The organism is Mycobacterium sp. 1245111.1 (assembly GCF_001673405.1).
In the GTDB taxonomy this organism is placed as follows: Bacteria; Actinomycetota; Actinomycetes; order Mycobacteriales; family Mycobacteriaceae; genus Mycobacterium.
On record NZ_LZLV01000004.1, the window covers coordinates 57,672 to 115,342 of the forward strand.

Genomic DNA, 57,671 nt, shown 5'->3' on the forward strand with positions numbered 1-57,671 from the left:
TCCCGGTCGTCAGTGGGTAGCGCAGTTCCTCCTCGATGGCAGCCGCCGGAATCAGGTCCGCCGCGATGGTCCGCGCGTAGGACTGCTTGTTGACGCCGGCGTGGTAGGCGATGACGTCGGCATCGCCGATGATCCGCGCCGCTTTGCGGGTGATCAGCTCGGGATCCCCTGGGCCCAAGCCGATTCCGTAGAAGCGAGCGGTTGTCATTCGGCCTCCGAGGCCAACGCGTTGATGGCCGACGACGTGATCGCCGATCCACCGCGGCGTCCGCGCACCGTCACGAAGGGGATGTCGATGCCGTGATCGCGGGCGAACGATGCAAGGGCGTCCTTGGATTCAGCGGCGCCGATGAATCCGACCGGACAGCCGACGATCGCGGCCGGCCGGGGTCCGCCGTCGATCAGCATCTCCAGTAGGTGGAACAGCGCGGTCGGGGCGTTGCCGATCGCAACGACTGCGTTGTGCAGCAACGGTTCCCACAGCGACACGGCCGCTGCGGTGCGGGTGGTGTTCCATTGCTTCGCCAGGGCCGGCACGCCGGGTTCGTTCAGAAAGCAGTGCACGTCGTTGCCGGCGGGTAGCCTGCCGGCGGTGATACCGGTGGCGACCATGGTCGCGTCGCACAGGATGGGCGCGCCGGAACGCAGGGCCGAGCGCGCGGCGGAGACCAACCTGGGGTGGATGACCAAGTCATCCACGAGGTCCGGCTGTCCGGTGCCGTGAATCATTCGGACAGCGACCTTTTCGGCGTCGGTGGGGATATGTGACAGGTCGGCTTCGCGGCGGATGGTCGCGAAGGAGTCCGCGTAAATCGCGGGGCCGTCGGCGATGTACTCGTAGCGTCTGGTCGGTCGGCTCGCCTGGGTCACTCGGATGCCTCCGGGGCGTTCGGGACGAGGACGCCGCGCCACGGCGTAACGACGACATGGTGCACACCGGCCGCGGTTTCGAGTAACGAGCCGACAAGATCAGGGGTCAAGACGCCGTAATCGGCGGGCACGTGAGTACCGCCGGGCACATGTCCGTACGCCAGCGGCGGCGCCGCAGCGGGGATGCGCGGGTCGGCGGTGACGGGCGGCTGCAGTGGCCGGGCGAGTTCGCGAATGTGCCACGGAGCATCATCGCCCGTTCCCCGAGCGTCGACGAATTGTGCTGCCAACTCGGCCAATTGATCGGCAACCTTATGCAGTGACGTGACGGCGCCCCAATGACCGCCGACGCGCAACTGGACTGCGTCGTCGCCGAGCGCCACGCACCCCAGGTCGGTGCCACGCTTTCCGGCGCCCGTGAGGCGATCGAGTAGATCGCCGCGGCCGTCGTCGAGCGTGAACAGGAAACGCCCCGGTAACTGGCCAAGCCGGTGTTCGGTGCACAGCAGGGTGTCGAGGCGGGTGATTGTCGGGCGCAGATCGGCGCGGCCGCCCGCCAAGCCGGTCTGCGGTGAAGCGAGCACGTTCCGCACGAGTTCGTGTGTGCGCGTTGGTATCAGGCCGGTGGACTCGATCGCCGTCACGACGTCGTGCGCCAACTGAGCGCCATCGCCCGGCAATCCGCGAAGTTGCAGATTCGCTCGGCGAGTCAGGTAAATACCACCGTCGGCGTACGCCTGGCTGACCTCGGACAGGCGCCGCAGCGCCGTCGTGGGAAGCAGGCCACCCATCAGCCTAATGCGCACCAGCAGACCGTCGTCGGCCTGCCATGGGCGCCACACGCCGGGGCACATATCCGCCCGACTGCGCGCGTCCGTCGTCATCAGCTGAGCTCGCTGACCTTGTCCATCATCGCCTGGGCGACGTCGATGGCGCTGGTGTCCGGGCTTGCCGATCCGGGGTCTGACGGTCGCCGGTCGCCGAAGAAAACGATCTCCACCTCCACGATGCAGTTCATTCGAACACCGACGGCCCGAGCCTGTGGCGTAGGCTGCAGCGCCGGCATGTTGGGCAGCGTCGAGGTTGCCGTATTCGTAGCTGCGACAACGGAATCGGTGACTCGAATGTCGTCGATCACCGTCGACGTGTCGATGGGGCCGGCTTTTTCGTCCGTAGTCTGGCCTTTGCATTGCTGCCACTGGTCGGGGAACTTTGCGAAAAGCGCCCGCGCCTCTGCCGCCGAAGGCAGCGTCACGACGCCCTGCATCACGCTGATCACCTGAGCCGGGTCGCCGTCGTTCCACCACGACACCGACGCCACGGTTTGGGCATTCGCCGGGCCGTAGACGCTCTTTTGCAGCATCGTCGTCACCTCGAGGCAATCGGCCGACTCCGGCGGCGCCTCGCGCTGGTCGAGGACATCGGCGCCACCGAACTTGGCGGGCGCACGGGCGACGAACGGCTGCCCGAGCATCTTCGACAGCGTTCTGCCGTCGAGCAACACCTTCTTGACGACAAGGCCGCTGAGCGGCCTGGGCTTCAGGTTTGGCGCGGGCTTCGCCGTGCCGTCGATGACCGGACCACATCCCACGGCGACAGCGGAAGCCACCGCACACACCGTCGCGAGTCCGACTATCCGCATGGCTACTTCTTTGTGCCTTTGTCCCCCGCGGCGTCCGTCGACAACGCGGCGACGAACGCCTCCTGCGGCACGTCGACCCGACCGATGGTCTTCATCCGCTTCTTGCCTTCCTTCTGCTTTTCCAGCAGTTTGCGCTTACGGGTGATGTCACCGCCGTAGCACTTGGACAGCACGTCCTTGCGGATCGCGCGAATGTTCTCGCGGGCAATGATTTTCGACCCGATGGCGGCCTGGACCGGCACCTCGAACTGCTGGCGCGGGATGAGCTCCTTGAGCCGCGTGGTCATCTTGTTGCCGTAGGCGGCGGCGCCATCCTTGTGCACGATCGCACTGAACGCATCGACGGCCTCACCCTGCAGCAGGATGTCGACCTTGACCAGCGAAGCCTCCTGTTCACCCGCTTCTTCGTAGTCGAGGCTGGCGTAGCCACGGGTGCGCGATTTCAGCGAGTCGAAGAAGTCGAAGATGATCTCGCCCAGCGGCATCGTGTAGCGCAGCTCGACCCGCTCGGGCGAGAGGTAGTCCATACCGCCGAGTTCACCACGGCGAGACTGGCAGAGTTCCATGATCGTGCCGATGAACTCGCTCGGCGCGATCACCGTCGTCTTCACCACCGGTTCGTAGACGGTGCGCACCTTGCCTTCTGGCCAGTCCGACGGGTTGGTGACGATGACTTCGGAGTTGTCCTCTTTCACCACGCGGTAGACGACGTTCGGCGACGTAGAGATGAGGTCGAGGTCGAATTCGCGTTCCAGACGCTCGCGGGTGATTTCCATGTGCAGCAGCCCGAGGAATCCACACCGGTACCCGAAGCCAAGCGCCACCGAGGTTTCCGGCTCGTAGGTCAGCGCGGCGTCGTTGAGTTGCAGCTTGTCCAGCGCGTCGCGCAGATCCGGATAGTCCGATCCGTCCACGGGATACAGCCCCGAGTACACCATCGGCTTGGGTTCGCGATAGCCGGTCAGCGCCTCCTTGGCGCCGTTCTTCGCGGTGGTGACGGTGTCACCGACCTTCGACTGGCGGACGTCTTTCACACCGGTGATGAGGTAGCCGACCTCGCCGACCCCAAGTCCCGCCGAGGCTTTCGGCTCCGGTGAGACGATGCCGACCTCGAGCAGTTCGTGGGTCGCGCCGGTGGACATCATCTGAATGCGCTCACGCGGGACGATTTTGCCGTCGACCACCCGAACGTAGGTGACCACGCCGCGGTAGATGTCGTAGACCGAGTCGAAAATCATTGCGCGCGTTGGGGCGTCGGCTTCGCCGGTAGGCGGCGGCACCTCCCGCACCACGTGGTCGAGCAGCTCGGCCACGCCCTCGCCCGTCTTGCCAGAGACCCTTAAGACATCAGTGGGTTCGCAGCCGATGATGTGAGCGATCTCGCCGGCGTAGCGCTCCGGGTCGGCGGCGGGCAAGTCGATCTTGTTGAGCACCGGGATGATGTGCAGGTCGCGGTCGAGCGCCAGATACAGGTTGGCCAGCGTCTGGGCTTCGATGCCCTGGGCGGCGTCGACCAGCAGCACCGCGCCCTCACAGGCCTCCAGCGCACGGGACACCTCGTAGGTGAAGTCGACGTGACCGGGGGTGTCGATCAGGTGCAGGACATGATCGACGCCGTCGACCTGCCACGGCAGGCGGACGTTCTGCGCCTTGATCGTGATGCCGCGCTCGCGCTCGATGTCCATCCGGTCGAGGTATTGCGCGCGCATCGACCGCTCGTCGACGACGCCGGTGAGCTGCAGCATCCGGTCGGCCAGCGTGGACTTGCCGTGGTCGATGTGGGCGATGATGCAGAAGTTCCGAATCTTCGCCGGCGCGGTGAAGGTCTGGTCGGCGAAACTGCTGATGGGAATCTCCTGGTGAAGCCGGGCTTAGGCGCTACCAGCGTATCCAGCCGGGTGCGGTCCGGCACAATCGCGGCACGGTTCGGCAAAACGAAACCCCCGGAGTCGCCCCCCGGGGGTCCGTTGTCGTGCGGGTGCTACATGGTCGGCATCAAGGCACTGAAGTCGAAGTATCCCAGGATGTCGCTGAACCCGAGCTGCAAGAAGTCGGTGATCGCCGAACTGACGCCGCCTTCCAGGAATTCGACGTGCGGCCCGAAGATGTCGCCGGCGTCGATCAGGTCACCGCCGTTCAGCAATGCGAACAGGCCGACGTTGTACGCGTTGGCGAACTCCGTCAGCGCACCGTTGAATACGTCGTAGGAGCCAATCGGCCCGTCGGTGACGTTGTCCGGGTTGAAGCCGAACACGAGGGTGTTGAAGAAGTCGGTGGTGTCGGCAGTGGCAATGGTGTCCCATGGGAGAGCGCCGGTGCCGTCGATGACCTTGTCGGAGAGCCCGGCGGCGTCGGCAATCGAGCCGAAGACACCGTTGAGCCCCTCGATCTCGGCGGTGAACGTGGAGCTGAGGTCGACGGGGTCAGCTGCGCCGGGCATGGCATCGCCCAACGGGACCTGGAGGAAGGACAGATCCTGCTGGAAGTAGCCGGACAGGTCGTCGATACCCCGGTCGTAGAACCAAATGGCAGGGTTCTCCGAAGCCAAGGCGGCAGCAACATTGCCGTCCGAGCCGATGAAAATGTCGGCCGGCGCCACGTCGTTCGGGTTGAGCAGCCCGTATAACGTGGCGTTGTACGAATCGGCGAATTGGATTGCCGCGCCGTTGAGCACGTTGTAGGCGCCGGACTGACTTGAGATTCCGGCCTCGATGGGATCGACCCCGTAGAGGTAATATTCCAGGCCGGTCAGTTGAGCAGCGTCCGCCGGGTCGACCAATTTCGGCGCAAATTCCGCTACGTCGCTCGGATTGATCGCAAGGAATCCGCCATAGGTGTCGTACGCGGAGTCCGGAACTCCGGTGAGCTGCGCTCCGAATTCGAAAAGCGAATTCAGCGTCGAAATCTGGCTGGCGTTGATGCTGTCGAAGTCGATGAGATCAGTCGGCGCCGCAGATGCCAGCGGCGCGAAGGCCACTGCCGCTCCGGTCGCGAAGCCGGCCACCACACCGAGTTTGCGAGTCTCCATGCTGTCTGCCTTTCAACGAAGCCCGCCGGCGGTTCGGGACTGTACCACCGGAGGTTTCCGACCACAGGCTGCCGACGCCTGTCTCATCTTTGGAAACCTGAGATGAAAATAGCAATTCACCATGCCCGTTGAAAGGGTTTTTCTGAGTATTTTTTAGTATGGCTGCAAGCCATTCTTTTGAACTTCCAAAATGGCTCACGCTGATTAATAAATCAGTCTAAATATTATTGCTATGTGCTCCATTTAATTTACAAATGTGCGATTAGTTTGAGTTCAATAAAGGCACAAGTAAAACGTACAACGGCCTCGCGACGCCCTGGGTGTATCGACCCGCAGCACGGTTGCGGGGCGTTCCGTCCCAAAACGAAACCCCCGGAGTTGCCTCCGGGGGTCCGTTGTGGAGCGTGGAACTACGGGATCATCGACGACGCGGCCGCCGGGAGGAAGTACCCGAGCAGGTCGTTGAAGCCGAGCTGGAGGTATTCGCCAATGGCTGTGCTGACACCATCGCCCAGGTAATCGGTCGGTCCGAACAAGTCGGCAGCGGGGAGGATGTCACCGCCATTCAACAGCGCGAACAGCCCGACGTTCGATGCGTTGAAGAACTCCGTCAGCGCGCCGTTGAACACGTCGTAAGAACCCGGGTCGCCGCTGGGGTCTGCCGCCCCGAATACGAGGGCGTTGAAGGCCGCATTGGTGTCCGCCGTGTCGATGGTGTCGAACGGGAGCGGGCCGCTGCCCTGGATGATGTCGGTGGAGGGAATCCCCGCCGAGGCAACATCCGAGGCGAACAGGCCGTTCAGCGATTCGACCTCGCTGGTCAGGACGGGGGTGATGTCGATAACGGCGGCGGGGTCTGCCGCAGCCGTCGACGCCGCCTCCGACGGGAAGATCCCGAAGTAGCCCTCCAGGTCGCCCAGTCCGAAGTTGAAGAAGTACTGGGCGGCGTCCGTAGCAGTGGCCAAGCCCTGAGCGTGGTCGATCGAGGTCGCCGAGCCGATGAAGTCGGCGTCGTTGGGATCGATAGCACCGTTGTTGAGCGATGCGTAAAGCAAGACGTTGTAGGCGTCGTCGAACTTGCCCAGCGCACCGTTGAAGAGGTTGTAGGAACCGGGGTCATCGGCGAGGCCGGCCTTAACCGGGTCCACCCCGTAGATCAGGTAGTCGAACGGAGTCGTTCCATTGCCCTGGACGGTATCTACCGCCGACGGAAGGATGGTGTCGAATGGGTTGGCAGCCGTCCCGTGGACGATGTCAGCGGTGGGAACACCTGTGAGGAGCGAGTCGAAGTCGAACATTGCGTTCATCGACGCAATCTCACTGCTGACGGTAGAGGTGATTTCGACTGGGTCCGCGGACGCGAACGGTGCGAACGCGAGTGCCGCTCCGGTGGCGAAGCCAGCGGCAGCCGCGACTTTACGAATGTGCATTGGTGCGCCTTTCAAAGATTTCCACCGACAGTCCGGGCGTAACGTCGGAGGTCCCCCCAGCACCCCTAGCAAGAAGCCTGACCCAGCTGGCGGGAACCTGAGAAGAACTTAACAATCTTGTGTGTGATTTAGAAGCTTTTGCGAGGAATTGATCGAGAATTCCGCCGTTCGGACGACGTATCCGATGTGACACCTAGTGATCTCTGTTCCGGAAACGTGCTTGTCGCGGGGGGCAGATGGTGCGAAACAACGCGGTCAGCGGCGTGTGGATCACAGCGGTCCCGGCCATCAAGCTGAGAACTAGGTGTGCGTCCGGATCTCGTAAGCTGAGAACTCCCGTAACGAAGTCATACAAGCGACGCCTCTCGTAGGCGTCCGGCCAACGCGTGCGAGCGCGACCGCGACGTCCACACCTAAACTGCGAACATGCCGTCACAGTGGAGAACGTTCCAGCGGCTGGCTGAGCATTTGGTGTTCAACGAGGCGCCGAAATTGATTCGGCAGCTGCAGCATTCGCCGGCCGTCCAGCGAGGTATCAAGATCGGTCTGGATGCGCTCGCGGGCACTACCGCCGAAGCACCAGCCGAGATCACCTCCGGTCGCCCGGTGACCAGGAACAGCGCACCCACTGCACATCGGGCCCGCAGAATCGTGTACTCCCCCGACCTCGACGGCCGCGCCGATCCCGGCGAGGTCGTCTGGACGTGGGTGACTTATGAGGAAGACCCGACCCGCGGCAAGGACCGGCCTGTGCTGGTCGTCGGTCGCGACCACACCACGCTGCTCGGCTTGATGATGTCGAGCCAAGAAAGCCATGCCACCGATCGGTGTTGGGTGGGTATCGGCAGCGGCAGTTGGGACGACGAAGGCCGGCCCAGTTGGGTACGCCTGGATCGCGTGTTGGACGTCCCCGAGGAGAGCATCCGGCGCGAGGGCGCGATTCTGGACCGTGCGATTTTCGATCAGGTCGCGGCACGTCTGCGCCGCGACTACTCGTGGAGCTGAGCGGCGGCGTCAGCCCTGAGTGATGTAGGACTGCAGCTGCTCGTGCTCGCTTTCCAGCTCTTCCATCCGTGTCTTCACGACGTCGCCGATGCTCACGATGCCGATCAAGTTCCCGTCCTCGAGCACCGGCACATGCCGCACCCGGTGCTCGGTCATCAGCAACGTGAGACTGTCGACAGTGTCCGACTTGCTACAGGTCGACACCATCGACGTCATGATCTTCTCGACCGGCTGGGACAACAGCGACGCGCCATGGGCGTGCAGCTGGCGCACTACGTCGCGCTCGGAGACGATGCCTTTGAGGCCATCGGGCCCGGCTACCACCATCGCGCCGATGTTGTGCTCGGCGAGCCCGGCGAGCAACTCGGCCACCGTCGCCTGCGGGTTGATCGTCACCACCGCGTCGCCTTTGCCGCGCAACACATCTGCTATCCGCATCGAGCCTCCCCGTCGAGTGTGACCAGCTTCACATCAAGGCTACGACGAGATCGGCCGGCGTGTAAGTAGCTGGACGAAATGCGCGAAACGGCCAGGTCAGACCGGTGCGGCAGGGTCGTCGCGGCGTGTCGGTAGGTGAATGCCGACCACTAACAACCACGCGAGTGCCGCGACCCGGGCCACCGGCAGTATCGGTCCCACGGCGGTCCAGGCCAGCACCAGCATCGTCGTCTCGCAGAGCGTGGCGATCGCGATACCAGCCCACACAGTGGTTCGCGGCAACCGCCCACCGGCCGCGACGCCCGCGATCAGAATGCCGAGCGCCACCACGTGCCCGGGGCCGCCGATCAAGAAGGTCAGCAGATAGAGCGCGCGCACCAACGAGGTGTCGCCGGCGATCTCGGGGCGCGACATCACCCAACCCAGCAAGCCGGTCAGGGCCAGGCCGCCGGCCGCCAACGTCCCGCCCGCCAACGCGACCGTCGGCCCCGCCCCGTTGACGCCAAGCCAACGCAGCCGCGAACTGACGGTCGCGGTGTAAATCGCAAGCAGCACTGACGATCCGAACACCGCGACCGCCATGATGTGCAGCGCCAACGACTGGGTCTGCACGTAGTGCTGCACGGCAGCGGTCGAGCCGTAGGGCAACGGCATGATGCCCCCGATCGAGATGCCAACGCCGAGACCGCCGAACAGCAGCGCAATCGACAGACCGGCGAGTAGTGCCGGCGACGGTCCGTCGTGCCGCGATTCCATCATGCCGGAACGATAGAACGAAAGACTATGCCAATCGGGTGATTTCGACGACGACATCGAGGTCGGTAGCACCCTGCCCCGAGTAGATCCCTTTCAGCGGCGAGACGTCGGCGTAGTCACGGCCGACGCCGACCGTCACGTACTGCTCGTTGATCTCGCTGTCGATGGTGGGGTCATAATCCCACCATCCTCCCGTCCAGGCCTGAATCCACGCGTGGCTCTGGCCGTCGACGACCTCTCCGATGGCGGCGTCGGGGTCGGGGTGGTGGTACCCGGAGACGTAACGGGCAGGAATTCCCATGCTGCGCAACACCATCAGCGATAGGTGAACGAAATCCTGGCAGACGCCTTTGCCCTTACTAAGCGCGTCCAGGCCAGACGAGTACACCCCGGTGCTGCCCTTGACGTAGTCCAGTTCGTTGCGCACCCACTCAGCCGCCGCGAGCACGGCATCCGCGGGAGCGTGCTCCTTGGCGATCTGTTTTCCCACGCCCGCAATGCGTTTGCTTGCCGGCGCGTGATAGGTCGGGCTCAGTAATTCGTCGTATCGGTCGATCACGGATTCACTGCGGAGTTCTGGCCAGGTCAGCTGTTGAGACGGCGGGTCGGGCTTGTCGGTCTCGACCACGGACGCGGACGTAACCGTCAATTCGGTATGCGGCGCGTGTAGGTCGAACGCCGTCACCGCGGTGCCCCAGTAGTCCACGTAGCGGTACGACCGTGTCGCCGGCACGGTTTCGACACGATTGAGGACGACGTTCTGCCGGGAATCGGATCGTGGTGTGAGCCGAGCTTCGTTGTAGGAAGCCGTCGCCGGCGACGGATACGCATAGCCGGTCGCGTGCAGCACGCGAGTGCGCCACATCAGCTCTTCCCCTGCTTGGTCGACTTGGTCGACTTGGTCGACTTGGTCGACTTGGCAGGCGCCGGATCGCGCTGGCCGGCGTCAGTCCAGGCGACCCACGGCACGGCGTGAAAGTACTGCACTGCCAAGGCTTCTCCCACGTCGGAACACGACTTCTGTAAGCCGGCCAGCCGCCTCTCCAGCGACTCGAGGAGCACGCCAGGCCGCACGAATTCGAGTTCGCTGCGGGCCCGGCCCAGCAGACGCTGCGGCTCGGAAAGGGTGCCGACGTTGCCGTGCGAGTTGCGCAGCAGCTCATCGAGGTGGTGCTCGGCCATTTTCAACGAGAAGAAGATCGACCGGGGGAAACGCCGATCGAGCAGAATGAACTCGACGACCCGATTGGCGTCCAGCACACCGCGATACGTGCGTAGGTAGGTGTCGTGGCCGCCGGCAGCGCGCAGCACGGTGACCCATGCCGGGGACGCCGCGCTGTCACCGACCCGCGACAGCAGCATGCGCACCGTCATGTCGACCCGCTCGATCGAGCGGCCGAGCATCATGAAGCGGTAGCCGTCGTCGCGGGACAGCGTCGAGTCGGCGAGGCCGGCGAACATTGCTGCGCGGCCCTCGATGAACGACAAAAATTCATGCGGCCCAAGGCGTTTGGCGGTGCGTATCCGCTCACCAAGTGCGTTGTAGGTGGTATTCAGGCACTCCCACGTCTCGGTGGAAGTGACCTCGCGCGCCGATCGTGCGTTCTCGCGAGCCGCGGTGATGGCGTCGACGATCGAGCTGCCGCCGCCCAGGGTGTTACGCCGAAAGGCCACCACGTCGGTCAGCGACCACAAGTCCAGCGTGTCGTCGGGCTCTTCAATTCCTAAGACCTGCAGCAAGACTCGTGAGGTGTGGTCGGGATCGACGCTGGAATCCTCCAGCAGCTGGTGCACCGTGACGTCGAGAATGCGCGCCGTGTCATCGGCGCGCTCGACGTACCGACCGATCCAGTACAGCGCCTCTGCATTGCGCGCGAGCATCAGCGAATCACCGCCTGCTGTTGTTGTTGAGCCGGCTGCTGCTTCGGGCCCGATTTCATCTGCGACTGACGCTGCCGCTGGACCGGCTTCTCGGCGGCCTCCTCATCGGCCGCGGTGGCCGGTGGCGGCAGTGCCTTGACCACTTCGGCCGCACCCAGCTCATGGTCCTCTGCCGACGTCTTCGACGCCAACACCCAGGTGTCCTTGGAGCCGCCCCCCTGGCTGGAGTTCACCACCCGCGATCCTTCAACGAGCGCCACCCGGGTCAAGCCACCGGGAAGCACCCAGATGTCGTCGCCGTCGTTGACGATGAACGGACGCAGGTCGACATACCGCGGGGTGAGCTTCTCGCCGATCTGGGTGGGCACCGTCGACAGCTGCATCATCGGCTGAGCAATCCAGCCCCGCGGGTCGTCACGGATGCTTTTGCTGATCGCGTTCAGTTCCTTGTTGGACGCCTCGGGGCCGAACACGATGCCGTAGCCACCCGAGCCCTCGACAGGCTTGATCACCAGCTCGGCAACCCGGTCGAGCACCTCTTCGCGTTCGTCGTCCAACCAGCATCGGTAGGTGTCCACGTTGGCCAACAGCGGCTTCTCGCCCAGGTAGTACTCGATGATCGTCGGCACGTAGGTGTAGACGAGTTTGTCATCCCCGACCCCGTTGCCGACGGCGCTGGAGATCACCACATTGCCGGCGCGCGCGGCGTTGAGCAGGCCGGCCACACCGAGCACCGAATCGGGCTTGAACTGCATCGGGTCCAGGAACACGTCGTCGATGCGGCGATAGATGACGTCGACCTGACGCTCCCCTTCGGTGGTGCGCATGTAGACCTGGTTGTCCCGACAGAACAGGTCGCGGCCCTCGACCAACTCCACGCCCATCTGGCGAGCCAGCAGCGAATGCTCGAAGTAGGCCGAGTTGTAGACGCCCGGCGTCAGCACCACGACCGTCGGGTCGGCTTCGTTGGTGGCCGCGCTGTTGCGCAGCGCACGCAGCAGATGCGAGGCGTAATCGTCCACGGCGCGCACCCGGTGGCTGGCGAAAAGGTTCGGAAAAACTCGCGCCATCGTGCGCCGGTTCTCCATCACATACGACACCCCCGACGGGGAGCGCAGGTTGTCCTCGAGCACCCGCCAGGTGCCCTTCTCGTCCTTGATCAGGTCGATGCCCGCGACGTGGATGCGCACACCATTGGGTGGCACGATGCCGACGGCCTGGCGGTGGAAGTGCTCGCAGGAGGTGATCAGCCGACGCGGGATGACGCCGTCACGCAGGATCTCCTGGTCGCCGTAGATGTCGTCGAGGTATGCCTCGAGCGCCTTGACGCGCTGGATCAGGCCGCGCTCCAGCTTCGTCCACTCGGCGGCGGCAATCACTCGCGGAACTTGATCCAGCGGAAATGGCCGCTCCTGGCCCGACAGCGAGAAGGTAATGCCCTGGTCGACGAACGCCCGGCTCAGCGCCTCGGCGCGGTCGTCGAGATCGTCGGCGCTCGACGGCGCCAGCTCCCGGTAGATGCCCTTGTAGGGGCCCCGAACGTTGCCCTCGGCGTCGAACATCTCGTCAAAGGCGTCGGAATAGCCGTCGACGGAGTTATAGCCCTCGAAAATATGCGCATAGTTCTTCGACATGCCTTGCTTTTGCCGCCTGGTCTCGGCGGGAGCGGTTCGAACGGCCACGTTGACATGCTGCATCAGATCGTGCGGCTCCGCAGGGTCAGCGTCTTCGCTTTGGGGGAATGCACGGCGGACTGATACCCTGAGCAGTCGCCGCTCAAGCGTCAATACGCTCCGGCAACCCGTGACATCACAAGCCGCTGATATTTGAAGAGGAATTACGCGTGGCCAACATCAAGTCGCAGCAAAAGCGCAACCGCACCAACGAGCGCGCGCGACTGCGCAACAAGTCGGTGAAGTCGTCGCTTCGCACGGCTGTCCGCGCGTTCCGCGAGGCCGCCGAGGCCGGCGAGAAGGACAAGGCCGCCGAGCTGCTGGTCTCGACCAGCCGCAAGCTCGACAAGGCCGCCAGCAAGGGCGTGATCCACAAGAACCAGGCTGCGAACAAGAAGTCCGCTCTCGCCCACGCGCTGAACAAGCTCAGCAGCTAGTCCGCTTACTCGGCTTACTCGGCGACGAGTTCCGCGACCTTTCGCACCGCCGCCTCCAAGGCGTAGTCCGCGTCCGCGGCTGCCCCTTTCACATCGGCGTTGAGCGCCGCCACCAGCCGCATCGCGGTGGCCACCGAATCGCGGGACCAACGCCGCGCCTGCTTCTGGGCCTTCTGCACCCGCCAAGGCGGCATTCCCAGTTCCGACGCCAACCGGTAGGGGTCGCCGGACAGCGAGCCGACCCGTCCGATGCTGTGGACGGCCTCGGCCAGCGCGTCGGCCAACACCACATGCGGTTCGCCGCGCAGCATCGCCCAGCGCAGCGCCTCGACCGCTCCCTCGACGTCGCCCACCACCGCCTTGTCGGCGATATCGAACCCCTTCACCTCGGCCTTGCCGTGGTGATAGCGCCGCACCGCCGCGACGTCCACCTGCCCGCCGGTGTCCGCGACCAACTGCGAACAGGCCGAGGCCAATTCGCGGACATCGGAGCCGACCGCGTCGAGTAACGCTGTGAGTGTGTCATCGTCGAGCTTGACCTTCAGTGCGCGAAACTCCTTGCGCACGAAGTCCATCCGCTCGCCGGCCTTGGTGATCCGCGCGCACGGATACACCTGGGCGCCCAACTTCTGCAGCTGATTGGCCAGGGCTTTGGCCCGCCCGCCGCCGGAATGCACGACGACCAGCTCGGTGCCCGCCGGCACGTCGGCTGCAGCTTTGGCGATCAACTCGGCGGCTTCCTTGCCGGCATCACCGGCGGCCTCCAAGACGACGACGCGCTCGTCGGCGAACAGCGACGGGCTGAGCAGTTCGGCCAGTTCGTAGACGCCGACGTCGCCGGCCCGGACCCGGTCCACCGGGACGTCGTCGGTGCCTGCGCGCTTGCGCGCCGCCCGCAGCACGTCCGCGACGGCACGCTCGACCAGCAGCGCCTCGTCCCCGAGCACGAGATGTACTGCCGAATCCTGCTGGCTCACCGGTTGATCGTGTCACGTCGGGCCGACAGGTCCGCCGACCCCTGCCAGCAGACCGGACAGCGACCAGGCCAGCAGTGCGCAGACGGCCAACGCCAGGCCCGCCCGAAACCACCACCACCGCCACAGCAGCACCGCGAGCAGTCCCGCCGCGCCGACCACCAACACGCCGGAAAACCCTGACGGCACAGCCACACTCGCACCGGGCACACTCGCCGACCAGTGCGCGATCCGCAGCAGCCACCACACTTCCGGACCGGTGAACCGAATCAGCAGCTGCGCGCCGGCCGGCCAGCACAGCCACAACGCCGCAGCGGCGCTTCCCAGCACCGTGATCGGCGCGACCAACGCCGCGACCGCGAGATTGGCCGCCGCCGACACCAGGCTGACCCGGCCCGAGATGCCGGCGATCAGCGGTGCGGTCACCAGCTGCGCCGCACAGGCCACGCAGACTGCGTCCGCCAGCGGCTTGGGCCAGCCCGCCGCGACCAGGCGTCGCGACCAGATCGGCGCAATCACGACCAGCGCCGCGGTCGCCACTACCGACAACGCCAAACCCACGTCCACGGCCAACTGCGGCGCGACAACCATCAACACCAGCACCGTGGCGGCCAACGCCGGAACCGCTTGCCGGCGCCGTGACGACAGCACACCCACCAGCGCGATCGCGCCCATCAACGCCGCCCGCAACACACTGGCCGAGGGCTGCACCACGATGACGAACAGCACCAGCGCGACGCCGGCCAGACCGACTGCGGCCCGCGGGCCGATCAAGCGCGCCGAAAACAGCACCGCCCCACACACGATCGTGACGTTGGCGCCGGACACCGCAGTCAGGTGCGTCAGGCCGGCGACGCGGAACTCTTGACTGGTGATCGGGGTGACCGTCGACATGTCGCCGAGTACCAGTGCCGGCAGCATGGCGGCCTGGTCTGCGGGCAACACGCGACGGGCCGCGTCCGCGAATCCCGCGCGAACCGCGTACGCGGCGCGGTTCAACGGTCCGGCACGACCCAGCGTCGGCGCACCGACCGCGGTGACCACCGCGACCGTCAGATCGCGACGAGTCGGCGCCGCGACGCGAGCACGAAAGCGCATCGGCTGACCGACCATCACCACACCGAAATCTCGCGCGGGTGCGAAAACCACTGCGCGGCCTGATGTTTCGTCGTGTCCGAGCTGGCGCAGTTTGGCGCGGAACAGCAGATGACCGCGACCTACCGACCGCGCGCTTTCGACCGGTGTGACCGCCACCTCGACGGTGCTGCCGAATGCCGCGGTGATCGGGTGGTGCGCGACCGCGTCGACCCGCAACGAGATTGCGAATCCGAAGCCCGCCCCGACCACCCCCGCGGCGGCCAGGCCGATACCGATGGCTCGCATCGCCGGCCGGTCGGCCCGCAGGCGCGACAGCAGCGCACCCGCCGCACCCGCTGCCAGACAGATCCATCCGGCGACCGTGCCGATCGGCCAGATGATTCCGGCAGCGGTCACGACCCAACTGGTCAGCGCCGCCGGCACCAGGCGAGCATCCAGCCGCGCCGCGGTCGGGTCGGCGACGGGTGGTTGCGCCACCGGCCTCAGACACGGACCAGCGGACGCAGCTTCTCCAGGCGTCCGGGGCCGATCCCGTCGACCTCACCGAGCTGGTCGACGCTGGTGAACTTGCCGTGGGCGTCCCGCCACGCAACGATCGCGGCAGCCATCACCGGACCCACTCCCGGCAGCGTGTCCAACTGCTGCACGGTCGCGGTGTTCAGGTTGATCGGCTGAGACGGCGCGCCCTTGGCCGGGCGGGACGCCGAACTCGTGGGCCCGGGAGCCCTCGAGCCCGGGCTCACCGCGCTGCCCAGGACCGCGGGCTGGCCGTTGACCGGTGCGATCCCCACCACGATCTGCTCGCCGTCGTCGACCTGGCGGGCCATGTTGAGCCCGATGGTGTCGGCGCCGTCGGTGGTGCCCCCGGCCGCCGTCAGCGCGTCGGCGATGCGTGCACCGGGTGCCAGCGTGACCAGGCCGGGTGTGTGCACCAGGCCGACGACGCTGACCACGACGGGCTGGTTCGGCCGGGCGGACGGGCTCGGGTCGCGGCTCGCCGAGGCCGCCATGTCCACCGGCGGCAGCTTCGCCGACGCGACGGGCGCTGGCTGTTCGCGCATCAGCGTGAAGATGGTGACCAGCACGGCGATCGCCGCGACCGCCGCCAACGCAACCGCACCCGCGCGACCAGGGTCAGCCCGGATCTTGGCCAACCAGCCGTCCTGCGCCGGACCGTCGGGAACCCACCGAGGCAGCAGGGAGTTCGGGTCGTTGTCGACATCGTCGCGGTCGTCGGATTCCTCGTCCGCGCCCGGCTGGGCACCGAGTCGGCGGTGCAAACGCTCGGCGGGAAGTTCTGTTCGCATGCGCCGACGGTAGAGCCGCCCACCACCGCCACGACGGCCTCGCGGGGCTCCCCGGGTGCCGTCTGTGAATCGAATGGCGACTGTGCATGAACGATTCAGCGTCGAGCCGCCTGACTGGTTGGTTGGGCGGCCGGATAACGTGCACACAGGTCCGACAGATGCAGCAGAGGAGACAGCCATGCAACTGGCGCTCACGAAGGACGAAGCCGCCCTCCGCGACGAGCTACGCGAGTTTTATACGACGAAGATCCCCGCGGAGATCCGGGAGCGGACCCGCGCGGGCGAAGGCCTCGACCGCGACGACATCGCGACCAGCCACAAGATCCTCAACGAGCATGGCTTGGCGGTGCCGCACTGGCCGCTCGAATGGGGCGGCAAGGACTGGACGCCGGCCCAGCATCAGATCTGGCTCGATGAGATGCAACTGGCCTGCGTGCCAGAGCCACTGAATTTCAACGCCAAAATGGTCGGCCCGGTGATCGCCGAGTTCGGCTCGCAGGAAATCAAGGAACGCTTCCTGCCGCCGACGGCCGCCCTGGACATCTGGTGGTGCCAGGGGTTCTCCGAGCCCGAAGCCGGCTCCGACCTGGCGTCGCTGCGCACCACCGCGCTGCGCGACGGCGACAGCTACGTCGTCAACGGTCAGAAGACCTGGACGACGCTCGGCCAGTACGCCGACTGGATCTTCTGCCTGGTACGCACCGACCCGCAGGCACCCAAAAAGCAGGCCGGCATCTCGTTCCTGCTCATCGATCTGGATACCCCGGGCATCACGATGCGCCCGATCAAGTTGATCGACGGCAGCGTAGAGGTCAACGAGGTGTTCTTCGAAGACGTCCGGGTGCCCGCTAATCAGCTTGTCGGCGAAGAGAATCAGGGCTGGAGCTACGCGAAATTCCTGCTGGGGAACGAACGCACCGGTATCGCCCAAGTCGGTCGTACCAAGGTCCGGCTCGCGGACGTGAAGAAGCGAGCCGCCGACACCGGCCTGCTCAAGGATCCGCTGTTCGCGGCCCGGGTCGCGGAGGCCGAAAACGACTTGCTGGCACTGGAACTCACCCAGATGCGCGTCGCGTCCGGCTCGAAGGGCGGCAAGCCCAACCCGGCGTCGTCGGTGCTGAAACTGCGCGGCAGCCAGCTGCAGCAGATCGCCACCGAATTGCTCGTCGAGGTCGCCGGCCCTGACGCGCTGCCGTACGACGCCGGTGACGACATCGCATCGCCGTCGTGGGCGCAGGGCAGCGCACCGCATTACCTGAACTACCGCAAGACGTCGATTTACGGCGGTAGCAACGAAGTTCAGCGCACCATCATCGCGTCGACCATTCTCGGCTTGTAAGGCAGGAATAGACATGGACTTTCAACTGAGCGAAGAACAGACGCTGTTGCGCGACACCACCCGCGACTTGCTGGCCCGGAGCTACGACGCCGAAAGCCGGATCAAGGTCATCGAGTCCGACCTGGGCTGGAGCAAGGACGTGTGGAAGCAACTGGCCGAGACCGGCATCCTCGGATTGGGATTCGACCCCGACGAGGCCGGGCAGATCGAAGTGATCACCGTGCTCACCGAAATCGGACGACGGCTGGCGCCGGAACCCGTCGTGCATGCGGCGCTCGGGCCGGGCGCGATCATCGCCGAGATCGGCAATGACGCCCAAAAGGAGTTGCTCGGCGAGGTCGCCGAGGGTGAGCGGTTGTTGGCGTTCGCGCATCTGGAGCCGGGCGCACGTGGCTCTGCCATCGAGACCGTCGCGACGACGGCTGTGCAGCAAGGTGATTCGTGGGTGCTGAGCGGTCACAAGAACCCGGTACTGGCCGGCGACTCAGCCGACACCTTGGTCGTCAGCGCGAAGCTGCCCGACGGTGGAGTCGGCCTGTTCCTGGTCGACAGCGAGGCGGTCAGCCGCCATCCGTACCGCACCTTCGACGGCCAGCGCGGCGCGCAGATCGACCTGGACGACGCGGCCGGCGAGCCGCTCGGCGATGACGCGACACAGCATTCTAAGGCCATTCGCAACGGCCTGGTCCGCATCCAATCCGCGCTGTGCGCCGAGGCGGTCGGCGCCATGGAAGAGGCGCTGCGGTTGACGACCGATTACCTCAAGCAGCGCAAGCAGTTCGGCGTCACGCTGAATACATTCCAGACGCTGACCCAGCGCTCGGCAGACATGTACGTGTCGCTGGAGTTGGCACGCAGCATGAACCTCTACGCGGGAATGTCGGTCGCCGACGGCAACTTCGACCCGGTGATCGCGGCGCGCGCCAAGCTGCAGATCGGCCGCTCGGGCCGCCACATCAGCCAGGAAGCCATCCAGCTGCACGGCGGCATCGGGATGACAAACGAATACCCGGTCGGCCACTACGCGGCGCGGCTGACCGCGATCGACCACACGCTGGGATCGTCGCAAGATCAGCTGCATGTGCTGATCGACCACGTCGACGACTACGACGTGGTCACGCTCTGAGGGCCGAGGTGGCTGACCTCTCAGAAGAAGTCATCGCGTTTCTTTCCGACGGCACCCGCACCGGGATGTTGGGATTCCTGGCGTCCGATGGGCGGCCGTTGGTCGCTCCGGTGTGGTTCATCGTCGACAACGGCCAGCTGGTGTTCACTACCGGTGCCGAGAGCGCGAAAGGCCGTGCGCTCAGCCGAGATCCGCGCGTCGTGGTGTGCGTCGACGACCCGCATCCGCCGTTCTCGTTCGTTCAGGTGCAAGGCATTGCTACCACCTACGACGGCGCCGGGGATCTGCTCGACATCGCGACGCGGATCAGCGGCCGCTATATGGGCGCCGACCGTGCCGGCGAATTCGGTAGGCGCAACGCCGTTCCCGGCGAGTTGGTGGTGCGGGTTCAGCCGACGAAGGTCAACGCGGCGTTTCGCGTCGCCGACTGAACCCGCCTGAGGTCAGCTCTGTTCGGCGGCTGGCTCGGACTCCGTCTCCGACTGCCCTTCAACGGCGTTCGGCTCAGCAACGGCGTCCAGCTCAGCAACGGCTGCCGGCTCAGCAACGGCTTCCGACTCCGCGTCAGGCATTTGCGCCGCGAGGTACTCGCCAAGCCCGCCGATCGTCGGGTAGTCGAAAACCGCAGTGGCATTGATCGTGAACTTCCCGCCGAACTGGCTGTGCAACCGGTTTCGTAGTTCGACCGCCATCAACGAGTCGGTACCCAGATCCAGGAATCGGCTCGTCGCCGCGGGCGGTTGCGCGAGCCGCAGGAAACCCTGCACCTCGCGCTGCAGGAATTCGGTGATGAACGTCGCCCGCTCGGATACCGGAAGTTCCTGCAGTTGCTTGAGCAACTCGCTGTCGACCACCTCGGACATTTCGCTGGGCAGCACCAGATCCAGGATCGGTGGCCGCGAGCTGCCCATGACTTTCGCCGCCCGCGCCCAGTTGGCCTTCAGGACCGTCGCCTGCCCGGTGCCGTTGGCAACCACTTCCGCGAGCGCACCGAGTGCACCCGACGCATCCAGCGGAAGCAGGCCCTGCGCACTGATATTGGAGCTGGCAGCCTCCGACGAGGCCATACCGGCGCCACCCCACGGACCGAAGTTGATCGCAGTGGCCGGCAGGCCGTGTGCCTTGCGGTCCGCGATCAGACCGTCGAGCAACGCGTTGGCCGTCGAGTAGTTGGCCTGCCCCGGCGGGCCGAGCAAGCTCGACACCGACGAGGACACGACGAAGAAGTCGAGCTTGTCGTCCCTCGTCAGCCTGTCCAGGTAGAACGCGCCGAACGCCTTGGGCGCCAACGTCGTCCGGAAGCGGTCCAGATCCTGTTGGCCCAGCAGCGCATCATCGAGGACACCGGCCAGGTGCGCGATACCCGCAAGCGGCGGAAGCTCACCGCGGATACGCTCGAGCAGCTTCTCGACGTCCGACTCGTTACCGACATCCGCCGAGAAGGTGTGGACGCGGGCCTTGTAACGCTCGGTGATGTCGTCGATCGTCTTGCGCGCCTCGGCGTCCGGCTCACGCCGACTGGTCAACACGATGTCACCGGCCCCACGTTGCGCCAGGTACGACGCTGTGCTCAGACCTATGGCGCCCAGACCACCGGTGATCAGGTAGGTCCGATCCGGCCGCGGCGCAAGCGGAGTCGGCATTTGGCAGACGATCTTGCCGATGTGCCGGGCCTGTTGCATGCGGCGGAACGCCGTCCTGGCCTCCGTCAACGGATAGATCTCGGCGGGCAGTGGCGTCCACTCGCCCTTGGCCAATCCGTCCGACACCTCGGTGAGCAGGTCGCGGATGCGGTCGGGTTCGGTGAACATCACCGTGTCCAATGCGACGATCTCGTAGGCGATGTCGGGCCGCGCCTCGGCCATCTGCTCATGCGTCCAGATGTCGCGCTTGGCAATCTCAGCGAATCGACCGTTCTTCGCGGTGGCCCGCACGGTCGCCTCGATGAACCCTTCGCTGGTGAGGGAGTTGAGTACTACGTCGACCCCCGCGCCGTCGGTGTCCTCTAATATTTGATCGGCGAAATCGGTTGTGCGCGAGTCGTACACATGCTTCACGCCGAGCTTGCGCAGCGTCGCTCGCTTGAAGGTGCTCGCCGTCGCGTAGACCTCGGCGCCGTGCTGTTGCGCCATCTGGATGGCGGCCAGCCCCACACCGCCACTGGCGGCGTGAATCAACACCCTGTCGCCCGGATTCAGCTTCGACCAGTCGAACGACAGCCGCACCGTGAGCGCCGCGGCCGGAATAGTCGCGGCCTCAACCGCACTCACACCGTCGGGGATCGGAGCAAGGAACTGGGCCGGCACGTTGAACCGGCTGGCGAACGCGCCCTGCATGGTGCCGTAGACCCGCTGACCGACTTCCAGTCCGGTCACGCCCTCGCCCAATTGAGTGACGGTACCGGCGAAGTCGCCACCGACCGGCCCGGGGTCGCCCGGGTAGAGACCCAGCACGTTGAGCACGTCGCGGAAGTTCAGGCCCGCGGCCTCGACCCGTACCTGCACATACCCCTCGTCCGGCGGCAGCACTTCCTTCTCGGTCAGACGCAGGTTGTCGATCGCGCCGCGCTCGGTGGGGAGCAGGGCGTAATCGTCGGCGCGCGGCACACTGAGGTGACCGCTGCGCGACCACTGCAGCAACCGGGATGCCAACGCTTTCCCTTGGCGCAGAGCCAGTTCCGGCTCGTCAACCGGAGTGGCGAGCATGCCGGTCAGCAGCTTCACCGCCTCCGGCGAACCGTCGATATCGATCAGCTTGCTGCGCAGTCCGGGCTCCTCGTTGAGGACCGTGCGTCCGAGTCCCCACAGCGCCGCCTGCACCGCGTCCACCGGCTCGCCCGATTCGGTGGCCACCGCGCGTTCGGTGACGATCCACAACCCGCCGGGCAGCTTCACCGAATTGTCGGCCTGCGCGGTGTGCACGGCGCTGAGCAGGTTCTCGATCTCGGCTTCCAGCCGCGAGATCTGCTCTGCGGTCGACTCTTCGGCCGGTCGCCTGGAACTGCGCCAGACGATGCCCGTGTACGGCATGCCCTTCTCGTGCGCCTGTGCGAGCGCCTGGCCCAGTAGCTCGGAGTCGTGGCTCCGGTCGAAAGGGATGCAACCCGGCAGCGCGGCCGCCAGTTCGCTGAACCCGGCGACCAGCCAGGTGCCGCTCGGGGTCACGGCCTCCTCGCTCGCCGCCAGTGGCACCTCATGCCAGCCGAGGGTGTACAGCAGCCGGGTCGCATCGCCACCGAGGCCGCGCAGCAACGCTTCGCGCGGCGCCCGCTTGACGGTGAAGCCGCGAATCCCACCCAGGTTGCGGCCGTCGCGATCGATGTAATCGAGGTCGAACACCTGGGTTTCGCCGTCGAGTTCGTTCGTGTGCCACTTCGCCCGGCAGTAGAACCGGCGCGGCATCTTGTCCTTCAGCGTCACCTGCTCATAGCGCAGCGGCAGAAACAGGCCGCTCACGCCCTGTTCGGCCGCGCGCAGCGCCGGGAACGCCGGGAACGCGACACCGGTGCACAGGTCCATCAGGACCGGATGCATCGGCTCGGTGCCGAGGTTCTCGGACAGTTCCTCACCGACCGAGATGTCACCGATCGCTTCACCTTCGCCCAACCACAACGACTTCAGCGACCCGGACCAGTTCGGACCCCACGACAGTTCCATGTCGTCGAACGTCTCGAACAACTCCTGCGGACGCATGCGCTCCATCCGCTCGATCGCCGCGTCGATCGGCTCCTCCGCGTCGACTGACTCCGGCTCCTCACCGACGCCGGCTATTGCGGTTCCATCGGCATTCAGCGACCACTCGGCGTCCTTGACGCCGTACGGCCGGCTGTGCACCTGGAACTTCCAGCCCTCCTCCAGCGGACTCAGCGTCAGCTGCACCTCACGAGAAGCCTTCTCGGGCAGGATGATCGGCTCGTAGAAGAAGACCTCCTTGACGTGCGCCGGGGTTCCCACCGCGGCCAAGGCCATCGCGGCATACGTGGCACCGGGAACGACGACGGTGCCGTAGATGACGTGGTCGTTGAGCCACGGCTGCGACTTGACCGACAGACGGCTGGTGTAGACCGAATCGCCGGACGCCAGATCCTTTCCACTGCCGAGCAATCCGGACATCGCCGGGCCGTCGACCGTGATCGCCGAGCTCTTCGGCCAGAAGCGACGACGCTGGAACGGATACGTCGGCAACTCCAGCCGGCGGCCATGGTGCTGGTGCAGCGCCTCGAACGTGGGCCGGTGGCCGCTGACATAGGCGTTGGCCAACGCGTCGGCGATCTGGCGACGGTCGGCCACCCCCTTGCGCAGCGATACGATCGCGCGCGGTGCGGCCAGGTGCTCCGGCCAGACCTGTACAGCGGCACCGGTCAGCACCGGCTGCGGACCGATCTCCATCAGCACCGAGCAGCCCAGCGCCGCAACGGTACGCACGCTCTCGGCGAACTGCACCGGCTGACGAGAATGCTTGCGCCAGTACTGCGCGTCCAGCGGGGTCTCCGCCGTGAGGATGGATCCGGTCCGGTTGCAGACCAGCGGCAGCGTCGGCGTCGCGAACTCGAATTGGCTTGCGTAGGACTCGAACTCGCCGAGCACCGGCTCCAGCAGTTCGGAGTGGAACGCGTGGCTGGTCTCCAGCCACGTGCAGCGCACGGCGTCCTCGCTGAACTTGGCGACGATCTGTTCGAGGTCCTCCCCCAGGCCCGACAGCACCGTGTTCGGCCCGTTGTACGCGCCGACCGACACCTTCGGGAATTCGCCGGTGACCTGCTCGACCTGCTTGGGGTCGGCGAAGACCGCCACCATGCGGCCACCTGCGGGCAGGCTGCCGAACAACCGGCCGCGCTCGGCCATCAGGCGCACGCCGTCCTCGAGGCTGAATACACCCGCGACGCAGGCCGCGGCGTACTGACCAACGCTGTGCCCCAGCACCACGTCGGGCTCGATGCCCCAGGACTGCCACAGCCGAGCCAGGCCCATCTCGATGGCAAACAACGCGGGCTGCGCAAATGAGGTGTGCTTCAGCCGTTCTCCGGCCTTACCACCGGTCTCGCGGTCGGTTGCGAAGATCACCTCGAGCAGCGGCTCCGGCAGCAGATCGCTGACCGCGTCGGCGCAACGTTTCACCGTTTCGGCGAAAACGGGCTCGGCATCGAACAGTTCGCGCGCCATGCCGGCGTACTGGCTGCCCTGTCCGGTGAACAGCCACGCCGTGGTCGGCCGGTCGGTGCACTCCCCGCGGACCACGCCGGGACGCAGTTGGCCGGCAGCCAGGTCGGCCAGGCCCTCACTCGCGGTTTGCGCCGAATCCACCACCAGAGCGGCGCGGTGCTCGAAGTGCGAACGTCCCACCCCGGCTGTCAAGCACACCTCGGCGATGTCGGCCTCCAGGTGGTTGTCCAGCCAGGAGCCGTACCGCTGTGCCAACTCGACCAGCGCCTCCGGAGAACGCGCCGACAGCGGCAACACGTTCACCGACTCGCCCTGGCCGTCCGAATCCGGTAGTGCGACAACGTCGTCCGTCGGCTGCTCGCCGACGATCAGCGGCTGCGGCGCCGGCGCCTCTTCGATCAGCACGTGAGCGTTGGTGCCGGTGAATCCGAACGAACTCACACCGGCGCGACGGGGCCGGCCGTTGGCCTCCCACGGGGTCGACTTGTCGACGACCTTCACGGGCAACGAGCCCCACGGGATGTGCGGCGACGGGTTGTCGAAGTGCAGGCTCTGCGGCAGCACGTTGTTCTGCAGCGACAGCACGACCTTGATCAGACCGGCTGCGCCCGACGCGGATTCGGTGTGACCGATGTTGGTCTTCACCGACCCCATCAGCAACGGGCGGTTGGCCTCGCGGGACGCGCCGTATACGGCACCGGCCGCTTGGACCTCGATCGGGTCACCGAGCGGAGTGCCCGTCCCGTGCGCCTCGAGGTAGTCGACGTCACCGCCGGACAGTCCGGCCCTGGCCAATGCCGTCGCGATAAGCCGTTGCTGGGCACCGCCGTTGGGTACCGTCAGGCCGCTGGACGCACCGTCTTGGTTGACTGCGCTACCCGGGATCACCGCGGCGATGCGGTCGCCGTCGCGCTGGGCGTCGCTGAGCCGCTTGAGCACCAGGATGCCGCAGCCCTCACTGCGGACGTAGCCGTCGGCCGACGCGTCGAACGTTTTGCACTGCCCCACCGGCGACAGCATCCGCGCACGGGACGCGGCGACCACCGTCACCGGGCTCAGCAGGACGTTGACCCCGCCGGCCAGCGCGAGATCGCAGTCACCGGAGTGCAATGCCTGCACGGCCTGGTGCACGGCCACCAGCGACGAGCTGCACGCGGTGTCGACCGCGACGGCCGGTCCCTCGAACCCGAGCGCGAAGGCAACACGGCCTGAGATGGCGTTGAGCGCGTTGCCGGTGATGAAGTACGGCTCTATCTTGTCGATCGACTCGGCCGACAACAGGTGGGCGTATTCGTTGGCGGCTACACCGGCGAAGACGCCGGTTCGGCTGCCGCGCAACGCCGCCGGCGAGTAGCCGGCCCGCTCAAGGCCTTCCCAGACCGTCTCGAGCATCAGACGCTGCTGCGGTTCGATCCAGACGGCCTCACGCGGCGAGATGCCGAAGAATTCGGGGTCGAATCCGTCGATGCCGTCCAGGAATCCGCCGAAGCGGGTGTAGGTCTTGCCCGGGCTGTCGGGGTCCGGGTCGTAGAACTCGTCGATGTCGAAGCGGTCCTCGGGGACCTCGCGGATCGCGTTGACGCCACCGGACAACAGGTCCCAGAATGCTTCCGGGTTAGGGGCGCCCGGGAATCGGCACGATACCGCGATGATCGCGATCGGCTCGTCGGAGCGGGCCACCGCGGTGGCGACCGCCGGTCCGGACTTCTGCTCGGTCAACGCCAGCACGTCGCTGAGCAGATAATCGACCGTGTCGGACAGGCGCGGGTGGTCCATCGCCAAGGTGGCCGGGATCTCCTTGCCGACGTTCTGCTCGATGCGGCGACGCAGTTCGACAGCCATCAGCGAGTCCATGCCGAGGTCGAAAAAGCCCGCGTCCTCGCGGATCTCGGACGGGTCGACCCGGGTCACGTCGGCCACCGCGTCGCGCAGGAAGTCCGACATCAGCTTGCGGCGTTGCTGCACAGGCGCATTGGTGAGCCGCTCGACCAGTTCGGTCTTGCCGGACGCCGTGGTCACCGGCGCCACCGCGGCGGGCACCTCTCGCTCCAACTCGGCGAGGAACGCCCGCCGGCCCGAGTTCTGGTACAGCGGAAGGAATTTTGCCCAGTCGATCCGAGCCACCACACCGGAGGCCGCGCCGTGCTCGCGGGACACGGAGATCAGGTCGGCCAGGCCCGCGAGCGCGTCGGCCGGCGACAGGGTCTTGATGCCGCGTTTGGCCAACTTGGCCCGCGATTCCGCGTCGGCCATGCCCGCCGACCACGGACCGAAGTTCGCGCCGACAGCGGCGACGCCCTGCTCACGCAGGCGCCAGGTCAGCCCGTCCAGGAAGGCGTTGGCCGCGCCGTAGGCGGTCTGGCCGTATCCGCCCCACACCGATGCGATCGACGAGGTGGTGACGAAGAAGTCCAGCTTCAGTTCCGGCGCTGCTTCGCTCAGATGCCAAGCACCCCAGACTTTTCCGGCGAAGACCCGGTCGACTTCGGCGTCGGTGAGGTCGGCCAGCGGGGTGGTGTCGATCTCCCCTGCGGCGTGCACGATGCCGGCCAGCGGCGGCAGGTCGGCCTTGATGGTCGATAGCAGCCGCGAGACGTCGTCGGCGTCCGCGACATCGGCCGTGACGACCCGGATGTCGCTGCCGTGCTGCTCGGTCAGCGCGTCGATGCGCTTTTGTGCGGCGTCGCTCGGCGAGCGGCGGCTGGTCAGCACCAGGTGCTTAGCTCCGCCCGAGGCCAGGTATCCCGCGATCTCCAGACCGATCGAGCCCAGTCCGCCGGTCACCAAATACGTTGCGTCGTCGCGCAGTGCCAGCGGCGCCGCGCTTGGCTGCGCGGTCCGTCGCACCAGCCGCGGCACGTAGACGTCGTGCCCGCGCACGGCGACCTGGTCTTCGCGGCGCGGTTCGGCCGCGGCCTGGTTGACCACCCGCGACCACTCATCGGCGGTGCCTTCAGCCAGGTCGGCCAGGCCACCCCACAGGTGGGGCAACTCCAGCGACGCGGCACGGCCGAATCCCCACAGCGCCGTCTGTTCGGGCGAGACGGTGTCGGTATCGGTAACACGTTGCCCGCCACGGGTAACCACCCAGATCGGAGCCCGCATTTCGGCGGCCGCCGCGGCCCGGAAGAGCCGCCGGGTGCCGGCCAGAACCTGCTGCTGCACCCGCGCCAGCGAACGCTGCGACGGCACGGTGTCGGACTCGACCGCGGAGAAGGCGACGATGCGCAGCGCCGCCGACTCCTCGGCCGCAGCCCGCAGGGTCGTCGCGAGCTCCTGCTCGTCGGCATCGGATGCCGGCAGGTCGATGATCCGGTGCTTCTGACCGCGCTCGGTAAGCGCCTCGATCAACGGTGCCACCGCGTCGCCGTTGTCCCCGATCAGCAGCCAGGTGGCCGACTCGGTCGGGTCGGATGCCGCCGCGTCGAGCTTGTCCCAACGGAACTCGTAACGCGCATCGGTGATCGACCTGTTCTTGCGCTGCTGATTATGTTGTGCCGCAAGCTTTGTCAGGACGCTGATGGTCTGACCGTCGTCACCGGCCCCGCCGAGCAGCGTGGCCAGTTCCTCGATCTTGCCGTCTTCGAGCAGCCGAACGGTCTCGCTGGTCGACGACACATGCGACTGCTGCGTCGGCATTTCACGGTTATCCCGGAACCAGTACTGACGGTGCTGGAACGGGTAGGTCGGCAGGTCGAGCTTGCGCGCCGAACCTTGCAGGACGGCATCAAAGTCGGGCAGAGCGCCGAGCGCGTAGGCGTCGCCGAGGGCTTCGGTGATCTGACGGTGGTCGTCGGTGTTCTTGCGCAGCGACGCGATCGCGCGCGGCGTGGTGGCCGGGTCGGGCCAAGCGCGCAGCGCCGCGGCGGTGAGCACCGGTTGCGGGCCGATCTCCAGCAGCACCTTGCAGCTCAGGTCCGACAAGGTTTGCACGCTCTTGGCGAACTCGACCGGTTGACGCGCGTGGCGACGCCAGTAGTTGCCGTCGATCTTCTGGCTGCGGCCGATTACCGCCCCGGTGCGGTTGTCGATCAGAATGCGTTGCGGCGACGCGTATGTGAAGCCGTCCGCGTACTTCTCGAACTCGTCGAGGATCGGGTCCAGCAGCGCCGAGTGGAACGCGTGGCTGGTTTCCAGCCAGTCGCAGCGCACACCGTCGGCGGTCAGCGTTGACACGGCCTTGTCCAAATCGGCTGCGGGACCGGACAATACGGTGTTGGCCCCGTTGTACGCGGCGACCGACAGGCTCGGGAACTGGTCGGTCAGGCTCTCGACCCGCTCCGCGGTGGCGAACACCGCAACCATCCGACCGCCCGACGGCAGGCTGCCGAACAGACGCCCGCGTTCGGCCATCAGCTTCGCGCCGTCCTCCAGGCTGAAGACGCCCGCGACGCAGGCCGCCGAGTATTGGCCGACGCTGTGACCCAGCACGACGGCCGGCTCGAATCCCCACGACTGCCAGAGCCGGGCCAGCCCCATCTCCACCGCGAACAGCGCGGGCTGGGCGTAGGTGGTCTGCCGAAGGGTCTCTTCGGCGGCCGGGCCGTCGACGTCGAAAATCACGTCCAGCAAAGGCTTTTCCAGCACCTCGGCCACCGCTGCGGCGCAGCGGTCAACCGTCTCGGCGAACACCGGCTCGGTGTCGTACAGCTCGCGCGCCATGCCGGGGTACTGGCTGCCCTGGCCGGTGAACAGCCAGGCCGTCTTGGGCGTGGCGTCGGAAACACCGCGCACCAGGCCGGGCGCCGGGCGGTCGTCGGCCAATGCGCCGAGCAGTTCGCTGGCAGATTCCTTGGAGTTGACTACCAATGCAGCGCGGTGCTCGAAGTGCGCGCGTCCCACCCCGGCGGTCAGGCACACGTCGGCCAGGGTGGCCTCCGGGTGCGCGTTCAGCCAGCTGCGGTACTGGTCGGCGATCTGCACCAGCGCGTCGGGCGTCCGCGCCGAGATCGGCAGGATGCTGAACCGCTTCTCCGAACCCGGCTCGGCCGGGGCGTCGGTGTCCACGATCTGCGGGGCCTTCGCGGGCGCTTCCTCGAGGATGACGTGGGCGTTGGTGCCGGCGAATCCGAACGAGCTGATACCCGCGATACGCGGCTTACCGTTGCGTTTCCATGGAGTCGCTTCCTTGACCACCTCGAGCGCAAGGCGGTCCCAGGGGATGTGCGGCGACGGGTTCTCGAAATGGAGATGCGGTGGCAGCAGCTCGTTTTCGAGCGACAGGATGACCTTGATGACGCCCGCGATGCCTGCGGCGGCCTCCAGGTGTCCGATGTTGGTCTTCGCCGACCCGATCAGCAGTGGGTCGTTGTCCTTGCGCCCCTCACCGAGTACGGCGCCCGCGGCCTGAGCCTCGATCGGATCACCGAGCGACGTGCCGGTTCCGTGCGCCTCCAGGTAGTCGACGTCGGCCGGCGTGAGGCCGGAGCGCTTCAGCGCCTCGGCGATAACCCGTTGCTGGGCAACACCATTGGGCACGGTCAAGCCGCCCGACGCGCCGTCCTGGTTGATCGCGCTGCCGCGGATGACGGCCCGGATGTTGTCGCCGTCGTTGATCGCGTCCTCTAGACGTTTGATGACGATGACGCCGCAGCCCTCGCCGCGCACGTAACCGTCGGCGGCCGCGTCGAAGGTCTTGCATCGGCCGTCCGGTGAGAGCATGTGCGCGCTGGAGAACGTGATCATCGTCGCCGGCGTGAGCAGAACGTTCGCGCCACCGGCCAATGCCAGGTCGCACTCCCCGAGTTGAAGCGCCTGGCATGCCTGGTGGATGGCCACCAACGACGAACTGCAGGCCGTGTCGACGGCGACCGCCGGGCCCTGAAGGCCCAACCGGAAACTGATCCGGCCGGCCGCCGCGGCGTTCGACGTCCCGATCGCCATGTAGGCCTCGATCTCGGGGAACGTCAGCTCACCCGATGCCATGCCGAGATAGTCATGAGTGGCCAAACCGACGAACACACCGGTGTTCGTATTCGCCAAAGATGTTGGCGCGGTGCCGGAATGCTCCACCGCGCGCCACGCCGTCTCCAGCAGCAGCCGATGCTGCGGATCCAGCATCCGGACCTCGCGCGTCGACATCCCAAAGAACGGCGCGTCGAATCCCGTCACGTCATCGACGAAACCCGCCCGCCGCGTCGCCACCTTTCCCGGCGTGTCCGGGTCAGGGTCGAAGAACTCGTCGACGTCCCATCGGTCGGCAGGCACCTCCGAGATTGCGTCGCGGCCTTCACGCAGCACGTCCCAGAACTCGTCGGCGTCGGCGGCCCCCGGAAAGCGCGCCGCATAACCGACGATCGCGAAACGGGGAGGTGACTGCCGGCCTTCGGATGCCATGCGTTGGTGTCCTCTCGGCTTGGGGACTGGTGGAAGATTCGGTCGCCGCACGCGGCCCGGATGCGCAACAGACTTGTCCGCGCGCCCGAGGATTGCAAGTACCGCTCCGGCGGCAGTGCCGGACTCCGCGCACCGTACCCCAGGGTATGGCTCACATCACCCGTTGGCACGCCGGGCGGTTCCTGTCAATAGACGTACTGCTTGCCATTATTAACCCAGTCAAGATCGGTGTACATGCGACCGACGACGGGCGACACTCACAGCCGCGCGGGCTATCTTGGGTCTCGCCGCCAGCACGAGCGGCCGACTCGGAGCCGTCCAACTGAGGAGGACAATCTTTTGCGCATCGGGCAAATTACGGTCGGCTCTCTTAATGAGTGGACGCTAACCCCGGGCACCGTCACCTCCTGGCACCCGACCGCGACCGCTGCGGAAAAGGCTCGTCGAGCACCGGTCAGCTCGGTGCCCGTCAGCTACATGCAGGGGCAGCACTTACGTAACTATTACGAGCGCAACGCCGCAGGACTCAACTTTTCCCGGCAGATCATTGCCAGCTGCGATGCCAAAGGCGAGTGCAACATCGCCGCGATGAACACCGCGCTGAATGCCTACCTGCGTCGACACGACACATTCCGCAGCTGGTTCGAGCGCACCGACGACGGCGAATTCATCAGGCACACCATCACCGACCCGTCCGATATCGAATTCGAGCCCGTCGACCAGGGCCATATGACCGTCGACGACATCCGTAAACACACCACCGCGATACCCAATCCGCTGGAGTGGGGCTGTTTCACGTTCGGGATCGTGCAACGCGAGGGGCAATTCACCTTCTTCGTCGCGATGGACCACGTGCACGGCGACGCGACGCTGATCGGCACCACGATGATGGAAGCCAACGGCATGTACGCCGCGCTGAGCAGCGGCGGTGAGGCCCTGGAACTTCCCGACGCCGGCAGCTTCGACGACTTCTGCGTTCGCGAGCGCGAATCCACGTCGACCTTGACGCTGGATTCACCGGGCGTACAGGCATGGCTCGACTTCGCCGAGAACTGCGATGGCGGCTTCCCCGAGTTCCCGCTTCCGCTGGGCGATCCGGAGAAGACGACCAGCAGCGAGATGTCGTCTGAGCTGCTGATGACCGACGCCCAGACCGAGCGGTTCGAAGCGGCCTGTGGGACGGCGGGCGCGCGCTTCGTCGGTGGCCTGTTCGCCTGCCTCGGGCTGGTCGAGCACGAATTCACCGGCGCTCTCACGTATTACGGGCTCACGCCGAGGGATTCGCGCACCGGCGCGGACAACTTCATGACCCAGGGCTGGTTCACCGGCCTGATCCCGATCACCGTGCCGATCGCCGCGACCTCGTTCAACGAGGCCGCATACGCCGCGCAGACCTCGTTCGACTCAGGCCTGGACATGGCGCGGGTGCCCTATTACCGCGTGTTGGAGCTGGCACCTTGGCTGAAGTGGCCGCAACCGAACTTTCCGGTGTCGAACTTCCTGCATGGCGGGGCTGCTCCGCTCAACGCTATTCTCGCGGCAGGCGATATGGGCCTGGCCGACAACATCGGGATCTACCCTGATGGGCGATTCTCCTACCAGCTGACTATCTATATTTTCCGCTACAAAGAGGGCACGGTGATGGCGATCATGCATCCCGACAATCCGATCGCCCTGAAGTCAGCCACTCGGTACATGGAGGCAATGCGCGCAGTGTGCGTGCGGGTGGCCGACAGCGGACACTGGGGACGCGTCGCCTGACGTGGGCGGACGACTTCGCCGACCGGGAAGAAGACTTACATGCGACGGCTAGCTGACTTCGTGGTGCGATGGCCCTGGCTGGTGATCGGGGCCTGGATCGCGATCGCGGTGGTATTGCCGCTGTCGTTCCCCTCGCTCAACGAAATGGCCGAGAAACACCCGCTCGCGATCCTGCCCAGTGATGCGCCCTCGGCCGTCACCGCGCGAAAGATGACCGAGGCGTTCCACGAAGCGGGCTCGGAAGACCTGCTCCTGGTGGTCCTGACCGACGACAAGGGACTTACCCCCGCGGACGAGACCACCTACCGCAACCTGGTCGACACGCTGCGCAAAGACACCAAGAACGTGGTCATGCTGCAGGACTTCATCAGCACACCGCCGCTGAAGTCGATCGTCACCAGCAAGGACAACAAGGCCTGGGTCTTGCCAGTCGGCGTCGCGGGCGAACTGGGCACGCCGCGGTCCTACGAGGCGTTCACTCAGATCACCGGCGTCGTCAACCACGCCGTCGCCGGAACCGGGCTGAGGGCCAACCTCACCGGGCCCGCGGGGACCGTCGCCGATCTCACGGTCGCCGGTCAACAGGACCGGATGCCGATCGAACTGGCAATCGGCGTCATGGTGCTCATCGTGCTGCTGATCGTGTATCGCAGCGCCATCACGATGCTGTTGCCACTGATCACGATCGCGTTGTCACTGGTGATCGCGCAGGCGGTGGTGGCTGCCTACTCCTTCTTGACGGGCTCCGGCGTTTCGAACCAGTCGATTGTGTTCCTGAGCGCGATCATGGCCGGCGCCGGAACGGATTACGCCGTATTCCTGATCAGCCGATATCACGACTACCTCAGGTTGGGCGAGAGCCAGGAGACCGCGCTGAGAAAGGCGCTGGTCTCGATCGGCAAGGTCATCACCGCGTCTGCCAGCACCGTCGGCATCACCTTCCTGGTGATCAGCTTCGCCCAGATGGGTGTCTTCCAGACCGTCGGTATCGCCTCGGCAATCGGCGTCGGCATCGCCTACCTGGCCGCGGTCACGTTGCTGCCGGCCATTATCGCCCTGGCCGGTCCACGCGGCTGGGTCGAGCCGCGACGCGAGTTGACCGCGCCGTTCTGGCGACGATCCGGTATCCGCATCGTGCGCCGGCCGCGGGTCCACTTGCTCGCCAGCCTGATCGTGCTGGGCCTGCTGGCCAGCTGCGCGGGGCTGATCCGCTACAACTACGACGACCGCAAGGCGCTGAGCGCCTCGGCCCCGAGCTCGCTCGGGTACGCCGCACTGGATCGCCATTTCCCGGTGAACCAGTCAATTCCGGAGTACATCTTCGTCCAATCGCCGCAGGACTTGCGTAATCCGCAAGCTCTGGCCGACTTGGAACAGATGGCCGACCGCGTCAGCCAGCTGCCCAACGTCGCGGCGGTCAGCGGCATCACCCGACCCACCGGAAACGTGCCGGAGCAATTTCGGGCCACGTATCAGGCGGGCGCCATCGGGTCGTTCCTCGCCGGCGGATCCACGCTGATCAACGACCACACCAACGACCTCAACCAGCTGTCCGAGGGCTCTGTCACGCTGGCCGACAAGCTCGAACAGGTTCAGGGCCAGGTCGGCGAACTCGCCGCCAGCGTCCAGGAACTGGACAACACGTTCAAGTCGACGAAAGACCAGTACAGCGGCGAGACGCTGGTCCACGAGGTGGACCTCGCGGCTCAGCTCGTCGACCACGTGAACGCGATCAGCAACAAAATGGGCTGGAACTACACCGGCGCCAAGAACCTGGTCGAGTGGGTCGGCCCAGTGCTGACCGCCCTGCGCGGCAACCCAGTCTGCGACCTGAACGAGTCGTGCAGCAACACGCGTAGCGAGTTCGAGCAGCTGCTCGGTCCGCAGAACCAAGAAGACGTCGACGCGATCAACGACCTGGCTCGCCAGATGGGCGACTACCCGGACAAGAAGGAGCTCAAGGCCTCGACCGACAGGATGCGAGCGTCGATCTCGAAACTCACCGGCGTGCTGAAGACACTGGGCATGGATCAGCCCGGGGGGCTGCAGGCGAACCTGGATCAATTGCAGGGCGGCGCAAATCAGTTCGCCGGTGGCAGCCGCCAGATCGCCGACGCGGTGAACCAGCTGGTGGACCAGGTCAAGCAACTGGGCGCCGGCCTCAGCGAATCGGCGACGTTCCTGCTGTCGCTCAAAAAGGACGCGGCGCAACCCTCGATGGGCGGGTTCAACATCCCGGCCCAGCTGCTGCGGTTGCCGGAGTTCCAAGACGCCGCAAAGGTTTTCATTTCGGCGGACGGCCATTCGGTGCGCTACCTGGTGCAGACGAAGCTGAACCCGTTCAGCACGGAGGCGATGGACCAAGTCAACGCGATCCTGACGACCGCGAAGGGCGCCCAACCGAACACCATGTTGTCGGACGCCAAGATTTCGATGGCCGGCTACACGGTGGGACTCAAGGACACCCGCGACTACTACCAGCACGACATCCGGTTCATCATCGCGACGACCCTGTTAGTCGTGCTGTTGACGCTGATCGTGCTGCTGCGGGCGATCGTCGCGCCGCTCTACCTGGTTGCGTCCGTGGTGGTTTCGTACCTGTCGGCCGTCGGCATCGGCGCGGTGGTCTTCCAATTCATCCTGGGCCAGCAACTGCACTGGAGCGTGCCCCCGTTGGCGTTCGTGGTGCTGGTCGCGGTGGGAGCCGACTACAACATGTTGCTGGTCTCGCGAATGCGCGACGAGTCGCCGCACAGCATGCGCTACGGGATCATCCGGACCCTGAGTTCGACCGGTGGCGTGATCACCGCGGCGGGCCTGATTTTCGCCGCCTCGATGGCCGGCCTGCTGTTCTCCAGCATCGGCACCGTCGTCCAGGGCGGTTTCGTCATCGGCGTGGGAATTCTGCTCGACACGTTCCTGGTGCGGACGATCACCGTTCCCGCAATTGCGGCTCTGGTGGGACGGGCAAACTGGTGGCCGTCGTCGAGGTCGGCTCCGATACCCGCGCAGCCTCGCGCGAGTTAGCGCCCACCCCCTATGTGTGTGAAACTACGAGACGAACCCAACGGGTCAGGAGTAGGGATGAAGAAACTACTCGCAGGAGTATCAGCGCTGGTAACTATCGGCGCGACAGGATGTTTCGGCGTCGGGACCGCATCCGCCGACGGCCCGCAGATCAGCGGACCCCCCTCCCCTGGAGCGCCGGGCGATCAAACCGCTTACGCCCTCGGCGGCGCGCACGTGCTGGGTGTCCCCTACGACAATTACATCCGCATGGAGGGAGCTGAATGGTTCCCAGGCCAGCAGCGTCAGATCGTCCGCTATCCGGCCGGTCAGGTCCAGGGTCACGTGCTGGCACGACTCTTCCCCGGCCTTAAGCAGGAGATCGACAACCTCGACCAGCAGTTCCCGGGCGTGGGCCTGGACGGCCCCAGCGTGGGCCAGTCGGTCGACGTCGGGGTCGACAACCTCGACAACGCGATCCGGACCACCGGTCGCCCCGGCACGGCGATCGGCCTGTCCGAGGGCGGGTTCGTGGTCGACGGCGAGCAGTTGCGGCTGGCTTCGGCCCCTGACGCTCCGCCGCCCAACGCCCTGAACTTCGCCACCTTCGGGGACCCCATCGGGCGGCACGCCTGGGGCCAGAGTTTCTTGCGGGCTACCTACCCGGTCGGCGCCAATGTGCCGGCGCTGGACTTCGTGATGACTCCGGAGTACGTGAGTCAGTACGACACCAACCGGTTCGTAGCCGCCTACGACTCGATCGCAGACTTTCCGGACCGCCCGGACAACATGTTCGCGTTCGCGAACACGTTGATGGGTCTGGCCACCGGTCACACCGCGGTGGCATTCACCAATGCCAGCATGGTGCCGCCGCAGAACATCAGGACCACGATCAACGCGCGGGGCGCCAAGGACACCACGATCATGGTCCCGCAACAGCATCTTCCGCTGGTCATGCCGTTGAAGTACATCGGCATTCCGGAGGACACGCTGAACAAGCTCGACGCGATACTCATCCCGCGCGTGAATGCGGGCTACATTAGAAACGACGATCCGGCGACGGCGCCGGTTCAGGTGGACCCGGTGCACGGTTTCGATCCGGCAGTGGTCACCGCTCCGACGAATCAAGCCACGTTCGGCGGCGGTGCGGATCCGTTATCCCAGGCGCTCAGCGGTGCCCTGTCGGTGCTTTCGCACGGCGCGAGCGAATCGGCAAACTGACCACTGCCTCCGAATCCTCAATTCGACACGAAGTGACGGACGACATATGTCTCAATCGACGATCCTTTCGATGCTTCACGGACGCGCCAGCATGCGGCCCAATGACGCCGCGTTCACCTTCAGCGATTACGAGAAGGACTATGCGGGCGTTCGAGAGACTCTGACCTGGTCGCAGCTCTCCCGGCAGACGCTGAATGTCGCGCGCGAGATTCGCGCCCACGGGACGGTCGGCGACCGGGCGGTCATCCTGGCTCCGCAGGGACTGGATTACATCCGCGCGTTTCTCGGAGCCATGCAGGCCGGGCTGATCGCCGTTCCGCTGCCGCTGCCGCACCGCGGCTCGAGCTACGACCGGGTCGGTGCGGTGTTCGCCGACACCGCGCCTTCGGTTGTTCTCACGACGACGTCCGCGGCAGAAGACGTCGGTGACTACGTCGACCAGTCACGGATGGACACCGCTCCCAAGATCGTCGCCATCGACTCGCTGAACCTGAACGCCGAGGGCGGACCGAGCCTCGCGGTCGGCGACGTACCGGACATCGCGTACCTGCAGTACAGCTCCGGCTCGACCCGCACCCCGACCGGCGTGGTGATGTCGCACCGCAACCTAACGGTGAACTTCGAGCAGCTGATGAGTAGCTTCTTCGCGGACTCGAAGATCCCGACCGGGGCGGAGATCGTCTCGTGGCTGCCCTTCTACCACGACATGGGCCTCGTGCTCGGGGTCTGTGCGCCCATTTTGGGCGGCTACCACGCGGAGCTGTCGAGCCCGCTGGCGTTTCTCGAACGGCCCGCACGCTGGGTCCAGGCGATGGCCAAGAGCGCCCACGCGTGGTCCTCGGCGCCCAACTTCGCCTTCGACCTGGCCGCCCGCAAGACGACCGACGCCGACCTGGCCGGTCTCGATCTCGGCAATGTGCTGGGCATCATCAGCGGCGCCGAGCGGGTCGAGCCGGCTACCTTGCAGCGCTTCGTCGACCGGTTTTCGCACTTCAACTTCAAAGACACCATGATGCGGCCGTCGTACGGTTTGGCCGAGGCCACCGTGTTCGTGGCGAGTGGTGTCTGGCAGGAAGACCGGCCGATCAAGACCTTCGACGTCGGCGAGCTGGGTGTCGGTCAGGTCGAGCGGTGCGCGCCCGGCGAGGGCTCCGCGCTGGTCAGCTACCGAATTCCGCGAGCGCCGGAGCTGCGAGTCGTCGACACCGAGACGTACCGCGAATGCCCGAAGGACCAGATCGGCGAGATCTGGGTGCACGGCGAGAATGTCGCCGAGGGCTACTGGAACAAGCCACCCGAAGAGCAGTCCTGCTTTGGCGCGACGCTCAACGACCCGTCGCCCGGAACCCCGGCCGACCGGTGGCTGCGCACCGGTGACCTGGGCTTCATCCACGAGGGCGAGCTGTTCATCGTCGGCCGCATCAAGGATCTGCTGATCATCCGTGGCCGTAATCACTACCCCGAGGACATCGAGGCGACGATCCAGCAGATCGCGCAGGGGCGCGTTGCTGCGATCTCGGTCCAGATGGACAGTAGCGAGCAGCTGGTGACCGTCATCGAGGTCAAGAAAAAGCGCGGCGAAGCCAGCGAGGAGTTGGCGCACCGGCTGAACGGAGTCCGCAGCGAGGTCACGTCGGCGGTCTCCAACGCCCACGGCGTGAACGTCAGCGACGTCGTCCTGGTTCCGTCCGGTTCGATTCCCACCACGACAAGCGGCAAAATCCGTCGCGCAGCGTGCGTCGAGCAATATCGCCAGGACCAATTCGCGCGGCTGGACGCCTAGCCCCGGCGCGGGCGCACCACCAGAATTACCTGATGCTGGCGACAGTCCTGATAATGGCGCTTGCCGTCAGTGTCGAACCATTTCGCATCGGCATGACGGTGCTGATGCTGAACAGGCCGAGACCGGCGCTTCAGCTATTCGCATTTTTGTGCGGCGGATTCGCCATGGGAACGACGGTGGGCCTGATCGTCCTATTTGTATTTCGACGCATCCTGCTCGGACATTCTTTCGTCACCGTGCCCCGCGTGCAGCTGCTGATCGGGCTGCTGGTGCTGTGCATCGCCGCGATCGTCGCCTTGGACCTCTGGGGTCGACTGGGCCCGCGGTCCGCACAATTGACGCAGCCGGCCACCAAGCTGCTGAAGGGCGACTCATTGTCGGTCGCCGGGATCGCCGGCCTCAGCATCGCTCTGCCGTCGGTCGACTATCTGGGCGCGCTGGCCGTCATCCTGGCTTCCGGGGCCGCCGCACTCACCCAAGTGGCCGTGCTGGTGGCCTTCAACGTGGTGGCCTTCGCGCTCGTGGAGGTTCCGCTGGTGGCCTATCTCCTGGCGCCCAACTGGACCGCCAGGGCGGTGACGAGGCTGCACGAATGGATTCAATCGCGCCGTCGACGAGACGTCGCGATCGTGCTGGCCGTGATCGGCTGCGTGTTCGTCGCCGCCGGCGCGGTCGGCATCTGAGTCGGTCGCTAGCGCGAAACTGATTCACCCTGAGGCTTTTTCACTGCGCATTGCCTTCGAACCTCTCCGCGATCTCCTGCCAGGCGCGAGCGTTCTTTTTGGCGATCTCGGCCAGAGTTCCCGAGCAGTGAACGGGAGCGGCTTCGGCGAACTCATTACAGGCACTGATCGCCACCACGACCGTCGACAGCAGCCGCAGCACTTCGCGTCCCCGCTCTGACGACCGGACCGATGGATCGTTCCTCAGTCGCTGGAGCAAATCGCGGCCGCGGCCCTCCGGAGGCATCCGGGTGCCCCGCGACGAATTCGGGAGAGGCGGCGCCGCAGTGCTGCCGGCGGCACCGATGACCGGTGCGGCGCTTTGGCCGACCTTCTTGGCCACATTGTCCGGCAGCGGGCTCTCGCCCTTGTCGATGCGCTGACGCACATCGCGCGCCGTCGTGACGGAAACGCCCGCTTTGCGGGCGATCTCGCGCAGCGATGCCCGCGGATTCATGGACAGGAATTCGGCGGCGCGGCGCCGGCCATTAGCCGGACTGACCGGTCGCACTTTCCCGTCACGCCCAAGCCTCGGGTTCAACTGGGAAATCTCCTCGGTTGCACACCCACGCAATTTTCCGACGGTCTTATTCGATACGCCCGCGATTAGCCCAATCGACCGGTCCGACCAATGCGGGTAAGATGCCAACACCCTTTGCGCGGCGGCTTTTCTTTCTGAAAGCGTCAATGGCAGGCCGTGCGTCACATTCAAATGCACTGCGAGCGCGAAAGCCTCCGCGTCATCCCCCTCGAAAAGCCGGGCCGCAATAGTGCTGTGCCCCCGCAATTCGGTGGCTCGAAGCCGGTGCACGCCGTCGATCACGCGCATCGTGCCCCGATGAACCACGATCGGGGGCAGCGGCACCGGCGATTGCGCGAGCACCTGGATGTGGCTCTCGTTGGCCTTGGTCTTTCGGGGTGTATACGAATTACGGATCGCCGCGAGCGGAACATTCTCGACCGGCAGCAGGCTGCCGCGCCGTACCCACTCCTCCACAGCACAGGCGGACAGCGGGTCGAGTTGGCCGTAGCCGGACAGCGGAGCGAGCGTCGTGTCGGCCTCGGTGATGATCCGTGCGCCGCTCTCGTGTAATTGCGCCATCGACTCGAGGTCCCGGGCTATCTTCTCGGACGTCGTCCACTACAAGTTTGCTGCGTGCCCATACGATCAGACCCCTTTCGGCGGCTCGAATAACTTACGCGCGCGTAGGTTACTCTAGAGTAAGAAAACAACTGTTCACTGTCAACTTGCTGGAGCGATTTCGGTACCGGCGGTCCGCCCTATCGCTACGCGGCCCACCCGATGCGTCTATCGGTTGCGGCAGTGCAGGTTTCGGTCAGTACTCAACGCCTGTTCAACGCAAAAATCCACGTCCAGCCATCATTGACAGGTGTCTATTTCCCGTTGCTCGGGCTGGCGGGAGGCGCCACCGAGAGCGAGGCAGGCCCCTGACTGGCCGGCCTGCTGCGGTAGACGTGGGGGAAATTATCCGGCGCGGCAAAATTAACTCTGCTCGAGCGCTGCCCGGCTCGGGTGCCGGTCGGCCGGTTGAACATAATGAGTCAGTCACACCGGCAAAGGAGCCCTTGATGAGCGCGACGACCCCAGGCCAACCGCTTCGCGTGATCCAGTGGACCACCGGCAATATCGGACGGCGCTCGCTGCACGCCATCATCGGCAGGCCCGACATGGAACTCGTCGGCGTCTACGCGCACGGTCAAGACAAAGTCGGGGTGGACGCCGCCGAGCTGTCCGGCTTGGCCGAGCCGACCGGGGTCACCGCCACCAACGACATCGACGCCCTGCTGGCCCTTCGCCCCGATGCATGTTGCTACAACCCGCTGTGGCCCAGCGTCGACGAGCTGGTTCGACTGCTCGAAGCCGGGGTCAACGTGTGCACCAGCGCGGCCTGGATCACCGGTGGCAAGCAGACGCCTGAGGACCGGCAACGGATCCTCGACGCCTGCGAGCGGGGTCAGTCGACGATTTTCGGCAGCGGCGCACACCCGGGGATGACGAACCTGGTCGGGATGGCGCTCAGCGGCTCGTGCGAGCGCGTCGACGAAATCCGCATCACCGAGTCGGTGGACTGCTCTACCTACGAATCGGCGGAAACCCAAACCGCCATGGGCTTTTCGCAGGATCCGGATACGCCCGGGCTGGCCGAGAATGTGCGACGCGAGAGCGAGGTGTTCGCCGAGTCCGCCGCGATGATGGCCGACGCGATCGGGGCGAAGCTGGACAAGATGACCTTCGACGTGACGTTCACCGCGGCGACCGCCGACTCCGATCTGGGCTTCATGAAGATCCCGGCAGGCACAGTCGGCAGCGTCTTCGGCTACCACCGCGGCTGGGTCGGCGACCGCAATGTGGTCAGCGTGGGATTCAACTGGACCATGGGCAATCACGTGGTGCCGCCCAAACCGCTCGAGCACGGCCACGTCATTCAGGTGTTCGGCATCCCCAACATGCGCACGGTGCTGCACTGCCTGCCGCCAAAGGACTGGACCGAGCCTGGTTTCATGGGCCTGGGCATGATTTACACCGCGATGCCGGTCACGAACGCCGTGCCCGCCGTCGTGGCGGCCGAGCCGGGAATCGTCACGCTGGCCGACCTCCCGCCGGTGACCGGGCGGGTCACCGAATAGCGAGACCGTCCCGCCTGCGCACCGGAGTGCATTTAGCACTGTCCACCGTGTGATCTCTGTGCGCGATGTCCTTGTTCCCCGAGATCAACCTGAGGTAATTCTTAGCCCGACATGAATTTGGCGTGAGAAGCACGCCGAGACCCTGACTACAAATCGTCATCGGCAATTGTTTCGGGCCTTGGTGAAATTCTTGCAAATCAAGAGAACCCAGGAGTTTCAGTGTTGAAACGTTACAGCGTTACCGCGGCTGTTATCGGTGCGGCTGCAGTGCCGATTGCACTGGCCACGAGTGCCCACGCTGACACAAATACTGACGTTCTCGGACCGCTTGCGGACAGCACTCACGCGATGTTTGTGGGCGGCACTTTCGAACCGACACCGTCGACGGCCTGGGTCGACGCCGCGTATACGAATTTTCTGCAGCCGCTGGGTATGACCGTTGGGGACGGCGCGTCGAACATTTGCGACATGACCGGAACCGCGGTGTGCGACGCGCCACTACAGGTGCTGACGACCCCCGAACTGCTGGAGGAAGGCCCAAGCACGCTCGCCACCAGCCAAGACATCGTTAGCGCGGTGGAAGCCGAATACGCTGCCGGCGATATGAGCGCGACCGATCCGCTAACGATATTCACCTATTCGCAGAGCGCGATGGCCTTGTCGCATGCCGAAGCCGAGTTGATGGCCGCGGGTATCCCCCAGGCCGATCTGCACTTGGTGATGATCGGCGACGGAAACACCGAAGCCGGGGTTGCCCCCAATATCTACAACGACCTCGTCACGCTTTTTGGGGGCGGCACAACCGGGACCAACGACACCAACGCGCTGCTTTACTTCGTCAATGAAGGGCAATTCGCCCCCGCTGGCACCGAGTACGAGGGCCACCTTCTCAACGGCGCCGGCACTTTGAACAGTGTCACCCCGGATAACTTGTATCCGACGACGATCTACACGATCAACACCGACGGGATCGCGGACTGGCAACAGGATTGGAACGCGGCCATGGCCGCTGACAACGGCAATGCCTGGGACGCCCTTGGGAGCTCGGTCTACCACTTCCTCACGACCCACATCGAGTACCTGGGGTTGACCCCGGCCGAGGTTGCTGCCGGCACCTTGACAGTCGACGGCCTGACCACCACCGACCTGATACCGGACCCCACGGACTGGAGCTCGGCGTGGGTGACCGGCTTGGCGGACATTGCGTCCTCGGGTGGCTTCTTGAACAGCATTCTGGAGTCGCTGCAAGATATCTTCAACCCCGCGTGGGGATGATCCCATCGGGTCGGAGATCCTTGTGGCCTCTGCCCCGAGCGCAGGATCAGTGGTCGTCGAACTGGACTTCCATTGCGGCCCAACATGATTTCTGCTAGTCGTTGTCCCAGCACCCGGCCTACCACAATCACAGTGCCGCGCACCGCTTTCCATGTCCGAAAGGGGCTCAACGTGCAAGGCGGACAATGGGCACGTCCGTCGGAGGCTGTACGCGAGTTGATACGGCGTGGCGCCGAGATGGCGCTCGACGGTTCTGTGCCGTGGTTAGAAGAGATGCAGGAGGTTCCGCTCGCCTCCCGTTATGCCAGACGCGTCGCCGATGATCCCGTGATCGTGAGTGCCATCCGGCGAAGTACTAGAGAAAGCTGTCTGCGGTGGCTGGCGGAAAACATCAGTCATCCCGGCGAGCCGATATCAACCAACATCACTGAGGCGGAGCTTGTCGCGGTTCGCAACGTGGTTTCCCGCGGCCTTGACGAGGTGGCGGTCATGGACGCCTATCGGCTCGCCCAAAACGCGGCATTGCGGTACTGGACGCCTCTTGCGTTCCGGTTGACTTCCGATCCGGACGACTTGCGCGAGCTACTCGATGTGTGTCAGCGGTCGATCGCGTCGTTCATCGAGGCGGTGGTCGTCGACCTCTGCCAACTCGTGCGAACCGAGCGAGCACATCTACAACGCGGCACCGATCCCGCGATCCATGAGGTCGTTGCGCAAATCATTGAGGGCGGACCTCCTCCGCCGAACATCGAAGAACGGCTCGGTTACACCTTTCGACAGCACCACACCGCGACGGTGGTCTGGAACGAGCGGCCTGACGTCGACGGGGGCGATCTGGACCGGGTGGCCCGGGCGCTGACGGACACCGCCACAGGCGGTCACTCACTGAGAATGCGAGCCGACGCTAATACCAGGTGGCTATGGCTTGCCGGCCAGAACAGTCCAGATTTGACTTGCGTTGCGACGATTCTCGATCGCCTGCCCGGAACTCGGATCGCGGTCGGACCGACATCTGCCGGCGCAGAAGGCTTCCGGCGCAGTCACCTTGACGCGTTGACCGCGCAACGTATGTCGGCGCAAGTCGGAAGCCCGTGCCGCATAGTACGTTTCACCGACATCGAACTCGTTGCATTGCTTGTTGCCGATTCAGAACAGGCGGATCGATTCATCACACGCACCCTGGGCAACCTCGCCTCAGCAGATGCCGAACTCCGTCGGACCGTGCTGACCTTCATCCACGAGCGGTATAGCGCCTCACGTACAGCCGCGCGGTTGTTCATCCACCGCAATACGTTGCACGCGCGACTTGCCCAGGCCGACGAGCTACTGCCACAACCACTCGAAGATTCCCACGTCCGCGTTGCGGTCGCGCTGGAACTCCTGGCCTGGAGACGGCGAGGGCCCTCACAGAACGGTATCGTGCCCTAGCGTCTAGCATCGTTAGCCGAGCGAAGGTTCTGGCGGTAGGAGACCGAGTGAGGGCGATGTCGATTAGCGGTGCACTCAAACGAGCCTGGATACCGCTGCTGCTTATTGTCGTGCTGTCCGTTTCCGCGCTCGCTGTCACGCGGTTGCACAAGGTATTCGCTTCGCAGGATCTCAACGCGAATTCGGGAGCCGGAATCAAGATCGTCCAGTTCAACCCGAAAGTGGTGAAATACGAGATCGACGGGCCGCCGGGAAGCGTGGCGAACATCAACTACTGGGACGCCGACGCCAACACCCACCAGGTGAACAACGCGCCGCTGCCGTGGTCGTACACCATTTCCACGACGCTGCCCGCCGTGAGCGCCAACATCATGGCGCAGACCGATGCCCCCTACATCGGTTGCCGCATCACGGTCGACGGAGAGCTGCGCGAGCACCGAAGCTCCGACGGGCACAACGCCCAGACCTTCTGCCTGGTGAAGTCCGCATGAGCCGCGCCGAGACCAAGCCGCACCATCCGTTCCTCCCGCATTTCATTCGGATCTTCTCGATTCCGATCATCGTGGGCTGGGTCGCGTTGACGGTCTTGGTCAACGTCGCCGTGCCGAGCCTGGAAATCGTCGGCGAAAACCATTCCGCGCCAATGGCACCCCTGGAAGCACCGTCAAATCAGGCGATGATGCGGATGGGCCACAACTTCAAGGAGTTCAGCTCCAACAGCACGGTCATGGTGGTCGTGGAAAGTCAGCAGCCGCTCGGCGAGGCCGCGCACCACTATTACGACGACATCGTCCGCAAGCTGCGGCATGACCCCGGGCACGTCCAGCACATCCAGGACTTCTGGGGCGACCGCTTCACCGCCGCAGGCGCGCAGAGCGCCGACGCCAAAGCCGCCTATGTCCAGGTGAACATCGCCGGCAATCAGGGAACGACACAGGCCAACGAATCCGTCGAAGCGGTCCGCAAGGTTGTCGACGCCGAACCCGCGCCGCCCGGGGTCAAGGCCCACGTCACCGGCTCGGCGGCGCTGTCCGACGATATGCACGTCATCGGCAACGCCAGCCTCGCCAAGATCACGCTGTTCACCCTGGGCGCGATCGCGATCATGCTGCTGCTGGTCTACCGCTCGATCGTCACGACATTGATCCAGCTGTTCATGACGTTCGTCGCGCTGGCCTGCGCTCGGGGAATCGTTGCCGTGCTGGGCTACAACAACGCCTTCGGCCTGACCACGTTCGCCGCGAACATCCTGACGATGTTGGCGATCGCCGCCGGCACGGACTACGGCATCTTCCTGGTCGGCCGCTATCAAGAAGCGCGACGAGCCGGCGAAGATCGCGAAACCGCCTACTACACAATGTTCAAAGGCGTGGCCCCGGTCGTCTTGGGATCCGGGTTGACCATCGCCGGCGCGACGTACTGTTTGAGCTTCTGCCGGTTGCCGTGGTTCCACACGATGGGCGCACCGGTGTTCGTCGGCATGATCGTCGTCGTGGCGGCCGGCCTGACGCTGGGCCCCGCCGTGGTGTTTCTTGGCAGCCGGTTCGGCCTGTTCGAGAAGAAGGGGCAGTCGCGAGGTCGGCTATGGCGGCGAGTCGGCACGGCGGTAGTACGTTGGCCCGCACCGGTTTTCGCGGTCAGCGCTGCGGTGGTCCTGGTCGGAATGGTCGCACTGCCCGGCTACAAGCCGAGTTACAACGACCGGCACTACCTACCCGAAACCGCGCTGTCCAACATCGGTTATGCCGCGGCGGACCGGCATTTCTCCGAGGCCCGGATGAATCCGGACATGCTGATGATCGAGGCCGACCACGACATGCGCAATCCGGCCGACATGCTGGTGCTGGACAAGGTCGCCAAGAACGAGATCCGGACCGTCGGCATCGCGATGATCCAGGACATCACCAGACCGCTGGGAATTCCCATCCAGCACAGCTCAATTCCGTTCCAGAACAGCATCCAGAGCCAGACGACCATGCAGAACATGGACTTTTTGAAGGACCGCATGAAGGACCTTCTGAAGATGGCCGACGAGATGCAGATCATGATCAACGTGACCGAACGCCAGGCGAAGGTTACCCACGATCTAGCCAGCGCTGCCCTCGACAGCGCCAAGACCACGCAGGAAACCTCGGAAATCACCGACACCCTGCGCGATCACATCGCGGACTTCGACGACTTCTACCGGCCGATCCGCAGCATCTTCTACTGGGAGAAGCACTGCTACGACATCCCGATCTGCTATTCGACCCGGGCGCTGTTCGACTCAATCGACGGCTTCGACCAACTCGCGGAGAAGTTCCACCAGCTCTCGGGCGAGATCGGGCGCACCGCACAGGCTTCCCACGAGTTAGAGCTGCTGATCCCGATCATGCTCGACACGTTGAAGACGACGCACGGCCTGACGCTGACCATGTACCAGACGTTCCAGGCGATGATCAATCAAATGGAGGCGATGAGCAATACCTCCATCGTGATGGGTCAGAGCTTCGACAAATCGCAAAACGACGACTTCTTCTACCTGCCCCCCGAGGCGTTCACCAACCCGGAATTTATTCGCGGCGTGAAGCTGTTCTACTCCCCCGACGGAAAGTCGGTGCGGTTCTTCATCACTCACCAGGGTGATCCGATGTCGCCGGAGGGCATCGGCCGGGTGGACGCGGAACGCACCGCCGCCCAGGAAGCGCTCAAGCAGTCGTCGTTGTCCGACGCCAAGGTGTATCTCGGCGGCACCGCCGCGACGTTCCGGGACATGGCCGACGGTGAGAAGTACGACCTGATGATCGCGGTGGTGTCGGCGTTGACGCTGATCTTCATGATCATGCTGCTGCTGACCCGAAGCGTGGTGGCGGCCCTGGTGATCGTGGGAACGGCGAGCAGCTCGATCGCCGCGTCGGTTGGGCTGTCCGTGCTGATTTGGCAGGACCTGTTCGGGATGCACCTGCACTGGATCGTCGTGGCGCTGTCGGTGATCATCCTGTTGGCCGTCGGCTCGGACTACAACCTGCTGCTGGTATCGAGATTCAAAGAAGAGATCCACGCCGGACTCAAGACCGGATACGTCCGGTCGATGGCCGGCACCGGCGCGGTCGTGACCTCCGCCGGCCTGGTGTTCGCCTTCACGATGGCCGCGATGCTGGGCAGCGACCTGACCGTGCTGGGCCAGTTCGGCTCGACGGTCTGCATCGGTCTGCTCCTCGACACCCTGGTCGTGCGAACGCTTTTCATGCCGTCACTGGCAACGCTGCTCGGCCGCTGGTTCTGGTGGCCACTGGTGGTCCATCCGCGCGGCGACCACGCCAAGCCGAAGCCGCCGCCCGCTGTCGGCGACGAGGCCAGCACCGCCCCGCTGGCCGTGCAGAAGTCCTGAGCTAGTCGGCGTCGGCTACTTCCACGCACACGCCGAGCGCGCCGGCGCCGACGTGCAGGGCCAACACCGGGCCCAGCCCGGTGACGATCGCGGGTTCGCAGCTGGGCAACCGCTCGGCCAGCTCCGCCGCCAAGCTCTGCGCGCCGTCGGGGTTGGCGACGTGATGCACCGCGATCGAGGCGCGCCGGTCCCCGACGATCTCGACGACCCGATCGATCATCGTCGCGACCGCTTTGCCGGCCGTCCGAACCCGTTGCGCCAGAACAAGTTTGCCGTCGTCGATGCGCAGCAGCGGCTTGAGCGACAGCTTGGTGCCCAACCACGCACCGGCGCCACCGATGCGTCCACTGCGGCGCAGGTTGTCCAGTTGATGCACCACGATGAAGCCGTGGTTGCGGCCCACCGCGGCGGCCGCGGCACAAGCAACACCGTCCTGGTCCGCGCCGTCGGCGGCCGCCCGCGCCGCGGCCAGGGCGATGAAGCCGGTGTTCATGCCGGTGAATTTCGAGTCGAGAACCCTGATCCCCGAGCCGATCTCGGCGGCGGTGGCCTCGGCGGCCCGGTGTGTTCCAGACAGCGCCTTGGACAGGTGCACGGCGACCACACCGTCGCCGCCACTGTCGGCCAACGCCTGTCGGTACACCTCGGCCAACTCGGCGGGTGTGGCGGCCGCCGTGGTGGCCTGGCCATACTCGTGGATGCTGTCTGGGATGTCGTCCACGCCGTCGCGAAGATCGGTGTCGTCGAGCAGAATGTGCAGGGGGACTTCACGTATCCCCCACTGCCGCCGCAGTTCTTCGGGAAGGCGTGCCGACGAATCGGTGACGACGACGACGGGCATGAACTCAGCTGTCGACTCGGATATCGGCCGGATCGCGCGGCTCCTCATCGCGCTGCGCGCTCTGCATCGTCGCCACGCCGGCCTCGGCCAGCGCCTTGAGCATCAACTCCGCGACCGCCCGGTGCGCCTCGAAGTTCCAGTGAATGCCATCGGGGTTGCCGCGACCGTTCATCACCTCGTCGGCGACCGCGGCTTTCAGGTCGACCAGCGGAACATCATGCTCGCCTGCCCACTGGGTGATCGCCGCAACGGTGCCGGGCCTGCCGTGGTGCGCCTTGCCGTATGCCTCGGCGATATGCACCGACGGCAGCGACGCGACGATGGGGATACCCGGTCGGTTGAAATCGATTGCGCCGCGGGTCTCTTCGAGGTATTCGGCGCTCAGGTGCGGCGGCAGTGCGGCGCGCGACACCGGCGACAACCGCGGCTGCAGCCAACCGTAGCCGTCTCTGACCCAACGCCGCAGCCACGGCGGGCGCACGTAGCGGATCAGCTCCCGCAGCGCCGTCGGCAACGGCGACGGCAGTGAATCCATGCCACTGGTCGCAAAGATCACCGCACCGGCCCGCGGCAGCGCCGCCCACGCCCGCGGGTCCTGGGTGGCCGCCCACCACACGTCGCGGCACGTCCACCCGATGCGGCCGATCAGCTCCACGTCCCAACCCAGCTGGGTGGCAACGATATTGGGCCAGATCCGCGGATCGTCGGACGGAAGCCCGCCGGTCGGCCCGTAATAGGCCAGTGAATCGGCGAAGACCAGCAGGGTCGGCCGCGGCTCAGAGGACATCGCCCGCAACCTGTGCCGACGCGTTCCAGACATCGAGCCGCCACTGGATGGCATCGAAATCATCTGCCGCAGCACCGGACTCGGTGTGCCCGGACAGCTGCGTCCAGCTCGCATTGCCCATGCCGCCGAACGCCGGCCAGTTGCCCACCGGCAGCCGCAACAATGCCGCGGTCAGCGCGGCGATCAGGCCGCCGTGGGCCACCAGCACCACCGGCCGCGCCGACTCGTCGTGGGCCCCCCACTCGCGTTCACCCGCGACCAACTCGGCAACCAGCGGCACGCTGCGGTTGGCCACGTCGATCCGGTTCTCCCCGCCGTGTGGCGCCCAGGTCGCGTCCTCGCGCCACGCCAACCGGGCACCCGGGGCGCTCGCGTCGATCTCGGCGTGGGTCATGCCCTGCCAGTCACCGAGATGGGTCTCCCGAAGCCGGTCGTCGGCCCACAGCCGTAGGCCGGTGCGTTCCTGCAACGCGACCGCGGTGTCGTAGGCGCGCCGCAGATCCGAGGACACGATGAGCAACGGCTGATGCTTGGCAAGAGCTTCGGCGGCGGCCACGGCCTGCGCGCGGCCCAGTTCGGTCAGCTCGGTGTCGAGTTGGCCCTGCATCCGGCTGCCGAAATTGAACGCGGTCTGGCCGTGCCGCAACATCACCAGCCGCCGGATGGTCACGACACGTCCACCGCTACTACGGGGCAGTCCCGCCACAGCCGGTCGAGGGCATAGAAGTCGCGCTCGTCCTGGTGCTGAATGTGGACGACGATGTCGACGTAGTCCAGTAGCGTCCAACGGCCCTCGCGGGTGCCTTCGCGGCGGGCGGGCTTGTAGCCGGCGTCGCGCATCTTCTCCTCGACCTCGTCGACGATCGCATTGACCTGTCGCTCGTTGGATGCCGACGCGATCACGAAGCAGTCGGTGATGACCAATTGATCGGAGACGTCGATGACGACGACATCGTCGGCGAGCTTGGAAGCCGCCGCGCGCGCCGCGACCGCCGCCATGTCGACGGCCTCGGGCGCGGCGGTCACGCGTCCACCCCCGGTTTGCGGTAGAGATCGGTCTTGGAGATGTATTGCACGACACCGTCGGGCATCAGGTACCACAACGGGCGGGCTTCGGCGGCCCGCAGCCGGCAGTCGGTGGAAGAGATTGCCAGAGCGGGGATTTCGACGAGCGACAGGGCGTCGGCGGGCAGGCCCTCGAGCACGCCGGCGAGATGCTCGCTGCCGAGTTCGTAGCCGGGCCGGCTGACGCCGACGAACCGAGCCGCGGCGAACAGCTCGTCGAGGTCCTGCCAGGACAGGATCGACGCCAGCGCGTCGGCACCGGTGATGAAGTACAGGTCGGAGTCCGGGTTGAGCGCTTGCAGATCCCGCAGGGTGTCCTTGGTGTAGGTCGGACCGCCACGGTCGATGTCGACCCGGCTGACCGAGAAACGCGGGTTGGCCGCCGTGGCGATCACCGTCATCAGGTAGCGGTCTTCGCCCGCGCTGACCTGGCGGCCCTTCAGCCAGGGCTGGCCGGTCGGCACGAACACCACCTCGTCGAGATCGAAGAGGTCGGCGACCTCACTGGCCGCGACCAAGTGTCCGTTGTGGATGGGATCGAACGTCCCGCCCATCACTCCCAGCCGCCGCTTTTGCACGGTTTGCCAGCTTACTTGAGCGCGATACGGCTGGCCCTCGATGTCACACAGGCCACATCAGCACCCGGCCGGATGCGCTCAGAAGTAGGCGGGGTTGAAAAGGTCTTGAATGGTCGCCAGTAGGGCGGTGATTCCCCCGCTGTCGACAAGCCCGTGCGAAAACGCGCCCACCAGCGCCGACCAGTCGTCGATGATGGCGCCCGGGTCCGAACCGTCCGGGATGGTGATGGTTGTGGTGAGGCCGTCGGTGGTGGTGACGCCGCTGGCGATCTCCTCCGGCGTCAGTCCCAGGTACTCCACGTGGGTGGTGAAAAAGTGGTAAAGCCCGTTGCCCAGGGCGTCCAGAGGACTGCCGCCGTTATTGATGGTGGCGTCCCAATCCTCCTGCCAGTCGGAGACCCCGTCGGTGTTGATGTCGTAGATGGTCGTCGGATACAGGTCGTTGGGCGTTTCACCGGCCAACAGGCCGCCGGGGGCGAATTGGTCCTCGTTGATGGCTTTTAGTAGGAAGTCGGTGATGTCTGTGCCGGTAGTGCCCCCGCCGAACAGCTGGACCAGGTCGGCGTAGATGTTGGTGGCTATCCCGTTCGCGTCGCTCGCGTCGCCGATGAACACGAAATGCAGGTCGTCCTGCGGAATGGTGGCCGAGAGTACTTTCTCGGCCGCCGACGCCAGGATCGCGCTCTGCGAGTAGGCAAAGATCGTCAGTGGGTGCTCGGCACTGATGGCTCCGGTGGCGTATTCGGCTTCCACCGCGGCGATCAGGTCCGCCTCGCCCTGCAGACTGCTCGGGCCGAACTCGAACACTTCCGGCGTCGTCAGCGCCTGCAACGGGGCGTCACACGGCACCGAGAACACCATGTCGCAGATCGACGCGGCATCGGCGAACCCCAGCGGCTTCAGGTACAGCGATTCCGCGGTTTCTATATAAGCCGTCGACGGCGACGGCATGCCGGTGCCGCCCAGAAAGATCGCGGTGGTGCTGCCCGACAACGGGTCGTCCGCGTCGGCGTAAGCAGGTACGGACAAGGCGATCGCCGCGCCGGCCAGCCCGAGGATCGGGGCCGTGGCATATCGACGCTTCACCATGACGAACCTCAATTCTTTTCCGCGAGTTGCACATAACGCACCTAAGCCCTACCTGATGCGCAGCTAAGAATAGCGTCAATGTGAGCTGTACAACTGAGGAAATTCGCGGTGACGCTAGACCGGCAGCAGCTGGTCGATCACCGCAGCCAGCTGCTTGGCGGAGCGGCATTCGTGCATGGTGATCACTTCTTGGTAGCGCACCACCGCCGAGTCGCCGCTGTTCCAGAGGTGCTTGGGCTCCGGGTTGAGCCAGTGCGCGTGCCGGCTGGCGTTCACCATGTGCGCCAAGACGCTGGTGGCCGGGTCGCGGTAGTTGGTGCGGCCATCGCCGAGCACCAGCAGCGAGCTACGTGGCGACAGCACGTTGTGGAACTGCTCGGTGAACGAGATGAACGCGTTGCCGTAGTCGCTGTGCCCGTCGCGGGTGTAGACGCCGGCCTCGCGGGTGATCCGCTGGATCGCCACGGCAAGATCGGCGTCCGGCCCGAACATGTGGGTGACTTCGTCGGTGGTGTCGATGAAGGCGAACACCCGAACGCGGGAGAATTGCTGCCGCAGTGCGTGCACCAGCAGCAGCGTGAAATGGCTGAATCCGGCGACCGAGCCGGACACGTCGCAGAGCACCACCAGCTCGGGCCGGGCCGGGCGCGGCTTGCGCAGCACCAGGTCGATCGGCACGCCACCGGTCGACATCGACTTGCGCAGCGTCTTCCGTAGATCGATGGCGCCGGCGCGGGCCCGCCGGCGGCGGGCGGCCAGCCGCGTCGCGAGAGTGCGGGCCAGCGGTTGCACGACCTTGCGCATGGCGCGCAGCTGATCACCCGAGGCGCGCAGGAATTCGACGTTCTCGGACAGCTGCGGGATACCGTACATCTGGACGTGGTCGCGGCCGAGCTGCTCGGCGGTGCGTCGCTTGGTTTCGGCGTCGACCATCTTGCGGAGCTGGGTGATGCGCTGCGCGGCAAGCGCTTTGGCGATCTCCTCCTGGGTCGGGGTGGGCTCGTCGCCGTAGGGGGCGAGCAGGCCGGCCAGTAGCTTGCCCTCCAGCTCGTCGAGCGCCATCGACTTGAGTGCCTGATACGAGGAGTACGACGGTCCGCGGCTGGAGTTGTATTTGCCGTAGGCGTCGACGATTTGGGCGATCATCGCGACCAGGCGGTCGTCCATGTCGGCGAGTTCGGGGTTCTCGGTGAGCAGGTCGAGCAGCATCTGACGCATCGCCTCGACGTCGTCGGGCGGCAACTGCACATCCGGGTCGATCGTGTCTTCGTCGGCGACCGCGGAGCGGGTGCCGAGCGCAGCCGGCCACCACAGGTCGAACATCGCATCGTAGGTTTCGCGGTGCTCGGGCCGGCGCAGCACCGCGCACGCCAGCCCTGCCCGCAGTATCTCGCGGTCGCCGAGGCCGAGGACTCCCATCACCCGGCCGGCGTCGACGGTCTCCGACGGGCCGACCGAAATGCCTTGTGCGCGCAGTGCTTCGACGAACCCGACCAGATGGCCCGGAATGCCATTCGGAGCTAGCGGCTGGCTGGGGCGAACGCGGCGGACGGCCATCAGCTCTTCTCTCAGTTGAGCCGAAGTTCGGAGGTGGCCCGATTTTGATCCGACTGATGCTTGAGCACGACACCCATGGTCGCGGCGATGGTGGCGTCGTCGATGGTGTCCAGGCCCAGGGCCAGTACGGTGCGCCCCCAGTCGATGGTCTCGGCCACCGACGGCAGCTTCTTGAGTTGCATTCCCCGAAGCACCCCGATGATGCGGACCAGTTCTTCGGCGATGTGCGCGGGCAGTTCCGGCACGCGGGACAACAGGATCCGACGTTCCAGTTCCGGAGTCGGGAAGTCGATGTGCAGGAACAGGCAGCGGCGTTTGAGCGCCTCGGACAATTCGCGGGTGGCGTTGGAGGTCAGCACGACGAACGGCGGACGTTCGGCGGTGATGGTGCCCAATTCGGGGACCGTCACTGCGAAGTCGGACAGCACCTCCAGCAGCAAGCCCTCGATTTCGATGTCGGCCTTGTCGGTTTCGTCGACCAGTAGCACGGTGGGTTCGGTGCGCCGGATCGCGGTGAGCAGCGGTCGTGAGAGCAGGAACTCCTCGGTGAAGACGTCGGTCTTGGTCTGGTCCCAGTCGTCGGAACCGGCCTGAATACGCAGGATCTGCTTGGCGTGGTTCCACTCGTAGAGCGCGCGGGCCTCGTCGACACCTTCGTAGCACTGCAGGCGGACCAGACCGGACCCGGTGGCCTGCGCGACGGCGCGGGCGAGTTCGGTCTTGCCAACCCCGGCCGGACCTTCGACCAGCAGCGGCTTGCCGAGTCGGTCGGCGAGGAAAACGGCAGTCGCAGTGGCGGTGTCGGGCAGGTAGCCAGTATCGGCGAGCCGCCGGCCGACGTCGTCGATGTCGGCGAACAGCGGTGCGGGCCGCGCGGGCACACTCACGTGGGTTATCTCCTCAGCTATGTCAGACCGGGCGGGTCTGGCCGTCTCCCCAGCCGATCCACTTGGTCGAGGTCAGTTCGGCGAGCCCCATCGGACCGCGGGCGTGCAGCTTCTGGGTCGAGATGCCGATCTCGGCGCCGAATCCGAACTGCTCGCCGTCGGTGAAGCTGGTCGAGGCGTTCACCATCACCGCGGCCGCATCAACGCCCTCTGTAAAGCGTTGTGCCGCAGCCATGTTCGACGTCACAATGGCTTCGGTGTGACCGGTGCCGTATTCGTTGATGTGGGCGATCGCGGCATCGACTCCGTCGACCACCGCGACGGCGATCTCCATCTCCAGGTATTCGCGACGCAGGTGGTCGTCGCCGGGATTGAGATGCACGGTCACGCCGGCATCCTGCAGCGCGTTGATCAGTCGCGGCATGGCCTCATCCGCGATCGCCCGATCGACCAGCAGCGTCTCGGCCGCGTTGCATACACTGGGTCGACGGGTCTTGGAATTCAACAGGATTCGCTCGGCCATGTCGAGGTCGGTGGCGTCGTGCACGTAGACGTGGCAGTTGCCAACACCCGTCTCGATGGTCGGCACCTGCGAGTCGCGAACCACCGCGTCGATCAGGCCGGCTCCCCCTCGCGGGATCACCACGTCGACCAGTCCGCGGGCCTGGATCAGATGCGTGACCGACGAGCGATCGGCCGACGAGATCAGCTGTGCGGCATCGACCGGCAGGTCCTCGCTGTGCAGTGCCTCCCGCAGCACGGCGACCAGCGCCTCGTTGGAGTGCACCGCGGACGCGCTACCGCGCAGCAGCGCGGCGTTGCCGGATTTGAGCGTCAAGCCGAAGGCGTCGACAGTGACGTTGGGCCGGCCCTCGTAGACGATGCCGACCACGCCGAGAGGGACCCGCTGCTGGCGCAGGGCGAGCCCGTTGGGCAGGGTGTAGCCGCGCAGGACCTCGCCGACCGGGTCGGGCAGGCCCGCGACCTGACGCAGGCCGGCGGCGATCCCGTCGACGCGCTTGGGGTCCAGCGCCAACCGGTCGAGCATGGCGGTCGGGGTGTCGGCGGCGCGGGCTGACCGCAGGTCTTCCGCATTGGCCGCCAGAATCCGGTCGGTGTTGGCCACCAGCGCATCGGCGGCTACGTGCAGTGCTTGATCCTTGGCGACCGTCGGCAATGCGGCCAGAACGCGAGCCGCCACCCGGGCCCGGCGCGCCGCATTATGCACCTGCTGGCGCACGTCGGTCGCCGAGAAGGCATGGACACTCATTAACCCAGGGTAGCGGGCTTTCTACCGGCGGGTAGAGACGGGCCCAACCGGCGACGATTCGCTGCGACGGTCTTCGATGATCCGGCCGAATTCCTGCAGTAGCAGCGGTGTCCGGAGCACGAGATCTTCGATGTGCTCGCGATCGATCTCCAGTGCGGTCACTTCCTCCAGGGCGTACGCGCCGGCCGCGCTTGGCTGTCGGGTCAGCGAGCTCAGCCCCAGGAACGAGCCCTCCTCCAGCAGGCTCAGTGGCGTCACCGATCCGTCGTCGTTGGTCGTGGTCCGCCGGATGCTGCCCTTGATCAAAAACGTCATGGCCGTGGGTACTTCGCCGGCGAACTGCACGATTTCGTCGGCGCCGTAGCGCACCATCCGCGCGTGCGGGATCAGCGACTGCTGGTCGGTGATGCTCAGCCGCAGCGCGGGCGCCACCACGTCGCGCATCGCCACCTGAACCCGTGCGGGCGTGGAGAAGTCGTCGCTCACGTCGTCGAGATGCAGCTCTTCGCGCCGGGCCGCGTACCAGATCCACCTCAGAAAGGTTGCCTTCGTGGCGCCGTCGTCGGCGGGTGACTTCAGCGCGACGCTGACCTCGTACTCGCCGGGGCCGGTCATCGTCGACGTCGGTGCGACATCGGTTTTGCGTTGCGGCAACGCGGTTGCCACCCGCACCAGCAGAAGTCGAACGCGGTCAGGCGGATCCGCCAGTGAGAACGTGGTGCCGATCGACAGCTTGTGGGCCCCGGGCGGACGACTCATGTTGGTGAACGAGGTCGCGGCCAGCACCGAGTTCGGTGTGATCTGCAGCCCGTGACCAGTCTGAATGTGTACCGCGCGCCAGTTCGCTTCGACGATGCGTCCGCGGGCACCCGGGGTGTCCAGCCAGTCCCCGATCCGGAACGGTTGCTCGAACAGCATGAACAATCCGGACACGATCTGGCCGACCGAGTTCTGCAGCATCAAGCCGATGACCACCGACGTCACGCCGAGGGCGGTGAAGAGGCCGGCGACGCGCACTCCCCACACGTAGGAGAAGATCAGTGTGAGACCGATCGCGATCAGCAAAAACCTTGTCACGTCGCGGAATATCGCAGGAACGCGTTTGCGCCACGAGCTCTCCGGTGCTGCCTCGAATACCGTCGCGTTGAGCCCGGACAGCACCAGCAGTAACACCACGAAGCCGAAGACCGTCGCCAACACCCGCACCGAGTCGACCTGTGCCGGGATGCGAGCCACCTTGATCAGCAGCACGAGCAGCGCCGCCAGCGGCACCAGATAACTCCGCAGCAAGTTGACCGGCCGTGCCAGCGCACTCTGACGGCGTCCCAGGTAGTTGTGCCATTCGGTAAGGCTGATCAGCAGCAGCGGCAGGCCGACGGCCAGCGCGATGGCCCAGTACAACCACACCGGATCGACGACGGTCATTTGCGGTCCGTCAATCGCCAGATCGGCTGCTCGGCGCCAGCGACCGTGACGGTTCCGGCCGGCGCGAATTGCCTGATGTCGCGCATCACCTCGTAGACGTCGGTGGTGACGAATATCCCGGACTCGGTTGTGCCGCTGGGCATTTGGTGGGCCAGGTTTACCGCGGCGCCCCACATGTCGTAGATGACGCTCGATCGGCCAACCAATCCGCTGATCACGTTGCCGGTGTTGACGCCGGCGCGGATGGTGAGGTGATAGCCCTTGCCGCTGTTGAACCGCTCGATGATGCGCTGCATCTCGACCGCGAAATCGATGGTCCGGGGCACGCTGTCCAGCCGCGGCACGTTCAATCCGCAACTGGCGAGGTAGCCGTTGTGCACGGTGCGAATCGGTTCGACGCCAAGGGTTTCCGCCGTCGAGTCGAGCTCGCGAACAAGTTCGTCGACAGTCTGCAC

Annotated in this window: 43 protein-coding genes (2 of these 43 cut by a window edge); 15 read left to right on the forward strand and 28 right to left on the reverse strand. The window is 65.7% G+C overall.

Going from position 1 to position 57,671, the window contains the following annotated elements; translation table 11 throughout:
- The 7 genes from cobJ to A5658_RS01030 form a co-directional block, all read right to left on the reverse strand.
- A protein-coding gene (gene cobJ / locus A5658_RS01000; RefSeq protein WP_067329840.1) for a precorrin-3B C(17)-methyltransferase crosses the window boundary here: on the reverse strand, window positions 1–208 show its start. It extends 1,310 nt beyond the left edge of the window; the window shows 208 of its 1,518 coding nt (coding positions 1–208); the start codon lies at window positions 206–208; the stop codon falls past the left edge of the window.
- The gene (locus A5658_RS01005; RefSeq protein WP_067329843.1) at window positions 205–870 is read right to left on the reverse strand and encodes a precorrin-8X methylmutase; all 666 of its coding nucleotides are present in this window, start codon (window positions 868–870) and stop codon (window positions 205–207) included. The genes cobJ and A5658_RS01005 overlap by 4 nt, the downstream gene beginning before the upstream one ends.
- Window positions 867–1,754, reverse strand: a complete 888-nt coding sequence (locus tag A5658_RS01010; RefSeq protein WP_067329846.1) for a nitrite reductase — start codon at window positions 1,752–1,754, stop codon at window positions 867–869. Before A5658_RS01010 ends, A5658_RS01005 begins: the two co-directional genes overlap by 4 nt.
- A complete protein-coding gene (locus tag A5658_RS01015) occupies window positions 1,754–2,512 on the reverse strand; it encodes a sensor domain-containing protein (protein WP_067329850.1) in 759 nt (252 codons plus the stop codon). The genes A5658_RS01010 and A5658_RS01015 overlap by 1 nt, the downstream gene beginning before the upstream one ends.
- Before the next feature lie 2 nt (window positions 2,513–2,514).
- Window positions 2,515–4,365 (reverse strand): translation elongation factor 4, encoded by a 1,851-nt coding sequence (gene lepA / locus A5658_RS01020; RefSeq protein ID WP_082992855.1) that lies wholly within the window; start codon window positions 4,363–4,365, stop codon window positions 2,515–2,517.
- 128 nt (window positions 4,366–4,493) lie between these two features.
- On the reverse strand, window positions 4,494–5,540 hold the full coding sequence (locus tag A5658_RS01025; protein WP_067329856.1) for a hypothetical protein: 1,047 nt from the start codon (window positions 5,538–5,540) through the stop codon (window positions 4,494–4,496).
- Window positions 5,541–5,950: 410 nt separating this feature from the next.
- Complete coding sequence (locus tag A5658_RS01030) at window positions 5,951–6,970, reverse strand: hypothetical protein (protein ID WP_067329860.1); 1,020 nt, start codon at window positions 6,968–6,970, stop codon at window positions 5,951–5,953.
- Window positions 6,971–7,396: 426 nt separating this feature from the next.
- Here A5658_RS01030 and A5658_RS01035 point away from each other — a divergent pair, with 426 nt between their 5' ends.
- A complete protein-coding gene (locus A5658_RS01035; protein ID WP_067329863.1) occupies window positions 7,397–7,975 on the forward strand; it encodes a type II toxin-antitoxin system PemK/MazF family toxin in 579 nt (192 codons plus the stop codon).
- A gap of 9 nt (window positions 7,976–7,984) precedes the next feature.
- Here A5658_RS01035 and A5658_RS01040 read toward each other — a convergent pair whose 3' ends face one another.
- The 5 genes from A5658_RS01040 to A5658_RS01060 all read right to left on the reverse strand — a co-directional run bounded on the left by A5658_RS01040 (window position 7,985) and on the right by A5658_RS01060 (window position 12,684).
- Window positions 7,985–8,413, reverse strand: coding sequence for a CBS domain-containing protein (locus A5658_RS01040; RefSeq protein ID WP_067329866.1), 429 nt, complete (start codon window positions 8,411–8,413; stop codon window positions 7,985–7,987).
- 96 nt (window positions 8,414–8,509) lie between these two features.
- Window positions 8,510–9,172: a hypothetical protein gene (locus A5658_RS01045; protein WP_231997163.1), complete on the reverse strand. Its 663-nt coding sequence runs from the start codon at window positions 9,170–9,172 to the stop codon at window positions 8,510–8,512.
- A gap of 22 nt (window positions 9,173–9,194) precedes the next feature.
- Window positions 9,195–10,034, reverse strand: coding sequence for a transglutaminase family protein (locus tag A5658_RS01050; RefSeq protein ID WP_067329871.1), 840 nt, complete (start codon window positions 10,032–10,034; stop codon window positions 9,195–9,197).
- Window positions 10,034–11,050, reverse strand: coding sequence for an alpha-E domain-containing protein (locus A5658_RS01055; protein ID WP_067329874.1), 1,017 nt, complete (start codon window positions 11,048–11,050; stop codon window positions 10,034–10,036). Before A5658_RS01055 ends, A5658_RS01050 begins: the two co-directional genes overlap by 1 nt.
- Window positions 11,050–12,684, reverse strand: coding sequence for a circularly permuted type 2 ATP-grasp protein (locus tag A5658_RS01060; RefSeq protein WP_067330018.1), 1,635 nt, complete (start codon window positions 12,682–12,684; stop codon window positions 11,050–11,052). The genes A5658_RS01055 and A5658_RS01060 overlap by 1 nt, the downstream gene beginning before the upstream one ends.
- Window positions 12,685–12,893: 209 nt before the next feature.
- Here A5658_RS01060 and rpsT point away from each other — a divergent pair, with 209 nt between their 5' ends.
- On the forward strand, window positions 12,894–13,160 hold the full coding sequence (rpsT, locus tag A5658_RS01065; RefSeq protein ID WP_067329878.1) for a 30S ribosomal protein S20: 267 nt from the start codon (window positions 12,894–12,896) through the stop codon (window positions 13,158–13,160).
- Between the two features lie 14 nt (window positions 13,161–13,174).
- Here the strand turns inward: rpsT and holA are convergent, their stop codons facing one another.
- The 3 genes from holA to A5658_RS01080 are packed head-to-tail and all read right to left on the reverse strand — an operon-like array spanning window position 13,175 to window position 16,539.
- Window positions 13,175–14,137 (reverse strand): DNA polymerase III subunit delta, encoded by a 963-nt coding sequence (gene holA, locus A5658_RS01070; RefSeq protein ID WP_067329881.1) that lies wholly within the window; start codon window positions 14,135–14,137, stop codon window positions 13,175–13,177.
- 12 nt (window positions 14,138–14,149) lie between these two features.
- On the reverse strand, window positions 14,150–15,709 hold the full coding sequence (locus A5658_RS01075) for a ComEC/Rec2 family competence protein (RefSeq protein WP_067329884.1): 1,560 nt from the start codon (window positions 15,707–15,709) through the stop codon (window positions 14,150–14,152).
- A 5-nt stretch (window positions 15,710–15,714) separates the two neighbouring features.
- Window positions 15,715–16,539, reverse strand: coding sequence for a ComEA family DNA-binding protein (locus A5658_RS01080; protein WP_067329887.1), 825 nt, complete (start codon window positions 16,537–16,539; stop codon window positions 15,715–15,717).
- A 178-nt stretch (window positions 16,540–16,717) separates the two neighbouring features.
- Between A5658_RS01080 and A5658_RS01085 the strand changes: the two genes are divergently transcribed.
- The 3 genes from A5658_RS01085 to A5658_RS01095 are packed head-to-tail and all read left to right on the forward strand — an operon-like array spanning window position 16,718 to window position 19,435.
- Window positions 16,718–17,878: an acyl-CoA dehydrogenase family protein gene (locus A5658_RS01085; RefSeq protein WP_067329890.1), complete on the forward strand. Its 1,161-nt coding sequence runs from the start codon at window positions 16,718–16,720 to the stop codon at window positions 17,876–17,878.
- A gap of 13 nt (window positions 17,879–17,891) precedes the next feature.
- Window positions 17,892–19,004 carry an acyl-CoA dehydrogenase family protein gene (locus A5658_RS01090; protein WP_067329894.1) on the forward strand — a complete coding sequence of 371 codons (1,113 nt, stop codon included), beginning with the start codon at window positions 17,892–17,894 and terminating at the stop codon, window positions 19,002–19,004.
- Between the two features lie 8 nt (window positions 19,005–19,012).
- Window positions 19,013–19,435, forward strand: coding sequence for a PPOX class F420-dependent oxidoreductase (locus A5658_RS01095; RefSeq protein ID WP_067329899.1), 423 nt, complete (start codon window positions 19,013–19,015; stop codon window positions 19,433–19,435).
- Between the two features lie 12 nt (window positions 19,436–19,447).
- Here A5658_RS01095 and A5658_RS01100 read toward each other — a convergent pair whose 3' ends face one another.
- Window positions 19,448–30,502 carry a type I polyketide synthase gene (locus tag A5658_RS01100; RefSeq protein WP_067329903.1) on the reverse strand — a complete coding sequence of 3,685 codons (11,055 nt, stop codon included), beginning with the start codon at window positions 30,500–30,502 and terminating at the stop codon, window positions 19,448–19,450.
- A 339-nt stretch (window positions 30,503–30,841) separates the two neighbouring features.
- On the opposite strand from A5658_RS01100, the gene A5658_RS01105 reads away from it, so the two are divergent.
- Genes A5658_RS01105 through A5658_RS01125 form a run of 5 tightly spaced genes read left to right on the forward strand, consistent with a single transcriptional unit; the run spans window position 30,842 to window position 38,956 of the window.
- The gene (locus tag A5658_RS01105) at window positions 30,842–32,263 is read left to right on the forward strand and encodes a condensation domain-containing protein (protein ID WP_067329907.1); all 1,422 of its coding nucleotides are present in this window, start codon (window positions 30,842–30,844) and stop codon (window positions 32,261–32,263) included.
- A 39-nt stretch (window positions 32,264–32,302) separates the two neighbouring features.
- Window positions 32,303–35,290 (forward strand): RND family transporter, encoded by a 2,988-nt coding sequence (locus A5658_RS01110; RefSeq protein ID WP_067329910.1) that lies wholly within the window; start codon window positions 32,303–32,305, stop codon window positions 35,288–35,290.
- Window positions 35,291–35,347: 57 nt separating this feature from the next.
- The gene (locus A5658_RS01115; RefSeq protein WP_067329914.1) at window positions 35,348–36,490 is read left to right on the forward strand and encodes a PE-PPE domain-containing protein; all 1,143 of its coding nucleotides are present in this window, start codon (window positions 35,348–35,350) and stop codon (window positions 36,488–36,490) included.
- 46 nt (window positions 36,491–36,536) lie between these two features.
- Window positions 36,537–38,273 carry an AMP-binding protein gene (locus A5658_RS01120; RefSeq protein ID WP_082992857.1) on the forward strand — a complete coding sequence of 579 codons (1,737 nt, stop codon included), beginning with the start codon at window positions 36,537–36,539 and terminating at the stop codon, window positions 38,271–38,273.
- A 32-nt stretch (window positions 38,274–38,305) separates the two neighbouring features.
- Entirely contained in the window at window positions 38,306–38,956 is a 651-nt protein-coding gene (locus tag A5658_RS01125) for a GAP family protein (RefSeq protein WP_067329917.1), read from the forward strand.
- A gap of 40 nt (window positions 38,957–38,996) precedes the next feature.
- Here A5658_RS01125 and A5658_RS01130 read toward each other — a convergent pair whose 3' ends face one another.
- A complete protein-coding gene (locus A5658_RS01130; RefSeq protein ID WP_082992858.1) occupies window positions 38,997–40,097 on the reverse strand; it encodes a ParB N-terminal domain-containing protein in 1,101 nt (366 codons plus the stop codon).
- Between the two features lie 488 nt (window positions 40,098–40,585).
- Here A5658_RS01130 and A5658_RS01135 point away from each other — a divergent pair, with 488 nt between their 5' ends.
- From A5658_RS01135 to A5658_RS01155, 5 genes are all read left to right on the forward strand, one after another.
- Window positions 40,586–41,644, forward strand: coding sequence for a dihydrodipicolinate reductase (locus A5658_RS01135; RefSeq protein WP_067329921.1), 1,059 nt, complete (start codon window positions 40,586–40,588; stop codon window positions 41,642–41,644).
- A 354-nt stretch (window positions 41,645–41,998) separates the two neighbouring features.
- Window positions 41,999–42,919, forward strand: coding sequence for a PE-PPE domain-containing protein (locus A5658_RS01140; RefSeq protein ID WP_197503004.1), 921 nt, complete (start codon window positions 41,999–42,001; stop codon window positions 42,917–42,919).
- Between the two features lie 132 nt (window positions 42,920–43,051).
- Window positions 43,052–44,347, forward strand: a complete 1,296-nt coding sequence (locus tag A5658_RS01145; protein ID WP_231997165.1) for a CdaR family transcriptional regulator — start codon at window positions 43,052–43,054, stop codon at window positions 44,345–44,347.
- Between the two features lie 56 nt (window positions 44,348–44,403).
- Window positions 44,404–44,838: an MmpS family transport accessory protein gene (locus tag A5658_RS01150; protein ID WP_067329931.1), complete on the forward strand. Its 435-nt coding sequence runs from the start codon at window positions 44,404–44,406 to the stop codon at window positions 44,836–44,838.
- The gene (locus tag A5658_RS01155) at window positions 44,835–47,717 is read left to right on the forward strand and encodes an RND family transporter (RefSeq protein ID WP_082992860.1); all 2,883 of its coding nucleotides are present in this window, start codon (window positions 44,835–44,837) and stop codon (window positions 47,715–47,717) included. The genes A5658_RS01150 and A5658_RS01155 overlap by 4 nt, the downstream gene beginning before the upstream one ends.
- A 1-nt stretch (window position 47,718) precedes the next feature.
- Here the strand turns inward: A5658_RS01155 and A5658_RS01160 are convergent, their stop codons facing one another.
- The 11 genes from A5658_RS01160 to A5658_RS01210 all read right to left on the reverse strand — a co-directional run.
- A complete protein-coding gene (locus tag A5658_RS01160; RefSeq protein WP_067329936.1) occupies window positions 47,719–48,558 on the reverse strand; it encodes a DegV family protein in 840 nt (279 codons plus the stop codon).
- 4 nt (window positions 48,559–48,562) lie between these two features.
- Window positions 48,563–49,345 carry a diglucosylglycerate octanoyltransferase gene (octT, locus tag A5658_RS01165; RefSeq protein ID WP_067329940.1) on the reverse strand — a complete coding sequence of 261 codons (783 nt, stop codon included), beginning with the start codon at window positions 49,343–49,345 and terminating at the stop codon, window positions 48,563–48,565.
- Complete coding sequence (gpgP, locus tag A5658_RS01170) at window positions 49,335–50,015, reverse strand: glucosyl-3-phosphoglycerate phosphatase (protein WP_067329945.1); 681 nt, start codon at window positions 50,013–50,015, stop codon at window positions 49,335–49,337. Before gpgP ends, octT begins: the two co-directional genes overlap by 11 nt.
- Window positions 50,012–50,371, reverse strand: coding sequence for a ribosome silencing factor (gene rsfS, locus A5658_RS01175; RefSeq protein ID WP_067329948.1), 360 nt, complete (start codon window positions 50,369–50,371; stop codon window positions 50,012–50,014). The genes gpgP and rsfS overlap by 4 nt, the downstream gene beginning before the upstream one ends.
- Entirely contained in the window at window positions 50,368–50,988 is a 621-nt protein-coding gene (nadD, locus tag A5658_RS01180) for a nicotinate-nucleotide adenylyltransferase (protein WP_255361293.1), read from the reverse strand. The genes rsfS and nadD overlap by 4 nt, the downstream gene beginning before the upstream one ends.
- A gap of 78 nt (window positions 50,989–51,066) precedes the next feature.
- The gene (locus A5658_RS01185; RefSeq protein ID WP_231997166.1) at window positions 51,067–52,074 is read right to left on the reverse strand and encodes a PE-PPE domain-containing protein; all 1,008 of its coding nucleotides are present in this window, start codon (window positions 52,072–52,074) and stop codon (window positions 51,067–51,069) included.
- A gap of 117 nt (window positions 52,075–52,191) precedes the next feature.
- Window positions 52,192–53,634 carry a VWA domain-containing protein gene (locus tag A5658_RS01190; protein ID WP_067329958.1) on the reverse strand — a complete coding sequence of 481 codons (1,443 nt, stop codon included), beginning with the start codon at window positions 53,632–53,634 and terminating at the stop codon, window positions 52,192–52,194.
- Window positions 53,635–53,645: 11 nt separating this feature from the next.
- Window positions 53,646–54,521 carry a MoxR family ATPase gene (locus A5658_RS01195; RefSeq protein WP_067329963.1) on the reverse strand — a complete coding sequence of 292 codons (876 nt, stop codon included), beginning with the start codon at window positions 54,519–54,521 and terminating at the stop codon, window positions 53,646–53,648.
- Window positions 54,522–54,543: 22 nt separating this feature from the next.
- Window positions 54,544–55,791 carry a glutamate-5-semialdehyde dehydrogenase gene (locus A5658_RS01200; protein WP_067329967.1) on the reverse strand — a complete coding sequence of 416 codons (1,248 nt, stop codon included), beginning with the start codon at window positions 55,789–55,791 and terminating at the stop codon, window positions 54,544–54,546.
- A gap of 21 nt (window positions 55,792–55,812) precedes the next feature.
- Window positions 55,813–57,216, reverse strand: a complete 1,404-nt coding sequence (locus tag A5658_RS01205; RefSeq protein WP_067329971.1) for a mechanosensitive ion channel domain-containing protein — start codon at window positions 57,214–57,216, stop codon at window positions 55,813–55,815.
- Window positions 57,213–57,671, reverse strand: partial view of an adenylate/guanylate cyclase domain-containing protein gene (locus A5658_RS01210; protein ID WP_067329974.1) — the 3' portion only. Its footprint extends 1,722 nt past the window's final position; only the last 459 of its 2,181 coding nucleotides appear in the window; the start codon falls outside the window, past its right edge; it ends in the stop codon at window positions 57,213–57,215. Before A5658_RS01210 ends, A5658_RS01205 begins: the two co-directional genes overlap by 4 nt.

Excerpts from the sequence above, each read along its gene's own strand:
- A5658_RS01130 (WP_082992858.1), bottom strand. The coding sequence starts at position 40,097 with ATGGCGCAATTACACGAGAGCGGCGCACGGATCATCACCGAGGCCGAC.
- A5658_RS01135 (WP_067329921.1), top strand. The coding sequence starts at position 40,586 with ATGAGCGCGACGACCCCAGGCCAACCGCTTCGCGTGATCCAGTGGACC.
- A5658_RS01205 (WP_067329971.1), bottom strand. The coding sequence starts at position 57,216 with ATGACCGTCGTCGATCCGGTGTGGTTGTACTGGGCCATCGCGCTGGCC.
- A5658_RS01010 (WP_067329846.1), bottom strand. The coding sequence starts at position 1,754 with ATGACGACGGACGCGCGCAGTCGGGCGGATATGTGCCCCGGCGTGTGG.
- A5658_RS01035 (WP_067329863.1), top strand. The coding sequence starts at position 7,397 with ATGCCGTCACAGTGGAGAACGTTCCAGCGGCTGGCTGAGCATTTGGTG.
- A5658_RS01025 (WP_067329856.1), bottom strand. The coding sequence starts at position 5,540 with ATGGAGACTCGCAAACTCGGTGTGGTGGCCGGCTTCGCGACCGGAGCG.
- A5658_RS01050 (WP_067329871.1), bottom strand. The coding sequence starts at position 10,034 with ATGTGGCGCACTCGCGTGCTGCACGCGACCGGCTATGCGTATCCGTCG.
- A5658_RS01190 (WP_067329958.1), bottom strand. The coding sequence starts at position 53,634 with ATGGCCGTCCGCCGCGTTCGCCCCAGCCAGCCGCTAGCTCCGAATGGC.
- A5658_RS01200 (WP_067329967.1), bottom strand. The coding sequence starts at position 55,791 with ATGAGTGTCCATGCCTTCTCGGCGACCGACGTGCGCCAGCAGGTGCAT.
- A5658_RS01100 (WP_067329903.1), bottom strand. The coding sequence starts at position 30,502 with ATGGCATCCGAAGGCCGGCAGTCACCTCCCCGTTTCGCGATCGTCGGT.
- A5658_RS01030 (WP_067329860.1), bottom strand. The coding sequence starts at position 6,970 with ATGCACATTCGTAAAGTCGCGGCTGCCGCTGGCTTCGCCACCGGAGCG.
- A5658_RS01055 (WP_067329874.1), bottom strand. The coding sequence starts at position 11,050 with ATGCTCGCGCGCAATGCAGAGGCGCTGTACTGGATCGGTCGGTACGTC.
- A5658_RS01125 (WP_067329917.1), top strand. The coding sequence starts at position 38,306 with ATGCTGGCGACAGTCCTGATAATGGCGCTTGCCGTCAGTGTCGAACCA.
- A5658_RS01110 (WP_067329910.1), top strand. The coding sequence starts at position 32,303 with ATGCGACGGCTAGCTGACTTCGTGGTGCGATGGCCCTGGCTGGTGATC.
- A5658_RS01080 (WP_067329887.1), bottom strand. The coding sequence starts at position 16,539 with ATGCGAACAGAACTTCCCGCCGAGCGTTTGCACCGCCGACTCGGTGCC.
- A5658_RS01115 (WP_067329914.1), top strand. The coding sequence starts at position 35,348 with ATGAAGAAACTACTCGCAGGAGTATCAGCGCTGGTAACTATCGGCGCG.
- A5658_RS01040 (WP_067329866.1), bottom strand. The coding sequence starts at position 8,413 with ATGCGGATAGCAGATGTGTTGCGCGGCAAAGGCGACGCGGTGGTGACG.
- A5658_RS01060 (WP_067330018.1), bottom strand. The coding sequence starts at position 12,684 with ATGTCGAAGAACTATGCGCATATTTTCGAGGGCTATAACTCCGTCGAC.
- A5658_RS01015 (WP_067329850.1), bottom strand. The coding sequence starts at position 2,512 with ATGCGGATAGTCGGACTCGCGACGGTGTGTGCGGTGGCTTCCGCTGTC.
- A5658_RS01120 (WP_082992857.1), top strand. The coding sequence starts at position 36,537 with ATGTCTCAATCGACGATCCTTTCGATGCTTCACGGACGCGCCAGCATG.
- A5658_RS01085 (WP_067329890.1), top strand. The coding sequence starts at position 16,718 with ATGCAACTGGCGCTCACGAAGGACGAAGCCGCCCTCCGCGACGAGCTA.
- A5658_RS01155 (WP_082992860.1), top strand. The coding sequence starts at position 44,835 with ATGAGCCGCGCCGAGACCAAGCCGCACCATCCGTTCCTCCCGCATTTC.
- A5658_RS01090 (WP_067329894.1), top strand. The coding sequence starts at position 17,892 with ATGGACTTTCAACTGAGCGAAGAACAGACGCTGTTGCGCGACACCACC.
- A5658_RS01160 (WP_067329936.1), bottom strand. The coding sequence starts at position 48,558 with ATGCCCGTCGTCGTCGTCACCGATTCGTCGGCACGCCTTCCCGAAGAA.
- A5658_RS01045 (WP_231997163.1), bottom strand. The coding sequence starts at position 9,172 with ATGATGGAATCGCGGCACGACGGACCGTCGCCGGCACTACTCGCCGGT.
- octT (WP_067329940.1), bottom strand. The coding sequence starts at position 49,345 with ATGTCCTCTGAGCCGCGGCCGACCCTGCTGGTCTTCGCCGATTCACTG.
- A5658_RS01150 (WP_067329931.1), top strand. The coding sequence starts at position 44,404 with ATGTCGATTAGCGGTGCACTCAAACGAGCCTGGATACCGCTGCTGCTT.